The 54,176-nt window shown below is 53.5% G+C and carries 67 protein-coding genes (2 of these 67 only partly in view); 2 read left to right on the plus strand and 65 right to left on the minus strand.

Features of this window, described 5'->3' with window-relative positions:
• The 56 genes from ACOMDU_RS12020 to ACOMDU_RS12300 form a co-directional block, all read right to left on the minus strand.
• Positions 1–83 carry the start of a recombinase family protein gene (locus tag ACOMDU_RS12020; RefSeq protein WP_119979929.1) on the minus strand. It extends 760 nt beyond the left edge of the window, so only the first 83 of its 843 coding nucleotides appear in the window; it begins with the start codon at positions 81–83; its stop codon lies beyond the left edge, outside the window.
• Entirely contained in the window at positions 84–1,673 is a 1,590-nt protein-coding gene (locus ACOMDU_RS12025) for a recombinase family protein (protein ID WP_119979928.1), read from the minus strand.
• A 122-nt stretch (positions 1,674–1,795) separates the two neighbouring features.
• Entirely contained in the window at positions 1,796–1,951 is a 156-nt protein-coding gene (locus ACOMDU_RS12030; RefSeq protein ID WP_165860627.1) for a hypothetical protein, read from the minus strand.
• A gap of 115 nt (positions 1,952–2,066) precedes the next feature.
• Positions 2,067–2,447 (minus strand): type II toxin-antitoxin system PemK/MazF family toxin, encoded by a 381-nt coding sequence (locus tag ACOMDU_RS12035; protein ID WP_119980023.1) that lies wholly within the window; start codon positions 2,445–2,447, stop codon positions 2,067–2,069.
• A gap of 715 nt (positions 2,448–3,162) precedes the next feature.
• The gene (locus ACOMDU_RS12040) at positions 3,163–3,603 is read right to left on the minus strand and encodes an RNA polymerase sigma factor (RefSeq protein WP_119979927.1); all 441 of its coding nucleotides are present in this window, start codon (positions 3,601–3,603) and stop codon (positions 3,163–3,165) included.
• A 316-nt stretch (positions 3,604–3,919) separates the two neighbouring features.
• A complete protein-coding gene (locus ACOMDU_RS12045; protein ID WP_119979926.1) occupies positions 3,920–4,462 on the minus strand; it encodes a hypothetical protein in 543 nt (180 codons plus the stop codon).
• A 116-nt stretch (positions 4,463–4,578) separates the two neighbouring features.
• A complete protein-coding gene (locus tag ACOMDU_RS12050; protein WP_119980022.1) occupies positions 4,579–5,172 on the minus strand; it encodes an ImmA/IrrE family metallo-endopeptidase in 594 nt (197 codons plus the stop codon).
• A 33-nt stretch (positions 5,173–5,205) separates the two neighbouring features.
• On the minus strand, positions 5,206–5,565 hold the full coding sequence (locus tag ACOMDU_RS12055) for a helix-turn-helix domain-containing protein (protein WP_119979925.1): 360 nt from the start codon (positions 5,563–5,565) through the stop codon (positions 5,206–5,208).
• Between the two features lie 136 nt (positions 5,566–5,701).
• On the minus strand, positions 5,702–6,664 hold the full coding sequence (locus ACOMDU_RS12060) for a helix-turn-helix transcriptional regulator (protein ID WP_119979924.1): 963 nt from the start codon (positions 6,662–6,664) through the stop codon (positions 5,702–5,704).
• A gap of 28 nt (positions 6,665–6,692) precedes the next feature.
• The gene (locus tag ACOMDU_RS12065; protein WP_165860625.1) at positions 6,693–6,833 is read right to left on the minus strand and encodes a hypothetical protein; all 141 of its coding nucleotides are present in this window, start codon (positions 6,831–6,833) and stop codon (positions 6,693–6,695) included.
• Positions 6,834–7,712: a DUF4261 domain-containing protein gene (locus ACOMDU_RS12070; RefSeq protein WP_119979923.1), complete on the minus strand. Its 879-nt coding sequence runs from the start codon at positions 7,710–7,712 to the stop codon at positions 6,834–6,836.
• Positions 7,709–8,584 carry a spondin gene (locus ACOMDU_RS12075; RefSeq protein WP_119979922.1) on the minus strand — a complete coding sequence of 292 codons (876 nt, stop codon included), beginning with the start codon at positions 8,582–8,584 and terminating at the stop codon, positions 7,709–7,711. Before ACOMDU_RS12075 ends, ACOMDU_RS12070 begins: the two co-directional genes overlap by 4 nt.
• 113 nt (positions 8,585–8,697) lie before the next feature.
• A complete protein-coding gene (locus ACOMDU_RS12080) occupies positions 8,698–9,411 on the minus strand; it encodes a hypothetical protein (RefSeq protein WP_119979921.1) in 714 nt (237 codons plus the stop codon).
• Between the two features lie 11 nt (positions 9,412–9,422).
• Positions 9,423–10,202: a hypothetical protein gene (locus ACOMDU_RS12085; protein WP_119979920.1), complete on the minus strand. Its 780-nt coding sequence runs from the start codon at positions 10,200–10,202 to the stop codon at positions 9,423–9,425.
• 24 nt (positions 10,203–10,226) lie between these two features.
• Positions 10,227–10,532 (minus strand): barstar family protein, encoded by a 306-nt coding sequence (locus ACOMDU_RS12090; RefSeq protein WP_119979919.1) that lies wholly within the window; start codon positions 10,530–10,532, stop codon positions 10,227–10,229.
• Positions 10,523–10,873, minus strand: a complete 351-nt coding sequence (locus ACOMDU_RS12095; protein WP_119979918.1) for a hypothetical protein — start codon at positions 10,871–10,873, stop codon at positions 10,523–10,525. Before ACOMDU_RS12095 ends, ACOMDU_RS12090 begins: the two co-directional genes overlap by 10 nt.
• Before the next feature lie 18 nt (positions 10,874–10,891).
• Positions 10,892–12,100: an RtcB family protein gene (locus tag ACOMDU_RS12100; protein ID WP_119979917.1), complete on the minus strand. Its 1,209-nt coding sequence runs from the start codon at positions 12,098–12,100 to the stop codon at positions 10,892–10,894.
• Between the two features lie 35 nt (positions 12,101–12,135).
• Positions 12,136–12,495, minus strand: coding sequence for a hypothetical protein (locus ACOMDU_RS12105; protein WP_119979916.1), 360 nt, complete (start codon positions 12,493–12,495; stop codon positions 12,136–12,138).
• 18 nt (positions 12,496–12,513) lie between these two features.
• Entirely contained in the window at positions 12,514–13,029 is a 516-nt protein-coding gene (locus tag ACOMDU_RS12110) for an SF0329 family protein (RefSeq protein WP_119979915.1), read from the minus strand.
• 66 nt (positions 13,030–13,095) lie between these two features.
• Positions 13,096–13,446, minus strand: coding sequence for a hypothetical protein (locus ACOMDU_RS12115; protein WP_119979914.1), 351 nt, complete (start codon positions 13,444–13,446; stop codon positions 13,096–13,098).
• A 72-nt stretch (positions 13,447–13,518) separates the two neighbouring features.
• A complete protein-coding gene (locus ACOMDU_RS12120; protein ID WP_134108647.1) occupies positions 13,519–14,268 on the minus strand; it encodes an SMI1/KNR4 family protein in 750 nt (249 codons plus the stop codon).
• Positions 14,269–14,293: 25 nt separating this feature from the next.
• The gene (locus ACOMDU_RS12125) at positions 14,294–14,728 is read right to left on the minus strand and encodes a hypothetical protein (protein WP_119979912.1); all 435 of its coding nucleotides are present in this window, start codon (positions 14,726–14,728) and stop codon (positions 14,294–14,296) included.
• Between the two features lie 16 nt (positions 14,729–14,744).
• Complete coding sequence (locus ACOMDU_RS12130; RefSeq protein ID WP_119979911.1) at positions 14,745–15,857, minus strand: hypothetical protein; 1,113 nt, start codon at positions 15,855–15,857, stop codon at positions 14,745–14,747.
• Positions 15,854–16,132: an Imm32 family immunity protein gene (locus tag ACOMDU_RS12135; RefSeq protein ID WP_087290187.1), complete on the minus strand. Its 279-nt coding sequence runs from the start codon at positions 16,130–16,132 to the stop codon at positions 15,854–15,856. Before ACOMDU_RS12135 ends, ACOMDU_RS12130 begins: the two co-directional genes overlap by 4 nt.
• A gap of 23 nt (positions 16,133–16,155) precedes the next feature.
• Positions 16,156–22,353, minus strand: coding sequence for an immunity protein Imm33 domain-containing protein (locus tag ACOMDU_RS12140; protein WP_421130526.1), 6,198 nt, complete (start codon positions 22,351–22,353; stop codon positions 16,156–16,158).
• 3 nt (positions 22,354–22,356) lie between these two features.
• Positions 22,357–22,827 (minus strand): DUF4259 domain-containing protein, encoded by a 471-nt coding sequence (locus ACOMDU_RS12145; protein ID WP_119979909.1) that lies wholly within the window; start codon positions 22,825–22,827, stop codon positions 22,357–22,359.
• A gap of 42 nt (positions 22,828–22,869) precedes the next feature.
• A complete protein-coding gene (locus tag ACOMDU_RS12150; RefSeq protein ID WP_119980021.1) occupies positions 22,870–23,847 on the minus strand; it encodes a hypothetical protein in 978 nt (325 codons plus the stop codon).
• Positions 23,848–24,519: 672 nt separating this feature from the next.
• On the minus strand, positions 24,520–25,209 hold the full coding sequence (locus ACOMDU_RS12155; protein ID WP_119979908.1) for a hypothetical protein: 690 nt from the start codon (positions 25,207–25,209) through the stop codon (positions 24,520–24,522).
• Between the two features lie 2 nt (positions 25,210–25,211).
• Complete coding sequence (locus ACOMDU_RS12160) at positions 25,212–26,162, minus strand: hypothetical protein (RefSeq protein ID WP_119979907.1); 951 nt, start codon at positions 26,160–26,162, stop codon at positions 25,212–25,214.
• Positions 26,163–26,183: 21 nt separating this feature from the next.
• Positions 26,184–26,894: an Imm51 family immunity protein gene (locus ACOMDU_RS13860; protein WP_476718549.1), complete on the minus strand. Its 711-nt coding sequence runs from the start codon at positions 26,892–26,894 to the stop codon at positions 26,184–26,186.
• A gap of 10 nt (positions 26,895–26,904) precedes the next feature.
• Positions 26,905–27,150: a hypothetical protein gene (locus tag ACOMDU_RS12175; protein WP_020225637.1), complete on the minus strand. Its 246-nt coding sequence runs from the start codon at positions 27,148–27,150 to the stop codon at positions 26,905–26,907.
• A gap of 2 nt (positions 27,151–27,152) precedes the next feature.
• A complete protein-coding gene (locus ACOMDU_RS12180) occupies positions 27,153–27,752 on the minus strand; it encodes a hypothetical protein (RefSeq protein WP_117440294.1) in 600 nt (199 codons plus the stop codon).
• Positions 27,753–27,781: 29 nt separating this feature from the next.
• Entirely contained in the window at positions 27,782–28,381 is a 600-nt protein-coding gene (locus ACOMDU_RS12185; RefSeq protein WP_117440293.1) for a hypothetical protein, read from the minus strand.
• 13 nt (positions 28,382–28,394) lie between these two features.
• Positions 28,395–29,876, minus strand: a complete 1,482-nt coding sequence (locus ACOMDU_RS12190; protein ID WP_421130527.1) for a hypothetical protein — start codon at positions 29,874–29,876, stop codon at positions 28,395–28,397.
• Between the two features lie 27 nt (positions 29,877–29,903).
• A complete protein-coding gene (locus tag ACOMDU_RS12195; protein WP_119979902.1) occupies positions 29,904–30,635 on the minus strand; it encodes a DUF4241 domain-containing protein in 732 nt (243 codons plus the stop codon).
• Positions 30,636–30,671: 36 nt separating this feature from the next.
• Positions 30,672–31,022: a DUF6572 domain-containing protein gene (locus ACOMDU_RS12200; RefSeq protein ID WP_119979901.1), complete on the minus strand. Its 351-nt coding sequence runs from the start codon at positions 31,020–31,022 to the stop codon at positions 30,672–30,674.
• Positions 31,023–31,027: 5 nt separating this feature from the next.
• Positions 31,028–31,252, minus strand: a complete 225-nt coding sequence (locus ACOMDU_RS12205; protein WP_119979900.1) for a hypothetical protein — start codon at positions 31,250–31,252, stop codon at positions 31,028–31,030.
• A gap of 5 nt (positions 31,253–31,257) precedes the next feature.
• Positions 31,258–31,584: a DUF5713 family protein gene (locus tag ACOMDU_RS12210; RefSeq protein WP_119979899.1), complete on the minus strand. Its 327-nt coding sequence runs from the start codon at positions 31,582–31,584 to the stop codon at positions 31,258–31,260.
• Positions 31,585–31,600: 16 nt separating this feature from the next.
• On the minus strand, positions 31,601–32,146 hold the full coding sequence (locus tag ACOMDU_RS12215) for a hypothetical protein (protein ID WP_119979898.1): 546 nt from the start codon (positions 32,144–32,146) through the stop codon (positions 31,601–31,603).
• Between the two features lie 16 nt (positions 32,147–32,162).
• Positions 32,163–33,167 (minus strand): DKNYY domain-containing protein, encoded by a 1,005-nt coding sequence (locus tag ACOMDU_RS12220; protein ID WP_119979897.1) that lies wholly within the window; start codon positions 33,165–33,167, stop codon positions 32,163–32,165.
• A complete protein-coding gene (locus ACOMDU_RS12225; protein WP_119979896.1) occupies positions 33,164–33,718 on the minus strand; it encodes an SUKH-3 domain-containing protein in 555 nt (184 codons plus the stop codon). Before ACOMDU_RS12225 ends, ACOMDU_RS12220 begins: the two co-directional genes overlap by 4 nt.
• Before the next feature lie 22 nt (positions 33,719–33,740).
• Positions 33,741–34,025: a hypothetical protein gene (locus ACOMDU_RS12230; RefSeq protein WP_421130528.1), complete on the minus strand. Its 285-nt coding sequence runs from the start codon at positions 34,023–34,025 to the stop codon at positions 33,741–33,743.
• Between the two features lie 304 nt (positions 34,026–34,329).
• Positions 34,330–34,833 carry a DUF2004 domain-containing protein gene (locus ACOMDU_RS12235; RefSeq protein ID WP_119979894.1) on the minus strand — a complete coding sequence of 168 codons (504 nt, stop codon included), beginning with the start codon at positions 34,831–34,833 and terminating at the stop codon, positions 34,330–34,332.
• 13 nt (positions 34,834–34,846) lie between these two features.
• Positions 34,847–35,686: a DUF2262 domain-containing protein gene (locus ACOMDU_RS12240; RefSeq protein ID WP_119979893.1), complete on the minus strand. Its 840-nt coding sequence runs from the start codon at positions 35,684–35,686 to the stop codon at positions 34,847–34,849.
• Between the two features lie 12 nt (positions 35,687–35,698).
• Entirely contained in the window at positions 35,699–36,319 is a 621-nt protein-coding gene (locus ACOMDU_RS12245) for a hypothetical protein (RefSeq protein ID WP_097838497.1), read from the minus strand.
• A 4-nt stretch (positions 36,320–36,323) separates the two neighbouring features.
• Positions 36,324–37,403, minus strand: a complete 1,080-nt coding sequence (locus ACOMDU_RS12250; RefSeq protein ID WP_119979892.1) for an ankyrin repeat domain-containing protein — start codon at positions 37,401–37,403, stop codon at positions 36,324–36,326.
• Between the two features lie 26 nt (positions 37,404–37,429).
• A complete protein-coding gene (locus tag ACOMDU_RS12255; protein ID WP_119979891.1) occupies positions 37,430–38,572 on the minus strand; it encodes a hypothetical protein in 1,143 nt (380 codons plus the stop codon).
• A gap of 10 nt (positions 38,573–38,582) precedes the next feature.
• Positions 38,583–39,170 carry a hypothetical protein gene (locus ACOMDU_RS12260; RefSeq protein WP_119979890.1) on the minus strand — a complete coding sequence of 196 codons (588 nt, stop codon included), beginning with the start codon at positions 39,168–39,170 and terminating at the stop codon, positions 38,583–38,585.
• Entirely contained in the window at positions 39,146–39,556 is a 411-nt protein-coding gene (locus ACOMDU_RS12265; protein WP_134108645.1) for a hypothetical protein, read from the minus strand. The genes ACOMDU_RS12260 and ACOMDU_RS12265 overlap by 25 nt, the downstream gene beginning before the upstream one ends.
• Entirely contained in the window at positions 39,553–40,095 is a 543-nt protein-coding gene (locus ACOMDU_RS12270; protein ID WP_119979889.1) for a hypothetical protein, read from the minus strand. Before ACOMDU_RS12270 ends, ACOMDU_RS12265 begins: the two co-directional genes overlap by 4 nt.
• A 13-nt stretch (positions 40,096–40,108) precedes the next feature.
• Positions 40,109–40,342 (minus strand): immunity 17 family protein, encoded by a 234-nt coding sequence (locus ACOMDU_RS12275; protein ID WP_119979888.1) that lies wholly within the window; start codon positions 40,340–40,342, stop codon positions 40,109–40,111.
• Positions 40,339–40,848, minus strand: a complete 510-nt coding sequence (locus ACOMDU_RS12280; protein WP_119979887.1) for a hypothetical protein — start codon at positions 40,846–40,848, stop codon at positions 40,339–40,341. The genes ACOMDU_RS12275 and ACOMDU_RS12280 overlap by 4 nt, the downstream gene beginning before the upstream one ends.
• A 21-nt stretch (positions 40,849–40,869) precedes the next feature.
• Complete coding sequence (locus tag ACOMDU_RS12285; protein WP_119979886.1) at positions 40,870–41,148, minus strand: hypothetical protein; 279 nt, start codon at positions 41,146–41,148, stop codon at positions 40,870–40,872.
• Positions 41,149–41,160: 12 nt separating this feature from the next.
• Entirely contained in the window at positions 41,161–42,543 is a 1,383-nt protein-coding gene (locus tag ACOMDU_RS12290; protein WP_119979885.1) for a DUF6138 family protein, read from the minus strand.
• A gap of 16 nt (positions 42,544–42,559) precedes the next feature.
• On the minus strand, positions 42,560–42,733 hold the full coding sequence (locus tag ACOMDU_RS12295) for a hypothetical protein (protein WP_165860624.1): 174 nt from the start codon (positions 42,731–42,733) through the stop codon (positions 42,560–42,562).
• Between the two features lie 50 nt (positions 42,734–42,783).
• A complete protein-coding gene (locus tag ACOMDU_RS12300; RefSeq protein ID WP_347563229.1) occupies positions 42,784–43,215 on the minus strand; it encodes a type 2 periplasmic-binding domain-containing protein in 432 nt (143 codons plus the stop codon).
• 250 nt (positions 43,216–43,465) lie between these two features.
• Between ACOMDU_RS12300 and ACOMDU_RS12305 the strand changes: the two genes are divergently transcribed.
• Positions 43,466–43,789 carry a helix-turn-helix domain-containing protein gene (locus tag ACOMDU_RS12305; protein ID WP_134108641.1) on the plus strand — a complete coding sequence of 108 codons (324 nt, stop codon included), beginning with the start codon at positions 43,466–43,468 and terminating at the stop codon, positions 43,787–43,789.
• A 192-nt stretch (positions 43,790–43,981) separates the two neighbouring features.
• Positions 43,982–45,124: a DUF4317 domain-containing protein gene (locus ACOMDU_RS12310; protein WP_421130529.1), complete on the plus strand. Its 1,143-nt coding sequence runs from the start codon at positions 43,982–43,984 to the stop codon at positions 45,122–45,124.
• Positions 45,125–45,304: 180 nt separating this feature from the next.
• Here the strand turns inward: ACOMDU_RS12310 and ACOMDU_RS12315 are convergent, their stop codons facing one another.
• From ACOMDU_RS12315 to ACOMDU_RS12355, 9 genes are all read right to left on the minus strand, one after another.
• A complete protein-coding gene (locus ACOMDU_RS12315) occupies positions 45,305–45,526 on the minus strand; it encodes a hypothetical protein (protein ID WP_119979883.1) in 222 nt (73 codons plus the stop codon).
• A gap of 12 nt (positions 45,527–45,538) precedes the next feature.
• Positions 45,539–45,793, minus strand: a complete 255-nt coding sequence (locus tag ACOMDU_RS12320) for a helix-turn-helix domain-containing protein (protein WP_119979882.1) — start codon at positions 45,791–45,793, stop codon at positions 45,539–45,541.
• Positions 45,794–45,807: 14 nt separating this feature from the next.
• The gene (locus ACOMDU_RS12325) at positions 45,808–47,622 is read right to left on the minus strand and encodes a type IV secretory system conjugative DNA transfer family protein (RefSeq protein WP_421130530.1); all 1,815 of its coding nucleotides are present in this window, start codon (positions 47,620–47,622) and stop codon (positions 45,808–45,810) included.
• A 290-nt stretch (positions 47,623–47,912) separates the two neighbouring features.
• Positions 47,913–49,358: a DUF3991 and toprim domain-containing protein gene (locus tag ACOMDU_RS12330; RefSeq protein ID WP_119979881.1), complete on the minus strand. Its 1,446-nt coding sequence runs from the start codon at positions 49,356–49,358 to the stop codon at positions 47,913–47,915.
• Between the two features lie 246 nt (positions 49,359–49,604).
• On the minus strand, positions 49,605–49,739 hold the full coding sequence (locus ACOMDU_RS12335; protein WP_270774921.1) for a hypothetical protein: 135 nt from the start codon (positions 49,737–49,739) through the stop codon (positions 49,605–49,607).
• A 13-nt stretch (positions 49,740–49,752) separates the two neighbouring features.
• The gene (gene mobP3, locus ACOMDU_RS12340; protein WP_421130531.1) at positions 49,753–52,530 is read right to left on the minus strand and encodes a MobP3 family relaxase; all 2,778 of its coding nucleotides are present in this window, start codon (positions 52,528–52,530) and stop codon (positions 49,753–49,755) included.
• A gap of 22 nt (positions 52,531–52,552) precedes the next feature.
• Positions 52,553–52,960 carry a hypothetical protein gene (locus ACOMDU_RS12345; RefSeq protein ID WP_119979878.1) on the minus strand — a complete coding sequence of 136 codons (408 nt, stop codon included), beginning with the start codon at positions 52,958–52,960 and terminating at the stop codon, positions 52,553–52,555.
• Between the two features lie 538 nt (positions 52,961–53,498).
• Positions 53,499–53,942, minus strand: a complete 444-nt coding sequence (locus tag ACOMDU_RS12350) for a hypothetical protein (protein WP_119979877.1) — start codon at positions 53,940–53,942, stop codon at positions 53,499–53,501.
• 152 nt (positions 53,943–54,094) lie between these two features.
• Positions 54,095–54,176: the final stretch of a hypothetical protein gene (locus ACOMDU_RS12355; RefSeq protein ID WP_134108637.1), read on the minus strand. The gene runs 968 nt beyond the window's last position; 82 of the gene's 1,050 nt are visible here — the last part of the coding sequence; its start codon lies off the right edge, out of view; the stop codon is at positions 54,095–54,097.

Consider the following 54,176-nt stretch of genomic DNA (forward strand, 5'->3'; position numbering starts at 1 on the left):
ACAAACTTTGCTTCCTCCGGTTGGCAGTTGATCCTGCCGTTCTGAACCTGATAGCCGAAAGGTATTTTTCTTTGCCAAGCCATTTATCGCACCATCCTCTCTATGTTTTCTGACAGTTCCATCCCATTCAGCAGGCGGAATTTCAGCCGTTCCGGGCTGATAATGATGATCCGATCGAGCAGCTCTCCAAAGAGGTCCGAGGGAACCTCATCCAGCCATTCCGGACCATCCTCCAGATACTCCATCATTCGCTCTGTGTCATGGATCTGCCGGTCTTCACCGGCTGCCTCCAGAAGACGGCGGCGCAGCTTCCTGAGTTCCCGCAGTTTATGGTCGATCTCATCCATCTGAGATAAATAGAGAGCAGAATCCACATACCCTTTCGACTTCAGCCGAACAAGGACGAGATTCTGCTCTGAGATACGGGCTATTTCGTTGTCAATATCGCTGATCTTGCGGTTGGAGCGGAGTTCCCGTTCCCGCAGTTCCTGCAGTTGGCTAAGGGCAGGCCGCAGGACGGTTTCCTGACCAAACTTCAGCTTGTGATAGAGCCGCAGGACAGCCGCCGTAATTTCCGGTTCGGGGATCTGCGGGATGGGGCAGTTTGCTCTGTCCCCATCATGGCGGCGGCAGACCCAGTAAGTCTTTCCTCCTGTGATCTTTTTGCGGCAGAGAGACCCGCATTCCCCGCAGTAGATGTGTTTATCATAGAGGCTGCCCTTTTTTGTACAGTGTGCCCTCTGGAACTGCTCCTTGCGGGAGGACATCAGTTCCTGTACTCTCTGGAAATCCGCACAGCTTACGATGGCCGGGTGACTGTGCTCTACAAAGTAGCGGGGCTTCTGGCCAAGGTTTCGAACCTGCCGGAATGGAATCGTATCTGTGGCGCAGCTTTTTTGCCAGATCATATCTCCGGTATAAGTGATATTGGTCAGGATGTAGGCCACCGTACTGGGATGCCACTTCTCACGATTTCGGCCTCGGTCCACCCCGATCTGGTTCAGTTCCCTGGCGATATCATCCTTTCCCTGGCCGCTCAGATAAGCGGAGAAGATGCGGCGGACCACCTCAGCCTCCTCCGGTATGATCTCCAGATCCCGCCCTGCCAGCCGGTAGCCATAGGGGACGGAAGATGGGACAAACAATCCCTTTTCCATCCGCATACGGACACTGAAGCGCATATTACTGGAGTGGTTGGTCGATTCCATCTGGGCGAAAGCTCCATAGATTTGGGCAACCTGCTCCGAGGTCATCTTCCCGGTATCGATGTTCTCCTTCTCAAAGTGGATCGAAATACCCAGCCGGAGCAGTTCTCGCACGAACTGAATGTACTCCTGTGTGTTGCGTGCAAAGCGCGAGATCGATTTGCAGAGGACCCGGTCGATCTTTCCCTCTCGGCAATCGGCCATCATCCGGTTGAAATCATCTCGATTCCTTGCTTCCAGCCCGGAGATACCCTCATCGGCATAGATGTCTACCATCTCCCAGTCCTCTTTACCGGCGATGTGCTTGGAGTAGAAGTCTACCTGGGCGATGTAGGAGTTGACCTGATCTTCGGAGTCACTGCTCACTCTGGCGTAGGCTGCTACCCTCAGCTTTGCTTTTTCGGGGATTCTGGGGTCGATCACCGTGACCTGCGGAACTCTTGCTGTACTTATGTTTGTTTCCGTCATATCTTTTTTGACCTCCTTTCAGCAACACACACTACCACAGTCCTTCCGCAATAGCCATTACCAACACCAACGAAAAAGAAGTGGAAAGACTGGGCAATCAGCTATTCTCGTATAGAGCCTGTTCAGGCGAACAGCAGAGTGGGACGGAGCTTGCGCTCCAGCTCAACGCGGGACTTCTCCGCCTCATCCACTGTCAGCAGGCCCTTTTTGGTGAGCTGCTCCAGCAGCTTCAGCGCGGAAAGAAACACAAGGTTATCTTGAAGTTCTGTCTTAGTCATAAAAGCACCCTCCTGTTATGGAGGGGCCGCCCACCGGAGCCGATGAACGGCCCCGATCGTATGTTTCTTCTTCCTGGTCTATCTTTAAATGGCGGTATCCTGCGTGCGGGTAAAATCAGATGGTATTATAGATTGGGAGAAGCCCAACGCTGACTTCCAGCGCATGGTCAAGCTTGCACATTTGGTCTTCTCCAAGAGAACCAAGCTTATCCCTCAATCTGCTTTTATCGATGGTGCGAAGCTGCTCCAGCAGGATGATAGAGTCGCGGTAAAGACCTGGGACTGGAGCATCCAGGTTCACATGAGTAGGAAGTTTATGCTTACCTTTCCGGCTGGTGATCGCGGCTGCGATCACTGTGGGACTGTGCCGGTTGCCCACATTGTTCTGCAGAATGACCACAGGACGGATTCCGCCCTGCTCGGAGCCAACTACCGGCCGCAGGTCTGCATAGTAGATATCACCCCGGCGGATGTCCTCTTTGCGGTATGTTTCCATCATTTGCACCCCCTGTTTTTCTGGCTTAATACCACAAAAATAGGGACCGCTTCTCTGATAACCAGATCCCTTGCAGGATTGGAATGGTAACTCATACAGCAGTCATTCCGGTCAGTGAAAGGGCTGGCATAGAGCAGAAGCGATCCCCATTGCTTCTGATATTAAGACTTCACATTCGTGTTGTCTTTCTTTGGCGCTCGTATTCGACACTACTTCCCCAAGCGCAGGAGACTGTGCCACTGGCATCAGCTCCATAGGGCGACCATCTGAACCGCGGCTGGCTTCACCGCGTCATGGGACTCTCACCCCCGGCAGGATCTCTGTCGGCCGCCCTCATTGCTTGATCCCCATTTCGGTGGGGGCTGTGACTGGACGGAAGTATCATTGTCCCTGACGGAATCGTTGCGATACAGCTTGCCACAGGCTGTTTTGTGGACGGATGGACCCGCTTGGCACCTTATTTGGCCGTCGTTGATAGATGGTGATCAGCTGATTGACAAAACCGAACAAAAATGTATAGGTGTCTTCGTTTTCAACCCATGCCGCTCATCTACAGGTGGTCTTGGCGCATCCTCCAGCGTCGCTTGCTTTTTTCAAAAGCCCCGTCAGGAAAGTATTCAGACAATCGGATATTTGGTTTTCAAGGAACAAGTGAGAAGCAGTTCCTTCTCGCTTGTATAGGGGAAGATGTCGGCATTTTAATAACCCTCCAATTTCAATTTTCCAAAAGTTTTTTCAATTGCTTGAGGATGCGGACTTTCCGCTTATGGACCGCAGGCTGAGAGATTCCAAGCTCCCCTGCGTAATCCAGTTCGCTTTGGCCCTCAAAAAACAAACCCTGCACCAAAGCTTGATCCGCAGCAGACAACGCTGAAATCGCTTGGTACAGGGCCTCTTTCTTCATTTGTTCAAGGACGATATGTTCCGGAGTGTTGATGGCATCAATAAACTCCCGGAAATTTTCATAGGCGCCATCCTGACCGCCGATCATCCCGCTCATCTGGATCTCATGGTCAAAAAAACTCTGATCATTGTCCTTGATATTCCACCGGGTTCTGCAGTAAGTACGATAGACCTCCTCGGTCACCATGACTTCTTCATATTCCCGAGTGCAGGTGTTAAAAACAATAAGGGTAAACTTCCCGTTGGATTCCATGTGCCTTTCCTCCAAATTTCAAGATTTTGATGGCGAATCAAAATCTTGAAATCAGGGGTACTCGGCAATATAAGCCTCCCAGCCCATGCCGGCCCTCCCAATGCCGGGCAGAAAAATAGCCGGGGACGCATTTCTGCATCCCCGGCTGATCCCTGCCGCCATATTGCGGCAGGAATACAGCGGGCCGGGACACTTTACAGCGTCCCGGCCCTTGTCAGCTGGTCCTATTCATTTTTGCGCATACCTGCCACTGTACTGAGTATAGCAGAGGCAAAGTCGGAAGGGAGTAGGGATTTCGTCGGTTTTTCATCGGGAATCAATCGGGATAAAGTCGGGGCATCTCCAATTCTTCCTGAAGTTCCGGCACAGCATAACCAAAAAGGCAGAGGGACAATAAGAAGATCGCCTCACGCTTCCGGTCATAGAATACGCTTCGCTCCATATTCAACTCATCCAGCAGTTCCTTTTCTGTGCTGTTGAAACGGTGGATAAATTGTTTGGTCAGGATCTCATAGTAAAGTTCCCCCCGGTCAGGGTATCGTTTCAAGCGGAGAAGGGCACGGTCGATCACATCCACCAGCATCCGGTTTTCCATCACGCAGCAGACCCGTTCCTCAAACTCCTGCAGATCCATATCCGGGGCGAAACTCTGTAGATAGATAAGCCCGGTATCAGCGTCTTGAGCACCCAGCTCCCAGGCATACTCATGCAGTTCTTCCATCCGCTCACTGAGGACCCACACCACATCCCGGTAGATTTTCAAAATCAGCTTTACCCGATGATAGGCCAGTTGGCTGTCAAATCCAAGGGTCGCCATCTGTCTTTTGCATTTCTGCACAGTGGCGCTTTCTTTCCTCATGCCATTCTCCTCCTTCCTTGTTCGCTAAGCTGCGAACAAAATGCATACAACAAAGCCTGCGAACAGCGGAGCGGCTGCGCCCCTCTCTCAGGAGGAGGGGCCTTGCCGTACCAAACTTATATGAGATTGCGTGTTTCCAACCGAATACGCATGGCCTGCTTGGAGACTTGGAAGATCCGAGCCATTTCCGCAACCAGATGTTCATGGCTTCTGCCTGCGCGCAAACGGTAAAAACTCCTTTTTATTTGCGGCAAGGGCATGAGGAGAGCAGTAGCCAAGGCGTCAGCCTGCCATTCGACCAGACCATAGCTTTCATCCAAAGATGTTTTTCCTTCATAGGCAGCCACATCGCCTGTGCCAGAATACAGCTTCTGGTGCAGGACCCAGTGCCCCAGTTCGTGGGCGCAGGTGAACCGCAGCCTGCCGAGGAGCCTGTCCACACAAAGCCGCTCCTCCACTAAGATCGTTCCAGCTTTGACGGCGATCAAGCGGTAGCGTTTTTCATCTTGGTCATACAAAATGGCAGCGCCCTCATCGAAAATTGTTTCCCCAAGGATGCTCCCGTTCTTGCGTAGGCAATGATATTCCAGAGTTAGATCAAACTTGGTTTCTATGATAGTTTCAATGGGGACTGCCTGGGGAGGTCCGTCCAACAAAGCGGGATCGTACTCTTGCAGGATCTTCCGTCCAATGGTTTCAATTGCGTCCAATCGATACTTTGGTACAGACAAGAAAATCCCCCCTTAGTTCTGGCGGTTCTGCAACATTTCCATAAATGCTTTCCATTCCTCATCGGTAGCATCTACTTCTTTTGCCACTCTCAATGCTGCGCGGACGATGTCATGTTGGCGGATATAGTCAGGTAGATCGGCCGGAACTGTCTTCCTGGAATCTGCGGCTAAATCCAGCAGTATTTCATGCTCCTGCTTATCCAATTCCAGAAAAGAAGAGATACGCTCTACAAACGCTTCCTCTGGCGCCGGCCGGCGCCCCTGCTCAATATCACACAGGTACCCATTGGAGATACCGAGGTGTTTCGCGGTATCCCGGAGGTTTAATTTGGCCTCTTTGCGCCGTGTGCTGATGAAAGATCCAAAGGTCACTGGTATCCCTCCTTCATAGAGTTTCGCTGGTTTGCGAACATCTTGTTTATATTATAGCCAGTACATCTGTTCGATACAAGGATAAAAAAGGAAACGGAGGTCAGGTGTTAAAATTTCATAACACCTGACCTCCGTTTTAGAGAAAACTGCGGGCGATCCGCTTCATTTCTTCCACACACTCCTGGGGTGCTATGATCTGAATACCGCCCATAAATTTGAAGACCCAGCCGTAAAAGGTGCTGCTTGGATCGACTTCGATTTTTGCAGCAAAGTGTTCCTCGTCATATGGACGAGTGGGTACAGATTCTCCATAATGGTCTATGATGGTTTTCATCAGCTTGTTCTCGCAGAGCAGTTCAACAGAAATCGTGCGGTCAGCAGCAAACATATCAACGATCTTGTTGGTGTAGCCCGCCACATCAAAGCCTTCATCGGGGGTAAAGCCGGAGGGAAGTATCTTGATCCCCGACAGGCGGTCTACTCGGAAATGGGCCATCCGCTGGTGCTTGTAAGAAAAGCCAATCAGGTAATAGTGGTCATTCTTCCATTCCAAAGCATAAGGGTCCAGTTTATAGAGGTAACCGCCATGCTTGAGAACTCGTTTTTTCTCGGGCGTATATTCATAATACTGGAACTGTACCTGCCGCTTTTCCAAAATCGCCGTTTGGATGGCATCAATGATGTAATAGACTTGCTCATTGTCCGGTTTCACCCGACTGGATAAGCTGGCGAACTGCCGAAGCTGCTCTGCCTGATATGTGCCGGCTAAACGGCATAATTTCTGTACCAGTTCCTCGGATTTCTTTGCAGAAATGATCTTCGAGGATGCTACTGCATCTGTCAGCATTTTCAGTTCTGGATACTCAAACAGGCGGCTTCCCATAAAATATTGGTTTTGGGTACTTTTGACCACCACAATATCAATCCCTGCATCGATCAGCGCATTGGTATCTGCGTAAACAGTCTGCCGCACTGCCTGAATTCCTTTTCCATTCAGATGGGCAATGATGTCAGACACTGTGGCGGGATGGTTTTCATCGGTCCGCTCATAGAGAAACCGGAGTAATTCCAGTATCCGCATATTTGTTGAATTCTGCATACTTCACCTCCTCGATTCTTAAAATGGCCTATTTTGTATGGTGTCCAGCCCCAAAGACCAGAAGCAGGGCGACAGCACAGAGAAGCAGGCCAATCCAATTTCGATCCATAATCAGCTTGATCACCGCCACAAGCAGCAGTCCGCCCACCAGGAGCACAACGCCGTTCATTCAGCGTCCTCCCGAGGCATAGTTCCCCATGTGGATGTCCAGCACCTCTCTGGGCGGCTGGATCAGGGCGTCCTCATACTGGCACTTCCACTGGATCTCCCGGCTCATCTGGCCATCCGCCACGCCGTCTATGGTTTCACCATCCTCAATGGGATTATCATGCTTCAGAATATAGGACGCAACATTATAGGCGTGGTTTACCACCCAGTTTGGGTCCATGTCGTGGAAGTGGTACTGGAGGTCGGGCAGAAACAGGGTACTCATGCCCACCGTGTCGATGAGCATATCCTCAGTGCCCTCAATGTTAAAGAAGCGGACATTGACCCCAAAGCGGATGAACCGATCCGGACCCTCAATCTGATGGGAGCGTACATCCTCTGCCAGAAACAGCTTGCCGCAGTTCTGGAAATAGAATGCCTCACAGGTGGGGTACAGCTCCGCCAGAGCCTCCAAAAAGTCGGCGTCCAGGTTGGCACGCTCCAGCGCCGGAAGCGCCGCAGCCAGCATATCGGTGGCTACCACCTGATATTTGCACTCCCGGAAGATCCGCTCCCGGTCCTCCTGGCAGTCCCACATCTGGCTCATCAGGAAGGCATCAAAGCCATTGCCCTTGAACTTGTCGCATTTCATCACCATCAGCTGCACCGGGCATTTTCCGTCCTTGAACTCTGCAATATGCTCCTGTGCGGAAAAGCCAGCCATTTTCTTATCATAACAGAAGCACTCTGTTGATCCGATGTGCTTCTCCATTACGGCAGTCATTTTTTCTTTATCCGGCATTTCTACCGGCTCTTTGAACAGCATCTGAATGAGATAGGGGCCACCGGACTGGGGGCCTTTTTTGTCGTCCAGATTTTGCTGGAAAGCTTTATTGCTCATTTGGTTTCCTCCTTCTTTTCTGGGAACAGTTTCCACCGAAACTCCAGCTCTTTCTGGACAAACTCTTTCGGCAGGCCTTGGGGATTGGCGATGAGATACCAGGCCCGAAAGGTGCGCTTCTCTGGGTCTGTCTCCTGCCGGTAGAGATGATAGCCCGCCTCATCCTCCTGTGTCCACTGTCCTGTCTGCCGCATGGCCTGCACAAAGGGTTCCACCACCTGGTCCAGTTCCTCTTTGGTGCGGCTTGAGGCCCAGGCATGATCCACATCCTTGGCATGGGACTGGTAGAACAGCAACTTTCCAGTATGGGTCTTCGCCTTGCACTCCGGCGTTCCGCGCAATTCTGCCTGACGGCGGTACTCCGCCAGCTGTTCCACTGTCCCGTATCGTTCCACCATCTGCTCGTCCACATGGATGCGCCAGCTGTAGTCCTCCGCCTCGGTGAAGGGGGCGCAGACCGGCTGTAATGCCTCCACGGGGTCTGCCTCGAAGCGGTCGATGAAGTCGAGGTAGTGGGCTTGGATCAGGGGCAGGAAGGTGTCCAGGAGCCCGGTGTCCAGCCGCAGGTCCTCTGTCAGCATCCGAAAGAATGAACCGCCTGTTGTGGGTTCAATTCTGAAAGAGTAGAGGTAGTCATCTCCCTGCTTTATGATACAGCTGAAGCCCACCTCCACATTTCCATGGCCGATTTCGTAGTCTATGTAGTTGTAGTGGCTCCGGTCGAACCAGATCTGATAGGTCAGCCCGTTTTTAGTTTTCTTTTTGAAGTCGCCTTTTTTCAGCCGCTTCCAGCCCTTTTCCTCCAGGCCCAGGCCGTTCCACAGGTAGTCCAGAAGCTCCTGAAATATATCTGCCGGGCGTTTTTGTTCCATGGTCTCCACCTCCTTACAAAACTTTTTCTGGGGTTCAGCGGTCATTTGCAAATCAAATATGGAGCAGGGAAACAGAGGCACAAACCATCTCATTCCCGAGTCATTTTCTGCCGTCACAGGTCTGACTTATTTTGCTCCATTGCTTGGGCGATCTGTTTCATAGCCATGTCGATATAGAGATACACCCCATCACGATCACAGTGGAACAGGTTGGAGTAACATGTGCTTTCGTTCGGGTGAAGGGGATTCGGTTCCACTACTTCGGTGGCTTCCAGCAGACCAGTACCCAGTTCAGCCGCAGCAGTAAGAGCCTTTTTCAGAACAGCAAACTGCCCATCACTCCAATGTTTCTCCAGATCTTCCAGTACCTTTGGTTCCTGCTCCAGATCCCGGAGAATCTGCAAAACCTGATTTGGGGACAGGTACACGCCGGAGCAGTAGTTTTCCATGATCTGGTTCTTTGCCGGGTTGGGTAAGGCAGTGGGCACCACCTGCGCCCAGGGGGTGAAGTACCGCCCATATTCCAGCTTTTCTTCCGCCAGGAAAGAAAAAGCACTGCCTCTGGTGTAATAGTAATCCCGGAAAAAACCTTGGATCACTGCAATATAGAAACCATGGCTTTTGTCAAACAGCTCGTTGGATTCTGTTTCAGACCCAACCCGCAGGGTATCCAGATATTTTTCTGCATAGAAATCCTCTATTCCATACTGTGTGGCGAGTGCCAGCACCTTTTCCTCCTGTCCCTGCTGTATCCAGGTTAGGGGAGTAAAATACCATTCCTGTATTTCGTCTGGCGAGATCGGGTGAAAACTTACATCGTATCCCATAAAAGTCCTCCTTAGTAATCAAGCAAGATAGGCACCTGATGTTCCTCGGCAAACCGCATGGCCCGCCAGAACATGGAGAAGGCGAACTTGGCAAGGGACTGGGTGTCATACCGGGTGTGTTCCGGGATGTCCGCCTTGCTGTACTGTCCATCCGGGGCCAGGGTCCCGTCTACCGGGTATCCCTCGGTGTCTGCCCAGCCAAGGATGGTGTCCTCATCGGCCTGCCATGCCAGATGGTTCAGCTTTTCCAGCTCCTTCCGCAGACCACCCAAAGTAGCGATCATCGTCTGATCATCGGTGGGCAGAGGGCCTTGGAATAGAAAGCTGTCGGTGAGGGGAAGCCACCAAGTCGCGCCCCGAAGCAGGGACCACACCCGCTCCTCGTCCGATGCAAGGCGGGCAATCAGGGGATGCTCCCCGAAGTCCCAGTCCTTCTCCACGGTGAGAGGCACCGGTTCCTCGTATGTATGACAGGCGGCCACCAGCAGCATAGCGCCAAAGGCATCCCAATCCGGCTTATCGGTGTAATAGGGCCGCTCGTTGTCCTCCGGCCATGGAGTGTAGGGCGGCTGGTCCGGCTGGGAAATGGCGGCCAGGATCTGATCCCGCCAGTTCTCCACCGCCGCCTGAACCTCAGCCGGGGACAGCTCCTCCTCGTTGTCGGCGGGTTCTCCATCCGGCGTGATTTTCTGAAAGCCCCATTCATTTTCTTCCGCCCACTGCTGTGTGACGGTCTTCCAGTTGTGAGAATAGTACCGGGTCAATGTTCCGGCGTAGATATCAAGTCCCATGGTGATTCCTCCTTTTCTGCTTGGTCAAAGCCGTTCCAGGGTACAGTCGTGCCCGGAATGGTCCGTATCCAAAATGATTTCTGTAATGGTGTCCATCATCTCTTTTCCGAGATTACGGACGCTTTTTTCATAGGCCAGCCACTGGATGCGGATGGGCTGGCCATACTCATGCCGCCCAAAACCGCCCCGGAGAATGTCATTGAAAGCGTCCAGGTTCCGACCGATCTTCCAATCTAAGCCGCAGGTGAACACCTGCTCCACCTCGTCATAAAAACCGGCCATGTTAGAAAAGCGGCGGCCGTCAATGGTGAACACCTCTCTCATGTCCATATAAACGGCTCCTTTAAGTCATATTTCTCCATGATCTTATTTTCCAAGGCTTTATAGGCATCCATATCCTCTGGCTGCGCTGGAATACCCTTTTGCCAATAACCGTTCCCATAGTAGAAAAACATAGCCCAGTAATAAGGCAGGTCATGGCTGAATATCGCCACTCCCATGGCATCGGCCACTGGCTCTGCCAGCGGTGAGCGTTCCACGATCTGGGAGGCTTCCTCATAGGAGATCCCCACCAGCTCCACCAGCAGGTGCTTCACCAGTTCACAGAAGCTGTACTGGTTGAATATGACCTGACCATCCTCATCTTTGAACACAAGTCCATCTCTCACCATGGTATTCTGCTCCGTTTCTTACTCCTCGTCCCCGGCCTTGAAGTTGTAGATGGGGCGGATGACCTTTACCACATCCGCCGTGGGGCCAATGTTGTCCAGAATATCCTGCATCCCCTTGTAGGCCATGGGGCACTCGTCCAGGGTGGCCTTGTTCACCGAGGTGGTGTAGACCTCTGCCATCTGCTTTTTGAATTCAGACACCGTGAAGGATTGCTTGGCGTCCGCCCGGCTCATCAGCCGCCCGGCGCCGTGGGGAGCGGAGCAGTTCCAGTCCTCGTTGCCCTTGCCCACACAGAGCAGGCTCCCGTCCCGCATATTGATGGGGATGAGCAACTGCTCACCCTCCTTGGCGGACACAGCCCCCTTCCGCAGGATCATGGCGTCGGTATCGATATAGTTGTGGATGGTGGTAAACTGCTCCTCCACATGGAGCTTCATGCCTTTGATGATTTCATCCATCATGGCCTGCCGGTTGAGCATGGCGAAGTGCTGGACGATCTTCATATCGTGGATATACTGCTCAAACAGTTCCCCGGACACATAGGCCAGGGCCTTGGGGATACTGGTCTGTTTGAGGTTTTTCAGCTTCTTCAGTTCTTTCTGGATTTCCTTCTCCCGGCCCTCTGCCTTCATCTGGGCTACCAGAGTTTGGAGAGAGGCATCATCGGTACGGTTGAGCACCTTATAGCCCGCCTCCTGGTAATAGCTGGCCACCTCTACACCCAAGTGACGGCTGCCGGAGTGGACCACGATGTAGAGATTTCCCTCGTCGTCCTTGTCCACCTCAATGAAGTGGTTCCCGCCGCCCAGGGTGCCGATGCTTTTTTCTGCCCGGAGGAGATCCACATGGTGGGCACAGCACAGTTCGCTCAGGTCGATCTCATCAAGATAGCGGTGGGCCTTATCCCGTATGGAGAAGCCGGAGGGGATTTTCTCATAAATCAGCTTGTCCAGCTTTTGAAGCTCCAGCCGCCCCTCCCGGATGCGGGTGGTCTCCATGCCGCACCCGATGTCCACACCCACCAGATTGGGCACCACCTTGTCGGTGATGGTCATGGTGGTGCCGATGGTACAGCCCGCCCCGGCGTGAATGTCGGGCATGAGCCGGATGCGGCTGCCCGCCGTAAATTCCTGATTGCACAGCTCCTGAACCTGTGCGATGGAGGCGCTGTCCACCACATCGGTGAAGATCTTGGCCTCATTGTATTTTCCTTTAATTTCGATCATAATTTCCTCGCAATATTCTATGGGGCATGGCCCCGTCAAGTCATCTCATACAGCAGGGCAGCGTCGCCCTGCACCAGTTCCAGATGGGAGCGCAGCGTTTCAAGCCCGCTTTGCACCGCCTCGGTGGGCAGATCCCAGTCCGGGGCTATTTCAGCGGCCAGCTCTGGGAGGTACTGCTCCTGCAGAGCTGCCAGCACATTAGACGCCAGCTCTCCCTCCAGCAAAGCGCAGTCCAGGGTGTCCTCGGTCTGGGGAGCAGGAAAACGGACATCCAGATCCAGCTCGCTCTCACACCAGTCCCAGATGGCCATATAGACCGCGCCGGAGCAGTCGCCATTGGACAGTTCCTGCCGCCGGCCGTCTTTGAGAAGATAAAAGGATGCGATCTGTGACATGGCAATTCCTCCTGAATGTTATTCTTTATCTATCAGCCCTTCTGCCTGCATCCGGATCACATAGAAGGCTCGCACCCAGTCCAGCTCCTGCTCCATGGATTCCTCCAAAGCCAGCAGGCGGCGTTTTCCCAGTCTGCGGTCCAGGAGGGCGAAGATGCGGACAAGAGGATTCTCGCTGGTAAGGCTTTTCTCGATGCTCTGGTTGTCAAAGATCCCAAACGCCTCATAGAACACCTTTTGGTCAAAGGTGCCCTGCTCCAGCGCATAGGCATGAGCCTGGTTGATGGCCTCTTTTGCGGAGTCGCAATCTTTCAGCGTTGTGGACCTCAAATGATGAAATTTCGTCCACACATTCTCAAAATAGGTGTAGTAGTTGCTCCGCAGCACTTCCACACCGTCCACACGAATGGCTGCCCGGCCCTCATGGTCGGCACTCTTACTGTAACTGGTGGCAAAATACTGGATGTGGCCCCGGAGTGCCGGGCACAGGTAGTCACTTTCCAGTTTGTTTCGGATTCCGCTCCAGGTTGACATGGCGACCGCCTCCTTTCTGTTGCCACTGCGGATAAGGTAGATTCCCAATAAATTGAAATTTGAAGGTTACATATAATCCTCGATATATGATCGTTCTATAAATTCTTTTACTGCAAATAGATCTGCAAACTCCTCATACCGGGGAAATCCGTCCGTATTATGTGCTGAGTAAGTCAAATGGAACAGATAGTAAATGTCTCTTCCCGTTCCGTTTCTGAGAACATATAACACATCATCATTGGATTCACACTTCGCAACCGCCCAGATTTTTTTGCCGTATAAGAAGTGGTCTTGTCCTATTTCTTTGTTTAGTTCAGCAACAAATGCCCCGTCCGCCTGTGTGAAGGGAATCATATACCAGTTAAAATCGTTACCATATTTATCATAGAGATCACAGAACATTTCTTCTAATGTCATTTTCATTCTTCTTTCGCTGATTTACAGTTCAGCCATCAACCGCCGCGCTATTTTCTTTTTATAGGCGATGTTTTATTGCTCATTGAGATACCTCGCCAATTTCTTCTCCAGCAGTTCTGTCATATCATTGCAGAGTCGCTTGACCTTGTCCTGCTCATGGGCGTAGTACCAGATGGTTTCCTCTCCGGGGCGGAGCAGGAGCTGGTCGCCGTCCGCTTCTTTCCAGAACTCGCCCAGCACGCAATACCGCTCTCCGTGGATGGTCAAATTAAATGTTCCAGAGAGTTCAACGATTACGCCTGTGAATACATTGATGCCTGCGGTCAGCAGGAAAAACTCCCGCACCTGGGCCGGGAGCGTGAAGTCCATCACGCTTTCTTGATTCCCGATTTGCTCCTCCATGGTGGCGGGCTTGATCTCATCAGAGGGGTCCAGCACCTTTGCCAACGCCTTGGAGAACTTGGGGTATCGACCAAATAGTTCTGGGTGGCTGGCCTTGAATTCCTTTTGCTTTTCCCGCTGCACTCGCTTCTGCTCCTTGCAGAACGCATCCAGCTCCGCCAGATACCGCTCCTGGTAGAGATTGCTGGCCTCAAATGCTGTGCCGCTCTTTTCCAGAATGGCGATGGCTCCCTTTTGGCTGCCAAACACCGGGACCCACTGGAAACCATGCCGGCAGGGCTTTAGCTTCAGAAATTCGCCCCGACTCAGCAGGGTTTCCAGTTCCGGCTCATGCTCGTCCCACCAGTTCCGCCAACTTTCTGGTGTTTCCCGGCCTTCGACCAGGTCCAGGAGCTTTGCTGTCAATGATTCTTTGTTCATAGGTGTCCACGCTCTTTCTCCGCCATCACGATACTCGTGATTCCAAGACTTCGCCATTATCGTTGATATAAGTGTAATGAATAAAATCCTCGTCCAAAAGCAACAGATATGGACTAAAAACTTCCCATGCATCATGATCGCTCATGATGTCAGAATATTTGCCAAATACATAAATCTCAAATAAGGCGTCTGTTCCCATTAAAAAGCACAAGTAGGCATTTCCATGGGGATATGGGCAAACTTCTTGGATCGCCAGCTGCCCCGGTTGCTCAAAATTGAGTTTTGAGATAAAGGTTTCAATTTTGAGTGCTTCCGCTTCATCCGCATATCGGTATTTTTGAGAAAAATGTTCGATACTTTTTGTGAGACGGTCCTTGTATTGCTGTATCTCTGCTCTTTTCTGTTTTATCTTGAGCTGCGCTCTTTTCTGAGCCAAAAGTTCTTTCCTCTCATGCTCCATAGTTCATTTCTCCGTTTCAGAGGGCGCAGGAATAGATGCTCATGGCCCCGTAATCGGTGTGCAGGACAAGTCCGCTTTGAGTAAAGGCAAAATTCACCTGACGCACCACAAAGGGATCATCAATGGTGGCCAGCAGTTGGCCGCTGCCGGTATCCCACAGCTCTATGGGGGAGCTGCCACGATCCTGCTGAACGGCCATCAGGCTGCCCCTTGTCCTCACCGCGCAGGTGTCTGAAAAACTCAGTCCCTGCCGGACCGAAAACGGGAAAGGATTGTCCATCTCCTCTCCGGTCTGGGCCAGATAGAACTTGCCGCCCACCGAGAAGCACTGGTCATCCGGAGAGAAGAAGGGATGCCAGCCCGCATTGGGGATCACTACTTTTTGGGCGGACTTCAAATCGACCAGCACATACTCGTCCTCGGTGACGCGGTAGGCCGCTTTGCTCTGCCGGGGAGAGAGCATCCCGAAGCAGTAATAGGCAAAATTCGGATTCTTAGACTTCTTGCATTTCACGCCTTCCCGCCACATCTCCGTGTTGCTGCCAAAGTCACAGACGACGATCTCCTCGCCTGTGTACCAGAGGGCCAAGTCGCCGCTGGCATCCAGCATGGCCTTCATGCTGTTTTTCTTGTTGGCAAAGGGCGTGATTTCATGGGTGCGGAGTGAGAACTGCTGGAGAAGATAGCTGTTGTTCAGAAGAAGGGTGTCATTGGGGCAGAGGACCTGCTCATAGGTCATTCTCTTTGCGCCCAGGGAAACTGTTTCGAGGATCTCCCCGCTGCCATCGAAGTGATAGAGGGTTTCGTCCTCAAAATCTCCGGCCACTCTCGTCAGGAAGAAGTCGTCCCGTGTGAGGGCGGCAGCCAAGGGCATAAAGCCGTTGCTGTCCTTGCCGACAAACCGATGGCACCGCGCCTGCCCAACAGCGGCATCCGGATTCTGATAGACAAATCCTTTCCGCATTTGGCTCATCATGGCGCTGGCAGTCTTGCTCTTGACCTGGAAGGCGGAGTCGCACAGGATCTCCTTGACCTTCCCACCATTCAAACAAGTTCGGACGGTATGTCCGTCAATTTCAATCCGCCACTGCTTATTTGTGGCGGGGTTGAGGAAGGTTTTTTCAATCATGGTTTTGGCCGTTCCTCCTTTCGGATCAGGATGCTTTTTCCCTCGGAGTTGATGCTATACAGGTCATCCAGATGGATGTGGAATCCATCCCCGCGAAGAGTTTCTGCCATACCCAAAGCGGCTTTCGCCAATAGAAGCAGCCCCGCCCGGTTTCCCGTTAGCTCCAATTCATTTCCATCAGCATGAGTGGTAAAGGAGAGGTGGGCTTCCGGTTCCACTGGAAGGATGGGCAGTTGTTCATCATTCAGTTGAATGGTCAGTGTTTTGGGTTTCATCGATTGCCAGGGCACCTCCCACATCAATCCCACCAGAAGTACCAGACGGTGGACTGCCGCAGGACATCTGCCAAGGAGCCAATGCTTCCATCCTCATTCTGATCCAGATCTGGGCAGAAACCATATTGCTCCACAGCCACCTCCATAGCTCTTTCCTTGGAGATCGGAGTTGGAAGTTCAAACTCCAATTCATCGTGGCTCATGGCGGCAGGGATGGCACCATGTTGCTCGAACCAGTATTTCGCCACTGCCATCAGGTCCGGTGTGTCGGGACACTCATTCCAATTTCCAAAGGGCAGGTAGGCGAAGATCTCCCAGGGGTTCTTTACCGGAATTTTAGCCAGAATGAGCGGATATGTCATTCCGGTATCATCGTTCCAATAGTTTGCGAAGCGGTCGTTGGGTTCTCCGCCCTCCATCTCGCCCAGGACTTCCTCCTCCCAGTCCAGATCATCGTCCTCGGCTTCTTCCTTGCGCTGGCCGGTCAATTCCTCCAAAATCGCCTTTCCGTCCTTAACAGGAGCGGAGAGCATCTTCTTCCGGTACTCCTCTACCGTTTTGAGGTCAAATTCATAGCAGTCCGCATCATGCTCCGGGTCGGCGTTCATTACCAGACATTCCAACAGCGTTTCATCATCCGCCTGGATAAGTACGGGAACAAAGCCCTCCCGTACCCCCAGCCGCTGGGCGTAGCTGTATGCCGACATGATGGGGTCATCATCTGCCATGGATGGGAAATAGGTACACTCGCAGTCCAGATACTCCATGATGGCATGAGCCACTTCGGAAGGCTCCAGCGTGTCCTCGTCGAAGTCCTGTCCCTGCCAGTTTTCAAAGCGTTCCTCAATCACTTGAGCCATTGTCTGATAGTATTTCTCATCAAATGGGATGAATAAGTATGCCTCCTGTTGAAATTCATTGGAGTGGTATCGGGACGGACCAAAATATTTCAGGGCATAGTCATCAATGTCGGCAGGATAGTAGGGGCTGTTGCCCTCTCCGTAGTAATAGCCTGCAAAGGCACGGCCTTGCTGATTGAACAGCACAGAGAACAGACAGCCGTCCAGCTCATCCCGGATAAACTCCCTCAGATCCACATTGGCAGGATCAGCTTTGACCTGTTTGGTCACTTCGCTGTATTCTTTCAAGAAGTCCTCGCCCATCAGGTCGTGCTCCATACACCAGCGCAGGTAGATGGCCATGTGGTTATAAGCATTGATGGGGTCAATAGGCAGTTCCTTCTCCTCAATGCTCTCAAGGTGATAGGAAGCGTCGTCCATCTCACCGTCAAAATTATCATTGGAAAGGGTGCCACGGGTGATCGCATTCTGGCGAGTGGGGTTTACAACAAAACTGATCCCCCTCATCTTGTTCAGCAGAGCGTCTACATCATGTTCCAGTTTATAGTCCAACTCGTCCTCATAAAGCGGAATGACCTGATAGAAGTTGACCTCCTCGCCGCCCGGCAGGGTGCAGACCTCGCCGCCCTCCTCTGTACTTTGGGGGCCGGTGAGAATGGCGGCACACAGCTTCGTATTTTCCGCAAAGTTCTCCTTGTTATCCATGGTATGTCCAAAGCCCAGCCAAGTGTCGCTGGCAATGGGCAGACGAGCTAAAACTTTCAGCAGACGGATAGGCCAGTACCACCGCTCATCCTGCATAGATTCCTGAACCAACTTCCAGTCCGCAGGCAGCGCGATAGCCAGCTCCGCCCGCTCCAGCTTGTATTCTGCCAGTTCTTCCGGCACATTCATCCGGTGAGCACCCATACCCATGGTGACCAGGGTATAATAGTCCCGCTCCTCAGTGGGCGGCACGATGCAGATGTCCACATGGATGTCCGGGGAGACCAACTCGTGGAACACATTCTCGACCTTACCGAAATACTGCTCAATGTGACCCTCGACGGCCTCCATCTCCTCCTCTGTGTAGATTTCGGGATTACTGAATTCTTCCTCATCCTGTGTGTCATCATTGTCTGAGTGGTCGCAGCTGTCATCCTCTGGATCTCCCTTTATAGGCTCGTAACCGATCTTCAGGGTCATCTGTTCCTCCGGCAGGGAGACGCCGGGGCTGCGGGTGATGGTGTGCTTATCGTCCGCAGAAAAACCGATGGTCTCGCCGTCTTGCAGTGTCACATCACACGCCAGCACATAGGAGGCAAGGCTGGCCAAAAAGTCCCGCAGTTCCTCCGGCTCAGCGTCGGTGTTCAACACCTCCATTTCCTCCTTGCCAAACACATCCATGCCGTAGGTGTAGCCGTTTAGGCCCCCCTCGCTCCGGTACAGGCCGAACCAAACCCAGTTGAAGATGGGCAGTTCGTCCTCTTTGAGCATATCGGCAAGGCCCTCATAGAAACGAGGCTCAAATACCACGCCGCTGGTGTAGACACCGGTGGCATATTTCTGCTTGCAGCACACTGCCATCGCCTTAGTGAACAGCTTACCCCGTTCCAGCAGTTTTTCCTCCTCGCCCAATACAGCCACCACGATATGGGCCTTGTGCGCTTTGGCCACCTCTACGGCCTCTGGCCACATATAGTTGTTTTCGGCGTTGATCTCCGCTTCATTGTCCGGGATGTGACCGTGGAAGAGTGTCACGATCAGCATCATGCCGCCGACCCGCATTACCACAGCGTCATCGCTGTTCTCATCATCTTCGTCGCCCTCATCCGGCTCCTCATCTACGATGCCCCATTCTTCCCGTAGATTCCGGATCAACTGCTCCTTGTCCCATTCCGCTTTGGAGAGGAGCACAGACCCGGCAAAGGAGCCCTTACGGTCAGTTTTCTCCTCGTCGGCGTCATCCTCAAGATTCTCTGCATCTTCATCCGGATCATAGAGGGATTCATGCTCCAGTCCGCGGACAAATTCCTCAAAGCTGTCTGCCAGATGGGTAATCTTGTAGTCGTTTTCCTGATCCACATGGACTACCGCAGGCTCTCCCTGGGGGCCGCAGGCACGGTAGTCCAGGAAAATCATATCATGTCCGGCGCTGGGGCAGTCGCAGATGGCCACACCGATGGCAGGATACTCCCACTCATCGATCATAAACTGGCTGCCCAGCTCTCCGCAGAGGGAGCAGCTCTTTTCTCGCCCGATGCCGAAAATGCCGGTGATGGCCACATGATCCTCTGCCCAGCAGGTAGGCTCATCGCAAGGATAGCAGGTATTCACCGGAATGCCGCCGTTGTGCTGCTTCATCAGCCAGATGTAGGCGGCGGGCAGCTTGTAGCCCAGTTCCTCCTCCACGCTGGCAATCAGCTCATCGGAAGGCGGATCACTGACATATTCTTTCAGTGCATACCAATTATCATCCCAGAAGTTGGTGAGGTCGAAACCCTCAAAGGGGGTATCACCGGGCACGAATTTGGCCTTCTTCTTCCGTCTGCGCTGGCGTTTCCGAATTTCCGCCTTACACTCCTGAATCACCGCCGGGGCATTTTCGTCCTCCGGGTCCAGTTCCGCCCACCGCTGAGCGTAGGGAATGGCCTTTGCCTCCTGCTCATAGAGATACTGATAGCCATAGGCCATCCGCATATTCCACTCCGCCTTGTCCTGGCCTTCCTCCCGGACGGACTCCAGCACCTCAATGGCCCTCAGAAGGGCTTTGTCTCCCTTGGATTTCAAAGTACCTTCGTCATGGTCCCCGATGATGGCGTAGTTCTCCAGTGCACGGGCCAGGGCGTAGGCGGTGCGGTAGTTCCGCCAGTCCTCCGGGATGGCATTCAGTGCCTGGATACAGCGGGTGTACTCGTCTTCGTCGTTCCACTGCTCCAGCTGAGCGAAGAATGCTTCGGCGTTCTGTTGGGTATAAGGAATATAATCCATGCCCATAAGCGTTTCATCCAACTCATCATCCTGATTCTCAGTTTCTGTCCCATCATCTTGTTGCTTTAGGGGTACAGAACCGGCTTCACGGCGGAAGGTGTGGAAGATGGCCCATGGGATGTCCGTGCCTTCAAAGAACTCTTTCGCCATGTTCAGCGCCTCTCGGATGTCCCAGGCGATGAAGTCCACATAGCCACAGTAGAGGCCGGTGGCCCCGCCGGTGAGAGTGAGCACTTCCGATCCTTCATCAGTGGTAAACACTTCTTCCAGCTTGTCCCGGAAGTCGAAGATCTTCTGACTGTCTTCCTCCTCCCGCAAGGTGTCCAGAGGATAGCAGAAGAAGCCCGCTACTGCGCCATCGGCGTGAAGATCGTCCATAAAATCATTGTCGGCATTCAGATAGCCGTTGATGAGCGGAACACAGCAAGTGGAGCCCAACATGGTATCCAACCGCCAATCGGCGTCCGGGTCCTGTTTGGGTTCCATTTTGTAACCAAGGTAGCTCTCCAAATAGGCTTCCGGGTCGGTGGAGAGCTCCAGGCCCTGCTCCCGCAGTTTGTCGGCCAGCTGGGACAGGAGGAAGGACGGCTCTGCCTTGGGCTTTTCCAGCACATCAAAGCTGTCTATGTATCTCATGTGGGGGATCTCGCCCAGCACTTGGTCGGTGAGGGTAGTGAGCATCCACCAGGCCCGGCCTTCCTCCTCCCGGAGCATAGGCAGCAGCTTTTCACAGTAGGCGGAGATGGCGAAGCTGTTTTCACCCTGCTCCTCCAGCCAGATCTGCACATCCTCCCCGGAGATGTCCCAGCCATCGTCGGTGCGCAGTCCGATGTTTTGGAGGGGCTGACGGCCCACAAGGATGTTCCACTGCTCCAGCACCTCCTTGGGGGCGTGTTTCTGGAAGTAGACCAGCTCAAACAGCTTGACCTTGTCGCCCTCCGGGGTGAGGATCAGCTCATACTTCTCGCCATTGAAGCCCATCTCGAAGGAAATCTCGTCAAAGACCAGATTCAGGGTTTCCTGCATTTGGGCCACGAGTTCGGCGCCGCGGGTGTGATCCTTGTCCTCGTCCATCATCTGGCGCAGTTGGGCCTCCTGCTGGGCAAAGTCCTTCCATGCAGATTCCGTCCGCTCCCGGAAGCACTCCCAGAACTGCGGCAGAGAAATACCCTTCTTGCACCGTTCGATAAACTCTTTGGTGTCATCGTCACCAGGGCGGGCTTCCAATGCCTTTTCAAAATATCGCAGAGCCCGGCCCTCCTGATCCAGATAAAAGTAGGAGTAACCCATGCGGAAGTTCCAGTAATAGTCGTCCTCGAAGTATTCCTCATGGGGCTTTAGCAGAGCGAGGGCCTTTTTGAGCATTTCTTTGCAAGTTGGCTTATGTGGGTCTGCCAGATTGTTATAGGCACGGGCTAACTCGCTGTCCATCTCAGGGGTACGCTCCTCGGCGGGGATGGCCTCCAGCGCATCAATAATTTTATGTTGTTTGCTCTCCTCATGCCACTTCTGGCACTGCTTCAAAATATCCATATCCGGGTCCTCCTCGTCCTCGTCCGGTTTCCAGTTTTTGATCTGCTGGAACACGCCGTTCTCATCCCGCTCAAAGGCGCAGGGGGCGGGGGTGTTCAGCAGAGGAATGATGTCGGGATCGTCGTTGCAGATCGTATTCAGTTTGTAGATCCCGGCGTTGTTGGGATCGTCCATGTACGCCTCACTCTCGTCACCAGCGGTGAAGCGCCAGCCACTGTCCCAGCCGCCGTCCGGCTTCTCCCGGTAACAGTAGCCGACCTTGCAGCCCTCCACCGTGATACGGTTGGTGGCGATACAGCCATCGGCACCCTCCCAGTCAGGGAGCAGATGTTTTACATCTTCCGCCTTTACATGGTAGTTCCGATTACGGCCGGAGGCTTTGTACAGCTCTTTCCGCAGCATCTCCACCTGATAAGCCATATCTGTGATCTCATCCTCGCCCATCATCTCGCTGATGTCGTATTCCAGCGGGTTCTGGGCAAAATCCGCCAGGGACTTGTTCATTGCGTCATGCTCCTCTGGCGTAGCAGTGATGCGGATACGGCGGATGGGGGTGTTGTACTCGTCCAGATCCTGAAGGTTTACACTGCCACTGACGCTGCACTCCAGCAGGATGGCGGCCAGGTCGGTGACCACATCAATGGCGAAGTGGAAGTCCATTTCCACGCCATCGGAATGTGTAAACTCCAGGTACTCCACGGTTTGGCGAAAGTCCCAGTTCTGCTTGTCCAGACCGATCTTGGCGAAAATCTCGCTGAGGGGGATCTCCTCCTTTTTCTGATCCTCTAAAAATGCCACAAGGTTCAGACTGTCATCGGAACCGCCAATAAAGTTGCCCCAATATTTTTTGATATACATCTGTCACGCCTCCTGTTCTGAATCCAGTCGATCAATGAGCTGATTCAAGTGTTCCAACCACGCAGGAGCGATCTCACCGCTGTCCTCGTTCTTCCAAAGATCCACAATCTCACGGATGCCGTCCTCGTCCGGCACCTCATTTTTGATGTCGGTGAGCTGCCGCAGCAGGAAAGCAAGGGCTTCTTTGGATGCTGTGAAACCGGTGACTTTATCCCATATAGCTTCTTCATGATCGTAGTCCAGTTTGCTGTTATCCTTCCATTGGAAATACAGCTCCGCCAGAGCCATCGCAGTATTGTCAAAGAGGAAGTCGATTTGTGAGAAGTCAGATCCCAGCATGACTTCCTCTTTCATCAGTTCGATCATCTCGCCCAGATCCATTACCGGATGCTCCGGTACATATTCATTTTTGAGGATGTCCAGTACATCCAGCCCTTCGTCACGCTCTAATGCTTTTATGCCCCATGCTCCCATGTCGGCACCTCTCTTTCTTTATTTTGTATCAAGCTTCTATTGTCAATCATAGTTCTCCAGCCGAATGATAGGCCGATAAAAGTCATAATCTCCGTTTAGTTCATTGTCCTCCTGCACTTCCGGCTTACAGTGGGGCGAACAGGGTAGGAAACCGAGAAATGGGCCCAGCCCACCGCAGATATTGCATCCGCCATCGCCGCCGCAGGTGGTAAGCCTATCAGCCTGCACCACTTCCCGCATATAGGGATCGTAGGCGATGGACAGGCCGAAGAAGTTGGGTTCCTCCATGTCATAAGGCCGGTTCTCATCCTCATCCATATCCTCAAACCAGCGCAGACGCATGGAGTAGTCTAACCCATCTCCCCATGGGAACAGGGTCCGACACCCTCCGCCGCACAGGTAGGCCCACTCGTCCGCCGTGGGCAGGGAGAAGCCCCTGTTTTCCAGCATGGCAAGAAGCGCATCGTAGTCTGTGCGGTTATAGATACAGATCTGAAAGCCCTTTTCCGTCCGCTCAATGCGGGCCGACTGATGCAAGGTAAGACTGCTGCTGTCACTCCAGGCAAAATCACGGAATTCCTTCAGCCAGTCAGGGTGGGCAGTCAGCCTGGGATCGTCCATTTTGACTGGCTCCCAGTTAATTTCCTCCAGTTCCCGGCCCACCAGCATGGGGCCAATGGCCGCCTGCCGAACGGGAGCCATGCTTTCCCGAATCATCTCCTCCGGGTTCTGCGGTTCCATTTCCCATTCCCGGAACAGATACTCCAATTCCTCCCGGCTCTCCTGATTCAGTCCCTCGGCAAACTGCTCCCAGCCCAGGGTGACGGTATCGCCGGGGACAAAGACGAACTCCCGACCATCTTTCTTGAAGATGCCGGTGGTGCAACTCTGGCCCCAGCGGTCAAAAGTATGTAGACCGAGAAAGGTCATATCATAACGAGCAGCCAGGCTTTCCATCAGCGCCTGCTTCTCGGTGGTTTCCATTTGATTGAATTGGGGACGGGACAGTTTTTCGTTCATGGCAAGTCCTCCTTCGATTCGTTTTGCGTGTTCCAGCAGATAGCGCCGGCCATCCTGCTTGGCCTGCTCCAAGTATTGAGGAAGCAGGCCGGAATGGATGGCGTCCAGCGAGACCAGAACCGCGATCCGCTGGTATTCCTGTAATTCGAGGGAATAACAGTTCCGCTCCCAGAACAGCGGAGCAAACTGTTCCACACAGTCAGGACGCAGAGCGGGCATCGCCAAAAGTGCCCGTCGGCTCACATATTCATTGGGGTCCTTTGCGAAATCCAGAATTATATCCCTGACTTCCTGACTACATGAGCATTCTGGCAGATAGGCGGCAAACTGCCACTTGGCCTCACTCTCATTGGAGGCTGCGGCCCTGCGGCAGAGGCACTCGAACCATTGGGGATGGGAAGTGGTCTCCTGTATAAACCCCTCCGCTTCGTTGTCCCTGGCGATCAGATAGACCATCTCATCCAGTAGGACGCTGTCTGCCGTTTCTGCATCCATTTGGGTCAACACATGGCAAAAGGCACTATAAGTGTCGTTCCAATATGGATAATCAACTTCCCACTCACCGCCAAGTTCCTCGCTGGTTTTGCCGGGATAAGTGGCTTCCTGCCATTGATGGAACTTTATTGCCTGCTCCAGTAGGCGTTCACGAATGCCCTTTGCCATGTGCTCACCTCACAATTTTCCGAAATGGTCCAGATATAAATCCCGCACAGAATACGGGCCTACAAGGTTCGTTTCCTGTCGGCCATCCCAGGAATACACATGAATTTTGCCCTCGTCCCCAATGTACTGTTGTTCCTCAAAAGATGCGGGGAAGGGGAAACTTTCTACCATGTTCCAGTTGATCTTGGATTTCAGCTCATCAAACTCCTCGCGCTTGAGCCTTTTGAAGTTAAACACCAGTGCTGCCCCAATCCCATCGAACAGCAAGTCTGCGTATTCTCTGGGGGTGATGCTCTCGCTCACATTGGCGGCATCAATATTGACATCCAGAACCTTGTTGCCGCAGTTTGTCCAGATTTTATCGGGAGAGAACCAGGTGGCGCGTTCCTCAGCGTCTGCAAAGTCCTCACGGGGATACCATCCGTTTGCGCTGTCCGGCTTGACGCCTTCCCGAAGCTGCCCGTTGTACGGGGAAAGCGGATAATATCGGTGCCGCACCGGATCAAATCGGTCAAACGAAGTTTTCAGCAGATACCTATGCTTTTCGCTGCACATGAGCTTATGGGGCTTCACAATATGTTCTTCGATCAAACTCCAAATGTACTCATCTACACGGATGGATACACGGGGACGGCTGAATAGTGTGATTTTGTTGGTGTCTGTATCCACATTGAGCCAGACACGATTGATCTCAACCATTGTCACTCCTCGCTTTCACCAAGTACCCCGCCATAGAGAATGCCGTTTTTTCCGAGGAACAGCATCTGGCTGCGAAGCAGGCTGCACTGCTCCACAGCGACCTTGTTTCCGTCACAGGTGGGAATAGCCTTCTGTTTTTTCCCAAGGCGACCACCATGAGCGGTAAGGAAGTAGAATTTGTTATGTTCCTGATACCCGCCCTGAAACAGAAAAGTATCACCAGACGGAGCAACAGAAAAAGCTCCGCTTCCTTCGATTGGCAGTTCAAACACAAGATCCTCTTTGAAGGTCGTCCGCACCAGCCGGAATTCATCGTAATAATAGAACCACAGGTTTTCTTCTTCGTCCAGGCTGATGGCATAGCAGTCATAGATGGAATACTTCTCATTCTTCCAGAGAGGAGTTCCCTCCGATGTCCATGCAATCAGGCCGCAAGCACCCAGAGGTTCATCCCAACCGTAATTACCAAATACACCTTCGTCAAAGTAGCTGGTAATGATGGTGCCATCTTTTTTTACCACACAATCTTGAATGCCATCCCCCAGGCAGAAACGGGACAGCACAGTTCCGTCCCGGCTGACAATCCAGGCGTTCTGGTCAGGGCCGTTTTCCCGATAGGCGCATCTTGCCCCCAGCAGGAGGAAGTGATCACCTGCGGGCCGCAAATAATGGAACTGGAACTTCAAGAGGCCAAGAGGAAACAGCGTCGTTTCCAGCACCCGCTGTTCCGCCCAATCCAGCTGGATTTCCACTGCGGTATAGGTGGAAGGGGTGCTGAGCCAGTCCTTACCCTGAGTTTCGGACGGCTGTTCCATGAGAAGATAGACTTTTCCATCCCTTGCCGTGAAAAAGTCTGTCACTTCTGTGCCCTCCAGATGGTTTTCCCGGCGCAGCTGGTCCAGGTCAATGATGGGGAACAACGGCAGATTTTTGGCTTTTATAGGTTTGTTCATAGTGTCTCCTCCTGGTTCCTTTCATGCTCCATCATAGGTGTGGCTTTCCCAGATGGCCTCAAATTCCGCTTTCTCTATGATGCAGGCGTGGAATTCCTCGCCCCAGATATGGGCGTTCAATTCCTCCACGGTGGGGATCGGCGTGATCTCGATGGCACCGTCGTAAAGGTCAGGGATGTTGTGGGTGCGGCCATCTGCAAAAATGTCGATGGAGCGATGGGCCAGCCGCTCATTTTCGGTATCCACTTCATAGAGGATGACCGGTGGTTCACCCTCCGGTGCGCCCTCCCAAAAGAGCTTGATGTACTCGATTTTGCCAAGATAAGTCCGCATCGCTTTTTCATCAGCACAGGCTACTCGGATCATTTTGGCCAGCATCATCAAATCGTCGATGTATTGGGAATACACGCAGAACACATCCTCGTCAGAGTCGAAGTGAAACATACCCACACCGCTGTTGTTTTCCTCAAACTCCCGTATCACGCCCCGGACCAGCCGTTCCCAGTCTCCGCTGCTGCCGGTCAGTCCCAGCCGGCAGAATTCTTCTGTCCGGAACCCGTCACTGATCTTCAGCAGAAGGGAGATGGCATAGGGGTGGTGGGGAATGAGAAAGAATGGCGCGATCTGCTCCGGCTTCACCCAGATTTTGAAGGGCGGGCGCGGATCAGGTATCCAGGGCAAGATTTCCCATTCGTCCTCCGGCCGGTTTCCGTATTGGCAAAGGTCTTTCATAGTGTTCTCCTCATTCGATGTCGCTTAGTTCTTCTTTCACATCCAGTGGAGCGCCGTCCAGAGATGTGATCTGTGCCAGTTCTGTTTCCGTCAGATTTTTCAGGAAAATGCAGTATTCGTCCGGGTGGCCTCCCACAAACTCCATTTTGGGCATCTCGATCTGCTGTGGGTCGGTGATCCACAGGCAAGGTTCTCCTGTTGCCCAAAACCGAGTCAGAGTAAGAATTTGGCCGTTGTAAATTACTTTCTGTTCCATCCTCATTTCTCCTGCATTTGCCTCAGCAGCTTCACGATCCGCTCCCGGTTCTTTGCGGTTTTCATAAAGGTGGGGAGATGGTCGGCCTGGGTCATTTTCGCTCTTCCCGGCGGCTTTTCCCGCAGTCCGGCGCTGAGATAGCCGATCAGATAGGCAAGATGTTCTCGGTTGAGTGCCCATACAGGTTTTCCCTGAAATGAAGTCAAAAACCATAGTTTCAACCCGAAATAAGGTTCTCGTCCATCTCTGATTTCGCCAATATATGAAAACGCCTCCGCTGTTTTATGAACTTCTCCCGACATGGTTGTTCCGCAATAGGGGCAGGTCACATGGAGGACGGGAAAATGCTGCTTTGCCGTATCTTCAATATCCACTCGGTAGTACCTGCCGCAGTTTTTGCACTGGTTATGGACATCATAACGGTAGATCGTCCGATCCTGCGTCATCCGGTGGCCGCAGCTCAGGCACCGGAAATAGGCGTTGTCATCATCCGCTGTCACCACACCTGCGCCATGGCACTTGGGGCATTTCACCTGAATGCCAGAGGTCAGGGCGTTGTATGCACTGTATGTAAAGTAGGGTTCATCAACAATTCGGCTCATGCGCCCACACTCCTTTCAGGAAATTGCTTTCACAGCCGAAACCGGAACGGTTTCAAATCTTTTGTTTTGATTGTCAGATCCGAAACGCTCTCTTGCAGGACATTTACCTGTTCCAAATACTCCGCAGGTGCGTGGATCTGCTCCAGATAGCCTGCATAGCGGATAATCTGATCCAGCGCCCGTTTCCTGTATTTTGCGATTTCCCCCAAATGGGAATAACTGCGGCCTGACACATAGCTTGGAACATTGATAGACCGAATTGTTTCTATATCAAGCGTCCCATGCTCCTCTTTCTCAGATTTAATGGTGGCCAGCATATCTTCCGCAGAAAAACGGATGCCGCGTTCGCAGAGAAACCGCAGTTCATCAAACAGGTGGTTCGCCACAAAATGTTCAGCCAAGGGCTCAAAAATTACATCATCCTGATACCAGCCTCCGTGGGCGCAGGAAATTAGTTCACGGTAACGCTTTTCTGTGATCCACTGGCGCAGTATCTCTTTGCTCCCGTGCATCCATGCGTCCAGCCGGGCCTTTGTTTCTTCGGGGCTATCATTGGCTGTCCCATAGCAGGGCAGACCATTGTCTTTCAGCCACTTGGTTACTTCTTTGCTGAATTTTGTGTAGCTCAATGTGACACCCCTTTCAAAAATCCCTCAACTGCTCAAACTTCTCCATCAGGGCATCCTTCTGGAGCGTGCCATCCGGCAGGGCGTCCAGGATGCCCCGCAGGGCCATATAGATTTCATCCCGCTCCTCGGTTTCGATAAAGCCCATCTTGTTGAAGGTCTGGGTGTAGGCGGCCACCGCATCCAGCGCCTGGGCCTGGGCGTCCTCGCCCGGTTCAGCGGCCAACTTCATCAGCTGGGAACGGGTCTTGCGGTATTGATTGGCTGCCTTTTTCGCAGCGGCGGCAGGAATATGCTCCGCACCGTCCCAGCCCCGGAAGGGATTGTCCAGATTTTGCGCCAGCCACTCCGGTTTCCGGGGTTTGGTGATCCGCAGATCCATTCCCGGCTTGCTTTTCCAGAGCTGCTTTGCCGCTTTTGCCGCCGTCTCCGGCAGGCTGGTCATCCAGAACCAGCGAAGCTCCGGCATCTGCTCCGGGGTGGGGATGTCATCCGCGCCGAAGCCAAACAGGTCGAAGGTGGAGAGGTTCGTCAGTTCCCGGAACCCTCGCACAGCGGAGAAGTTCTCCAGGTTTCCCTGCGCGCCCCAGAGCCGCAGTTCCTTTAAGTGGGGATGGACAGCAGCCAGTCCGCTCAGATCAAAGTCCTTCAGCTCGATGCCATGCAGCCCCCGTAGGTTCGGCAGTTCCGTGTGCGGGCGGTATTCCCCGATAAATTGGAGGGTCAAACCGCTGCCATCTTCGGGGGCATGGATGGCACAGGCGTCCGGCCCCTTGTTCTGGAACAGGAGCAGCTCCGTTCCCTCACACAGCCACAGTTCCTCCAGCCCGGTCATATCCAGCATCAGCTTTCTGATGCTGGTGCCTCGCAGATCAAGTGTCCTCTGACCGTGGTTCAGCAAAGTCACTTCATCAACAAAGGGGGATTCCCGCAAAAACTCCAGCAGATCCGGGTGCCACCGCTCGCAGATGAGTTCGGAGAGGCAGGGCAGAGCCTTTAGTTCCAGCGCCGAATCGAATGGTGCGTACTGGTCCATCACCCGATGGTTGTTGACCTTCAGCTGGATACCGCCGATCTCCGTTTGCTCGTCACTGTCCATGGCCTCCTTGAAGGCCCGCCGCCGTTCCTCCGGAATGGCCTGCCACCGGATCTGGAGATACACATCATAGCCGTCACTCCAGCCTCCGTAGGAGCGGCAGGGCTGGTCGGTGAAGGGCGGAAGTGTGCCCACCAGTTTATATTGGGGCGGGACCTCCAACGGCACCCGCAGCAGGTGGAGGTCGCGGGACCAGTACATGAAGTCCTTGTAGAGCGGGCGGAGATGGGGCAGTTCCTCCGCAGTTAGAGGGGCGTCGCCCACCCAATCCAGAGAGAGGATCACCGCCCAAGACTCTTTGCTCACCGTGTCTGGCGGCGCAATATAGGCTACCTGACAGGCGGTGTAGCGTTTCAGATATTGGTTGTAGACCGTATAGACCTCTCCGGCATTGGCTTTCATAGTGTTCTCCTTTGTTCTATCACATTTTTAATCCTGTTCTCGATAACTGGCTTCAATGTCAATGAACCGCACATACACGGCACAGACTTCGCCCTTTGCGTCATAGCCGAAGTAGACGGGATAGTAGCCGTCACCCCAGCCGGAGGCAAAGATGGGCAGGTTGCAGTCCGTGTCCGGCACTGTCCAGTTGAGCCAGTCGCCGCAGTCTCCCTGATATTTGGGGTGAGCTTTGGCATTTTCCTCCATCAAGTCGCAGAACAGGTCGTTGTAGGGGTCGATGTCCGGGTCTTCTTCCAGACGCTTGGCCCAGTAGGTCTTGAAGGCCGCCTGGGTCTGGATGTCCGCAACGCAGCCCATCCCGGCGTCTACGCCAAAGCCAAAATACTCGTCCTCGCCCAGTTCCTCGTCCAGATCCTCGTTGCCCACCATGCCCAGCTCATAGCGGACAGGCTTTTCCTGAGAAACCTCCACCTTGACGCAGGCATAGCGGTCGCCGTATTGTTCGCTGGGCACCACGCAGATTTTCACCGGATAAGTTCCGGCGGGGATCGTTTGAAGGAACGGCAGAGTGTCCTCCAGTTCCACCAGCGGATCACAGGCGAAGATCTGCCCGGTGGGGAAATGGACGGCACCGATGTCCAGTACATCCACCGCCATGTTCCCAATCACTTTCTCTGTGAAATGGGCCTCCAAGTCATCTTTACAGGTCAATTTATCCTTGATTGCTTCGTATTTGTTCAGCCATTCAGTTGTAGGCATATCAGTTTCCTCCTGTTGGTTTGGTTTGAGGATCGGTCAGCTCTCTACAATGCGAACCGGTTTTCCTCCAATTTCAATTTCCAGCTTTACGCCGTAGTCCTCCGCCCACGCAGGGCACTTGCTGAGCAGGGCCAGGATGCGCTCATCCGGCTCCCGGTCAAGGGTCACCCGCAAAATCACGGACCAGTCCCCATATTCCTTTTGAAATTCCTCGCTCTGGGTGTGGTTCAGGTAGCCCTCCATCTTATCCAACAGGGCCTTCTGTGTTTCCGGGGAGCCGTCAATGAAACCGTTGCAGACGAGGACCATCAAAACTTCCTTTGTTTCGGTTTTTTCCGCCAGAATGTCAATCTTGTGCAGATCCCCGAACATATCTTCAATCGCCATCGCTTTCACCGATCCTTTTTGACGCATTCTTTTTCCAAATGCTTGATGTACTCGCTCTTTGAGCCGTCCCAGCAGCAGTTCACACATCGGCCATTCTGAAAATGGTGGGGACAATTTGGGTAGCCATAGAGAACATGGGCGCATTCCGGGCACAGCCCCATCATCTGTGAGGAGCCTTTCAAAAACAGGCTGCCGCACTCATCACAGACGGCCAGTTCTTTTTCTGCCATGAGGTTTACCAGTCCCGTTCCCGGATGGCCTCCTCGGTATCAATGGGGATATTGAACCACTCCAGAATGTAGGCCACATTTGCTGCAATGCATTCCCGCGCCACGGTTTCGATCTCGCTGTCGTTCTCGTCAAACTCCTCCTGGAGATCATTGATGCCGCAGACCGCTTCGTCCAGCGTCTCCTGCACCACTTCGGTGTCGGTTTCGCCACTCTCCAGCAGGTCGATGACTTTCTGGAGTTCGTCCTTTACCTTGTCCACCAGAAAGGCAGGATAGTAATTGTCCTGATACATCTCGTCCAGCAGATTGTAATTAGGGTCAAATGCTTTCATAGGGATTGCTCCTTTCTCATTCAAACATCAGGCCGTATGATTCGGTCAGGCTGCCATCGTCCTCATGGAACATACACTGATACAGAGGCTGGCGCTGTGTTGCTTTGCGGAACCGCTCCAGAATCGGAGCCAGCGGCTCATCGGTAGGGATGCCGAAAGCATCAGCTACCCGCCGCCAGCTGTCCATATCCATATCTTCCAAGTTGATGTTGCGCTGCCTCTGTCCGTATTCCTCCAGTGTTTTGGAGTCCGCATACTCCTTTGCGTCACAACAGTCGTGCCAGCAGATACAGCTCACAATCAGTGAAAAAAGGTCATCCATACTCTCAGCCAGACGGCCTGCCTCACCTTCGCTGCTGTAATAGCCGATGGAGCCATCTTCCAACAGGTGGTATTCTCCGCCGGAGCCATCTCTGGCAAAAGCCATACCGGGCAGTGTGAAGGTTGCTCGACCATCCGCCTCATCCCTCGGGGACAAATCATCCAGCAGGAAGAAGTCAAAAAGGGAATCAAACTCCTCTGCCAGATCAGGGTCATCACGCAGCGCTTTCAAATAATCCATAGCCGTTTTCCTCCGTCTACTGTTCTGGTTTTAACTCATGCAGCCTTTCCAGCCACAGCGGTTCTTCAATCATCTCATCGTTTTGGTAAAAATGTTCCTTGTCACGGGCCAGATGATCGGCAAGCGGTGGTGCTTCTGGCGGGGTACATACCGCAAAACTGTCCCAATCTGCCCCCTTAATCTCCCGGTTGAGGTAGTACACCCGCTTGGCATCGCGGGAATACCAGTGCCCAAGCAGTTCCCAGGAAGTCAGCTCTGCCTTGGGAAGCTGCTTACCGTAAGCATAGATTCGTTTCTCATCCCTGGCAAAATAGGTGTCGCCCAACGAGAGGAAAGAGGAAACTTCCGCGCCTTTGATGATCTTCACCTTGCCGTCTCCGTTGTGGAAGTAGACCTGCCGGCTGTCCTTTGCATATCCCTGTGGCGCGCCCGAATCGTTCTGGCCATTGTCCAACACCTGGAAGGTTGTCAGCTCTACATCTGGGATTCTCCCGCTGGTGGTGTAGACGGTTGTTTTGTCCATCGCGTAGGCATAGTTTAACACCCGAAACGATGCCGGGTCTGCTCCACGCAGGCGAATCCCGCCGAGAAAGCAGGCCGTAGAGGATTTGCCCCAGTAACGCCAGCAGCAGAAGTCTTTGGGAGAAACACCCTTCAACAAGCCGTTTTCATATAGGCCAGAGAAATATACGGCTCCATCCTGAAAGAAAAACTCATTGTCCAGCGTCTCTATGTTTGTGATCGGCTGCAGCAGTTCTTCGTGATGATCTGTTATGCTCAGTTCGATTTCGTCGTCGCTATAAACTAAGTAGAGCCCATGAGGGGACTTTCTGTCGAAATGCAGTTCAATGTCACAATATTTGAGGATCAAAGGTTTTCCGTCGCTTCTCATGGTGGAAACAGCATCGGGCTTGCCGAAAATCTCTATCACCTCATCTTGTGACATGCCGAATTTCAGCGGTGAAATGTCCCACGGATTCTGCAATATTTGATTGCGCCAAATCGTAAAGTCCTGTTTCATAGTTTTCCGTCCAGTGCCTCCACAGTTTTCATGGCAGCGGAATCAAATTTACACTGCCGCAGGTCCCGTTCAATCAGGGCAAACACATCGGGGAAGCACTCGATCTCGTCCTGATACTCATATTTCGCATACAGTTTCCCGTACTCCGAGATCCAGACCTCTGCCGGGTAGTAGTAGCCGATGTGACCGATGGGCTGGCACTTCTGACCGGCAGCCTGTTCGATCTCCGCCAGCTCACAGCCGGACATATCCCGGAAATAGGCTTCTTCCAAATGGTTTTTGATTCCGTTGACCAGGTAAGGGAACAGAGCAAACTCAAAGTCAGCCGCCCATTTCAGCTTTTTCTGCGCCAAGTACCACTCGCAGCACAGGCCGAAATACTTGCGATAAAACCGTTGAATGGTCTTCATCATCGGGACGCCATGATCGGCGTAATACTGCTCCGCAATGGAAATATCCACACTGCGGCCTTCGTACCACCCGGCGTACTCCATCAGTTGCTTAACCTTGCTGCCCAGATCGCCAGAGATAGGGATGCGTTCTTTGATCATGGTAGTATCCTCCTGTTTTTCGTCACCACAGCCGGTCGATCTGGGTATATATCTTATTCGGTTCTCTGTCCGTAAAACTGGTCAATGCGTCGGTGGGTTCTGCAAGCGGCATCACATTCAAAATATCCAGTACATAATACCAGATCCCAGTGTCCCAGTCTCGGAACCGCCCATTGCAGACAGCTCGACCATAATCACCAGGAAGCAAATCCAGTGCCAGCTCATTGAGGGGCTGTTTTTGCCCGGTCTTATCATAGGTATATCGCTCCGGCATGGCGCCGATGTGCCAATCATAGCGGTAACGCACCTGGATTCCGGACTCCTGCTGAATCAGTTCAAAAGGGTGAAGCCGCATTGTGCCATTCGGCTTCCATTCCATCAGCCTGCGACAGTCCCTATCAATCCGAAATCCATCGGGCCTCTGTACGATAGATGCAAAGTGAGTAGGTAGGCCAAAGGAATAATAAGAGAAGAAGTCTTTAGGCAGCCGCATCGCTCTGGGATACTGGTTCCGTTGTGCGGCGGCGTTTCCGCCCCGGCAATCTTTATACCATTGCAGGCGGATCTGCTGGATCAGAAGCGTGGGCAGATATTTTTCTCTTTTTCTTTCCTCAGCTCTCATGGGTGATACAGAAAATCTCCTTGTTCAAGCCAAAGTAGATCACCAGCAGTTCGTCAGTAATCTCCGGATTGAAGGACAGGTCCAGAATGAAAACTTGCTGATCCATCCCGTCATCCACCAGACTGCCGAACCGCTTGAGCTTCAAAAAGTCCACCATCTCGGCAAAGGACAGCTTGGATGGGTCGGTTCCCGGAAAAAGTTCCGCCGCAATATCCGGGCCTACATCGTCCCGGTGGAACTCCATGAAACATGTCACAACGCTATGGTAGCGGCTGTCCTCGTCCGCCAGTGCCGCTTTGATGGCGGCTTTGGCCTTTTCCGCCAATTGCTCCGCCTCATCCAACATTCCTCCCACCACATCCATGGCAGCAGGATCAGCAGTCAGTTCTTCCTCTACATCGAAGATAAAGGGCAGTCCCGATTCCTCGGGAAAGTTGAAGATTTCCTCGCCGGGGGTATATGTAAAATCAATGCGTTTACAGCTCAGTTTCATAATGTTATCCTCCTTACCCCTCAATGTTGGCAGTTTTTAGGCCCTTTTTCAAGGAGCCGTAGACCGTCACCGCATGATCGGTGAACATCTCGTCGCAGTCAAACCAGGCGGTGAAGCTGCCGCCGGAGGTGACGGACAGGCTCGTCAGGCTGATCCGCCGGGCAAGTTCTTCCTCTGTGATGGGGTCTGTTTCCGGGTCACGGGGATTTTCTTCATCTTGGGAGAGCCAGTTGTTGGCCAGCTCGGTCAGGTTCTTGGCTGCAAGCTCCCGCATGGCTTTGTCCCAGGTGTCACAGTCGGCCAGCAGTTTCTTGGCGGCACTGCGAGCGCGGGTCCAGGAGGGCTTGCTCTCGGCATTGACTTCCAGAGAAAGGCTCACATCCTTTCCGCACCACTGGATCTCGCCCTCGAAGGTATCATAGTCCTTGTCCAGTGTCAGTTCCCCCAGCACCTGGTCCTGGATCACCACCGGCTTGTGGTATTCCTCCAGAACGGCCTGGAGTTCCGGGCAGTCCTCATGGGCATTGACTATCTCGGAGATACACCAGGGGCGCACCACCAGATCTTTTGCCCGTTCTTCTTTCATCCGGCGGATCTTTAGGCGACAGATCTGCTCCTTGCCAAAGCGTCCCCAGCCCTTATCGCTATTGCGTTCCTCCTCGGTGACCGGCCAATCCAGTCGCTCCTCTTTGGTGCTGACCTTGCCGGTGTCACAGAACATGATACCCAGCGTCACAACGGTCATTTCCCAAAAGTTGCCTTTCCAGTTAAATCCGCCCCCAATGCAGCGATTGATCAGAGCGACCACTTCCTGCTCCTCGGGCTCGTACATCTCATAGAATTCTTCAAACATAGATCATTCTCCTCATCCCTCTATATGATTGCGGTATTCCTTTTCAAGCTGGGTGTACCACCGTTTCAGCATGGTTTCCAGACTGGTCTTTCCGTTGCGATCTGTAAAAACAAGAAACTTCTGCATCAGTCTGGGGAACAGATATTTGCCCGCTTTTGTCAGATCCTGATTGAGATAGACCATCCGCAGGATACGGCCCTGCCGGTCCAGAGGGTCCTTTTTCAGCAGTTCCTTTTCAAAGCAGAAGCGCAGGAATACCACATTCTCGTCGTAGAAGTCCTCCACCACAGCCGCGCCGATGCTGGTGTAGGTGATGTCGTACACCAAACGGCTCCAATCAAATTTCTCGGCATAGAGAAGTTTCAGCGCCTTCGCCCAATGTTCCTCCGGGATCACCAGCATCCTGTGCTGGGCGGTGCTGGAGTAGCCGTGGTAGACGGGTTCCGGCTGCCCCAGCAGTTCACTCACACTGTCGGCGTAGACGAAGCACAACTCCTCGTCGAACAGACCACCGATAAAGTTACCATTGCAGTACAGCATATAATTCTTGGACTTGGCCGGAGAATAAGAGAGGTTATATTCCTGCGAGTCCAGGCTTTTATGTACCTTGTTCAGAAAGTCTATTGATGTCATGGCTTTACTCCTCAAACTCGCCCTCGATCATCCCGTTCAGATATCGGCCGGGATTTGCGATGAAGTCATCCCATTTGGCCAGAGGGTGGAATTCCTCATGCTCGATGTCCAGATACCACAGCTTCTTGTCCCTGGGGCTCCACAGCAGCAGATAGTCGCTGTAGTTATCCATCTGCACCATCAGGGAAAGCAGCTTCTTCCGTTTCCAGGTCATCTCCTGCACATCCATGAAGGAGTAGAGCTCCGCCCACTTCACCCATTCCTGATCCGGGAACTCCAGCCGCAGGGGGCCGGTCTTCAAGTATTCCACCAGCTTGGCGGGCAGCTTGTAGGGCATGAGCTGCCGGATCTTTTCCTGCTCGTTGTGCCATTCCTCTGGCTCCAGGGCCTTCAGGTAGTCGGCCATCTCTTGATTCTTGTTTTGAACTGCCACACTGTAGGGACGGTCACCGTATTTGTCAACAAGGGTGATATTCGCTCCCTGTTCCACCAGCCAGCGCACCATGGAGAAATTGTTGGAGCGGGCGGCCTCGGTGACAGGGGTGGAGGCGTAAGGGAACACCATGTCCGGCTTGTGGTAATTGATATCCGCTCCTTTTTCCAGCAGCAGCTTGGCAAGCTCGGCCTGTCCATCGGACACCGCCGCCCGGAATGCCTCGCCGCCAAACTTGTCCACTGTGATCCCGGCTTGCTCCAGCACCTTGATGTTCTCCGGGCGTTTGCCCCAGCGCACTTCCTGGAAGGCCCGCTCTTTCTGCTTCGAGCTGAGTTTTGCGGCCTGTTCAGCAAAGAGCGCCACCACCTCCGGCCCACAACAGCGGGCGGCGGTGAGCAGCAGGGGCTGTTCCTCTGCCAGACCGGGATCAGCTCCATGCTCCAGCAGGAAGTGAATCATGGGTACATCGTTCCGAAAAACCGCGATCTCCAATGGCATCAGCTTGATGTATTCGCTGAGCTGGATGGGAACATCCAAATCCAGACCGCCCTGGAGCAACGTCTCCAGCTTGGGAGTGTCGTGGTCACAGATGGCGGCAGCCGTTTCCGGGAGGGTCTCCCAGCGGCCAATATATGCAATTTGGTACATAAGGCACCTGCTTTCTCGACTTGTACTCATTCATCCCCGAACCGCTCAGCAGCGTCTTTGTAAACAGTGATGCTCTTAGCCACCTTCTTTTTCTGGCTACGGATGCGGAAATAGTCCCACAGAACGCGCTTCAGTTCCGGGTTCTCCACCTTGAGGGGCAGCAGGCTGATGAACATTTCGTCGTAGCTTCCATATAGCACACCGCCCCGGTTGTAGGTCTGCCATGTCACCGTAGGTTTGCGGCCCTCTGGGTCCTTGGCCAAATCAAAGAGCCACCGCTCATCCAGATCCACATAGCGTTCAATCATAAACCTTGTGTCATAGGTTCCATAGCTATAATCCCCCCAGAAAATCAGAGCAATCATTCCATCCGGGCCCAGGCGTTCATAGGTCCAGTCTTCCGGATAACAGCGGTAATGGAGCATTCCCAGCGCATGGAACAAATAGCCTTTTTGCGGCGTATCCAGAAGGGGTGAATAGGTCTCGTACACCTGCTCCTTGGGCTGGGTGATGATCGCCTTCATAAAGACCGGCATCAGCCAGCTGCCGCCATAGCGTTCATTCAGCTCATCAGCCAATGCTTGCAGTCGCTCATCCGGGTTGCGGATCAGGGAGGCGGTAAGTACCACAGCGGGAATTTTCTCTTTTTCCTTGGGTGTGGCATCCCAAATGCGAAGCCCGTCCGTGATCCACCAGGAGGTGCAGTCATCATCGGAATAAACAGGCGCGCGTTTCAGCTGGGCGATCCGCTGGGTGTTCTCCGCCAGAAAGCGGTAGACCTCCAGCATTTTGGGCGAGGCTTTCCCCAACATCAAATGGAAACAGAAGTTCAGTTGTTCTATATTCAGTGGCTTTGTGTCCCCCTCGTCCAGCAGCTGGGAGAGAGTCTTCAGAATAACTGGGGCAATCTGCTCCGATACACAGTCGGAACAGGCATCCGACATGATATTGCTGCCCATCCATTTGCCCTTGACCAGCTTGGCCCACAGTGGGGCAGCAGGGGCATACTCCAGCTGCGCCAAAGCCTTTTGAGCAGCCGTTTTGCATTTGCCCTTTTCTGTATTCACAAGCTGGAACAGCAGTTCGCCGTTTGCTTCATCCTTGCCCAGCTCCAAAATGGCCTGTTCTCGCTTTACGCCCTTGGGAGGCAGTTGTTCCAAAGTCATCATTCATTTTCTCCTATCCCACAATGGTGGTTTCCTTGACGGCCAGATTGTCGTAATTCATGGCAATCAGCTTCTCGGCGGCTTCTGGGGTACACATGAACCAGGTGCTCACGCCCCAGGCATCCATCCTTGTGACGATGAAAAAGTCAGTTTCGGCAGGAATCGGATTTCTGGCGTCAAGATAGTGATCGGCGTAGAGATACACCAGATCTACCTCCCGCTCCGGAAGCCATTTGGCCCGGCGCACACGGGGCTTGCCGTTTTTCAGTGCCTTTTCTCTGGGGTTCTCAAACCACTCCAGCTCCTTGATTTGCAGGCCAGTGAAGGTATCCATCAGCCGCTGGGCAATCTCCCGGTGGGTAAACACGCCGCAGTTCCAGGAGCCCATCAGCCATGTCTGTATAAAATCCCCCACCTTGCTGCCGGGGGCAGGAGGTCCATAGACGCTCTCATCCGCCCACATGACTTCCATCTTTTCGCACTGATCCGGTCGGGGGCAGGATTGCTTGTTGCCATAACGATACATGATATTTACATAGCCGAAGTCCTTGCCGGTCCGGTCATGGCCGACGGCTTCTACTTTATAAGCGGTGATTGACATTGCAGTTCCACCTCCTGAGCCAGTACAAAGCCGCATAGCCCAAGGGAAGCGTCGATGACAAATACCCGGATGTGCTCCCGATCCATGCGCTCCCGCAGTTCCTCAATGCTGCAACAGGCGGGAAAGCCGTAAAGGATGGTTCCGCCCAACAGGTCGTTGTACTGTTCAAAAAAACCGTCCACGGTGATCTCGTCCATGCCGAAAAGGATGTTGTCCTGGATCACATCCTCAAACCGGTGGGCCAGCAGGCCGGTGAAGCGAACAGATACGTTCTCTCCGGCCTCGGTCTGGGTATCCATGTGCAGGGAATGGGCTTCAAAGTCAGCGCAGTAGCGCAGGACTCTGTTGTCGTGCAGATTGTTGAAGGATCGAATTACCATACTCATGCCAGCTCCGCGTCCAAGATCTGGACTGGTCTTCCTTTCTCGTTCACATAGTAAAGGGCGATATAGTCGATGCCGTCCCGCTTGACCTGCTCCCAGGGCATCCGCTCGCCGTTGATCAGTTCCACGGTATCCGCCTCATCCGGTTCGAAGTCTTCTTTTTCGTCCTCGTAGTCCACGCTGTACCCCAGCTCCAGCACCAGCTTGGAAGCGGGGATCTCATACCGCTTGAGGGGACGGTGTTCCAGCTCAGATGGATCATGTTCATCGCAGAACATATTGTCGTAGCCATGCCGTCCACCGTCAAAGATGACGAACTCCTCGCCGCTCTCCGGGTCACGGGCTGCCACCAGTCCGGGAGCCGCATCGCCATCTACAATATAGGATTGGGGCTCTCCTTTCACCGTGAGCAGATCTCCGTAATACCAAACCTCCAGCAGTTCATTGCCGGTAGTGGAACAGAGTGTCACGGTGGGCAGACGCTTCTCCGCCCACTCTTTCACATGGCCGGTGAGCCAAGTGGGATATTTCTCAGTCATCATAGTCTTTCTCCTCCTATTTCAATTTCAGTACAAATCCCCAGATGCTCACCACGATCAGGAGGACACCCAGCAGGAAGAACACCACCCGCCGGTATCCTCTGCTGTGGCGGTGGGCATCCCGCGTACCAGTGGGGTCGCAGAGCCAGTTCCAGTTGCGGATCGCCCCAATTAAAATCACGGCCCCGATGACCACCGAGGCAATATACCAATGCTCTTGCAAAAATGCTGTGACCTGTTCGCTGTTCATTTACAGATACCCCCCTTTACATCATCGGGAGTTTCCTTTCGGATGATTTCCTCCCGCTCTTTTAAATCCAGCTCCAGAGCTTTTTCCTCCTCCAGATATTCCTCGCAGTCCCGAACCAGCTTTTGGGCGGCTGGGTCATCCGGGACCAGGGCCAGCCAGCGTTTTGCGTATTCATAGGCGATGGCGGCGGAACGGTATGCCATCAGGCAGGAATAGCCCATCCGGGAGTTCCAGTAAGGGTCGTTCTCCCCCTGGGTGCGGACGGATCTCAGAAGATCGATGGCGTGCCGGAGAAGGTCCCCGTCCACTTCACCATCCGTCCCATGCGCTCCATGATCTCCCAGCACCGCCAGATTGCTGTAAGCCCGACTCAGCTTGACGGTCAGCAGATAGCCCCGCTCCTGTTCCGGGATAGCCTCGATGGCCTCAATACATCGTGAGAACTCGTCCGCATCATTCCACTCCTCAATCTGCTCCAGCAGCTTTGCTTCTTCTGCCTGATTCATCATTTCACCGCCTTTTCTGTGTCATCCTTTGCCTTTTTTGAAGTGTCCGCTGCCTCGCCAGGTGTTGACCACACAGGTGAAGATCTGACCGCAGTGTTTGCATCGGATCGTGTGAGCCATAATTTCGTCTGCCCATCCATCCTCAGTCTTTACCTTCTCCAGCGGACAGGTGGATTCCTCTGCCATCAGTTCAAATTCGCCTTGTCCTACCAACTGCTGGATATAGGCAATACAGGCCAGGTAGTCCTTGGGGGCATCAAATTTTCTCCATGTTTGAATGTTTCGGCAGTGCTCGCACATACAGAGCCCTCCTTACGCAAATACTTGCTGGTATTTCTCTTTCAGTTCCTTCGGTGCCGTCTTGATGGCCTTGCTGCCACCATTTTCGGAATCCTTTCCCCAGATGGCCCAGAGCAGGCTCTGCCAAGCGATGGCCCGGAATTTCGGGTCTTTGTTTTCTTCCGGCAGGAGATAAGCGGAAAACCGGCGCTTGATTTCCAGCAGCGCATCGAGGCTTTCCGCATTGGCAATCAGGCTGCGAAATTCCTTGGCAGGCTCCAACCACTGCATAGACAATGCACCCCGCACCAATACCCCCAGCGTCCATGGTTGAAACCCAAACTTCCGGATCAAGGCATGAAGGAATTTCCCTTGCAGAGAGGAGTGCTCGTCGTCGCAGAGATCCAGATACTCCGTTACCAGCGGTGCCCACCGTTCTCCCTCCAGCCCCAGAGCGAACACAGCAAAGGTGCCGGGCATTGCACAGGCTTCATCCGCGAGGTTTTGGTACCACTCAAACTCCCGCATAGCCAGACGAGCATATCGCTCCATAGCTGGATGCAGACTGGGGTACTGCACAGCGCAGGCAAAGAGCTGATTGACTCCCTTCTTGGGCAAGCCGGGAATGGGCAGATAGATTTTCTCCTTTCCTCTGAACTCCACCGAGTAACTGCGGGGAAATTCCTCCTGAGAAAGCACCGCGCACAGGTAGTCCAGGGCTTCATCATAGCACTCCTCCGTGGAATCCTTGGCGGTGATTCGGATAGTAGCGAAAGCGTCGTTGGCCGAAGCGGTCAGGTGCTTTGTTTTCCGTTTTTGGATGTTAGACGGTAATTTGCCGCTGCCATTGGTTTTCAAATCCTTTACTATGTCGGGGCGGATCTGGGAAACCAGACCAAGAATGTGTTCGGTTTTGAGAGCTTCAAAACTCTGTCCATACACCGTGTAGCAGACCGCCACATAGCAGGCAAAGTGCAGCAGCCCTTCGTCCACATCCTCCGGGCGCAATTCCGGCAACACCGTGCAGGGCGGAAAGACTGTAAAGCCATCTTCACGCTCTCCCACAAGGAAATAGCGTTCCTGCACCTGTTTTTCTATGTACTTCTCCAACTCATAGCAGATCTCTTGCCAGCCCACCAGCCGCCGCATGGCATCGCAGAGAAAAACAGCATCCTCGTTGGGAAATCCCTTCAGTGGCAGACTGGTCAGATAGCGTTCCAGCAGCTGATCCGGAAGGAAGGGCGTTCCATTATGGTTTCGCACCACGGTCGGGTAGGCGGAGTGATTTTCACGGGCGGTGCCGTTCAGCACATCCTGAATACAGATATCCGCTTCCGCCAGCACCTCTGGAGAAGTGTCCGGTTTATGAATCAGATAGTAGCGGTCATTTATGCCGTCGCGTTTTGGCAAACTCATGCTTGATCACCTCTGTTTAGACAATAAAAACGCCCTGCGACACCCTGTCACTTGGACAGGCTGACGCAGGGCATGAAAAGGCCGCAAGGGAGACGCCACATCCACCGGCGGATGTGGTTTCTTCTTCAGCCAAAATCAATTTTTCATATTTGAACAGAACAGCCATGGACTGTCCCAGTTTTTCTTCCATAGCAAGACCTCGGGTTACAAATCTCAAAATGGGTAAACTTTGTTACTCTATTATATCACATCATCTGTTTTCTTTGGAAGAGGGATTTGCTCCTCCGCCAAATTTGTGATGTGGATTTTTCCCTTTCTCTTTCCAGTCCCAGCATACTCCAGCAGTTCTTTGGCATTGCTGGCGGGATGCCGCACATAGGCGATGAGAAAATCGCTGCGCTCCACCATGTATCGGTTTGCTCGGATGATGGCAAGCCGTTTGGGGACCGCTTCCAGATCCGGCGGATAGAACAGGGCGTCGAATGCCTCCGGCAGATCCACCTTTCTGTTGACCGGGTAATATGGGGTCATCAGCATCAGTGTAATATCCGGGTGCGCTCGCTTGGCCTGTGACAGCGCCCGGATCACCAGACGGTCGAAGTTCCCATACTGTCCCACCACAAATTCAGCTACGCCATATTCCGTGATATGGTGTTCTATGGTTTCAAGCAAGGCTGGGTACACCTGGTCCGGTGTCTCCCTATGCCCTATAAAGAAGCAGCTTCCCATCTGACAGCCCTCATACACAGTCGCAGTCATATTTTATTGATTGTAATTCATAATAGAACTATAAAACCGACACCCATTTTAATGATTATATCACCAATTATTCGTTGTGTGAAGCGAAAGTTGATGATTTAAGTGCGAACCCGTGACGCTCCCTTATATTAAAATAATAAGTAAAGATTGGAGGGAGAGGATCATGGACGATAACCGCCGCTATGAAGCATTTGTGCGGGACCGCATCACAGAGCTGCGGGAACAGAAGGGCGTTTCTGAGCATCGGATGAGCCTGGAGCTTGGAAAGAGCGGCTCCTACATCAGAAGCATCACCAATGGAATTTCTATGCCCTCTCTCCGGGAGCTGTTCAACATCATGGAATACTTTGATTTGACGCCAACTCTTTTCTTTGCCCCCATGGACGATCCGGATTCCCTGCGTGGGATCATAGGCAGGAAACTGCTTGCCCTGCCGGATGAGGACTTGGAGAAAGTAGTTGTTTTTCTGGACTGGATCAAAAAATAGACGCTCCTGCTGGCGTTTGACATGAAAAATATGCCGCTCAGTCAGTTTCTGATAGTTTCTGACATGGGCGGTTTCTTTTTTGCGCTCTTGGGGGAAAGAACTTCCGGCTATTGAAATTTCAAGCTCTTTCCACTAAAATGGATTTCATCGTCTGTTATCAACCGTTCCGATTACAAAGCGAGGTAGGAAAAAATGAACCAAAAAGAAATCAATGAGCTGCGGCGCCGTTTTCGCCCGGAAAAAAGCGCCATCAGCCGTGTTTATGGATGCTATGTCAACAGCAGTAAAGAGATCGTTTCCGATCTGGACGAATCCCTGGGCATGATGCCGCAGGAGGAGTCCGAGAAGTATTTGAGCCTTTTGAAGAAGGGACTGTCCGGTTCCCTGGGGAAAAACCTCATTGATATCGTATTCTCCACTCAGCAGGTAGTGGACAGTGAGGAACACCGCCTGCTCACCACACTGCGGGATTCCCAGCTTAAGGACAACGAGGCCCGCCAGACCTTTTACCGCAAGGTAATTGACAGTCTGGACATGGGGGACAGCAGTTACCTGCTGCTCCTGACCTGTGACAGCTACGATGTTCCCCATCGGGGCAAGGATGATTCCCTGCAAGCGGATGCCTCGGATGAGGTGTTCACCTACATCGTCTGTGTTGTGTGCCCCATCAAGGAGGGCAAGGTAGAGTTGGGATATTTTCCAGGTGACAATGAATTCCACTGTGCTGCCGGGCAAACCGTCGCTCCTCCTGAGCTGGGTTTTCTGTTCCCGGCATTCGATGACCGGGCAGCAAATATCTATAACGCTCTCTTTTACAGCAGGAAGGCCAATGAAATTCACCAGGAGTTCATTGACGCGATCTTCCATGTGGAAGCGCCGATGTCTGCCGTTGAGCAGAAGGAAGCATTCCAGTCAGCTCTGAGCGATGCGTTTGACTGCAGTCTGGAAGTGATGCAGACTGTTCATGAACAGCTGCGTGAGAAAATCAAGGAGCACAGGGAGAGCAGGAGTTCGGAACCTCTGGAGATGAGTGCCTCAGAAATAGGGCAAATCCTTCAAAGCTGCGGGATTGCGGATGAACAGGTGGCAGCATTCCAGGAAAACTGCGGCGAGCAGTTTGGTTCGGGGGTTGTCCTGAATCCGGCAAACCTGATCGACAGCAGCCGCTTTGAGATCAAGACACCTGAGATCACCATTTCTGCTGATCCAGAGTATAGTTACCTGGTGGAAACTCAAATTATCAACGGGCGCAAGTACCTCCTGATTCCCGCAGAAGATGGCGTGGAGGTCAACGGTTTTGCTGTCGGCATTACAGTTGCACAGAAAGACGATTAAATTTCAAAAGCCGGACACAACGCAAGGCGGTATAACCTATAAGGCCAGATGTTGTTTGTTATTTTCTGTCTTAAATAAAATCCTTAGAGTGGGCGCTTCTGGTTGGTTCATCACGAACCGGGACTCGGTTCACATGATATGTAGACCCTCCCCTTGGCGGGAGGGTTTGCTTTTTACAGGCTATCTCACCAGACGGTTCCTTGCTTCCAGTGCTGATGCGCAGTCATGGCCTGTCAAATACTGTGCCGCATCCAGCCATTCCCATTCGCTGCATGCACCTAAAGGGATCGCGGCAGTGAGCCTGTGCAGCTGTTCACTTTGCTGGGACAGCCGAAGATCAGAAAGAACTCCGCATCCCATTTGATAAGCCAAATAATCCAGTAGATCGATCTCAACCAGCATTGGACACCTCCGTCATACCACATGATACAGATTGGAAGTAAGACTCCCATTTTCCCGCCAGCGTGGGTCCTTTTGCAGCAGACCGGCCCTGCAGAGATCATCCAGTGCCCGCTTGACCGTAGAGCGGGAAAGCCCCAACTCCAGAGCAATGGTTCTGATGGCCGGCCAGCAGCGTCCCTCGCTGTCTGCACGATCCTTGAGGTACATATAGACGCTCCTGGCTCTGTGGCTTAGATTGGAATTGTAGATATTTCTAAAGCTGTTCATTCTGCTTCCCTCCGTCAAGGCCGAAATACCGTTTTGCGGAAATCCGGTGCGGCCTGAATTCCCTGAGCCATACCGCCAGCGGATGTGCCGCCTCCCTGCGGCTGCTCACTATCCATTACAATCGTCCCATAGTGGCGGCGGATGATGGACTCCTCCAACTCCTGCTTGTCAGCATAGGCAACGAACCGCTGGGCCTTCTCCGGCACTTCATAGGGCTTGCCGAACCGGATGCCCCAGTCGAGGAACAGCCGCAGCTTGACCTTCATGGGGTGGACGCCGGTCTTGGCCACAATAAAGCTGCCCTTGGGCATGGACTTGAGTTCATCCGGGGTCATGAGGGGACGCTCCATCATCTGGAGGGACTGGCTGGGATCGTTTTTCCCGCGGGAGATACTGCCGCTCATCACCGTCCGGCTGCCCAAAGATTTGGACAGTTCCACCGCAGTCTGACTGGCCGGAGCGAAGCCGCCGTAAAGGTTGACCTGACAGTTGTCCACGATGATCTCAGAGCCCTCTTTTCCATAGTTTTTCTGCAGCTGTCCCGTAATACTCTGGACGATAGGCACCAACATGAGTCCTCTGGACCGGGAGGCGGAAAACATCAGCTCCAGCGACTGGATGGGCGGGCATGTCCCAAGCTCATCTGCAAAGAAGACCACCCGGTTCTTGAGCCGCCCGCCGTTCTCGTCGGCCACGGTGAGGATCTCCCGGTACAGATTTTGGAGGATCAGGCTGACCATGAAATACTTGGTCTGATCCTCCTCGGGCAGTACGATAAAGATGGCGGATTTCTCATTGCAAAACTTCTCCGCGTCAATGGCGGTGTCAAAGCAGAGGATCTGCTCCATCTCCGAGTCGAGGAAGGCGTTTAGGCGGGACAGTACCGTTGAGATCACGGAGGCCATGGCCTGCTCCGCCGTGTTGAGGGCGGACCCGGCAAACCAGCGGGCCTTATGATTAGGCGGGAGCTTTTCCAGCAGGAGCTGGAACTGATTCTTTCCCTTCACCCGGCTGGGGGCCAGCAGTTCCTGTACCAACTTGAACACCGACACGATGTGGCGCTTTTCAATGGGATTGCCGTCCGCGTCCTCGGTGGGCAGGTACTCGGCCACCAGCAGGAACATGGCAGTCAGAAGGCCCTCGGCGGAATCGTAGAAAAAAGCATTCTGCCCATACTGGGCGCTGTCGCCGCCGCTGGTGTTGATGAGGGTCTTGGCGAGGATCTTGGAGTATTTCTCTGCCTTGGCCTTTGCCGCCAGGTTTTTGGGGTCGGCTTTATAGATATCCATGTACTTGTTGATCAGATGAAGCAGGTTGTTGCCGTCCGAGCGGGTGGGATTACGCAGATCCAACACGGCGATTTGGTATCCGTAGCAGTCCTTGGCAATACCGGCATAATTGCGGAACAGGTCGCCCTTGGTATCCGTGCAGAGGAAGGACATCCCGCTGGCGAGGGCATATTCGATGTTGGGGTACAAAAAGAACGCGGTCTTTCCGGCGCCGCTGGCGGCGGTGACCATGGCGTGGATGTCATCGGTGTCCACCAGAGCTGTAACATGGTCTTTGGGCCCTTCGCAGCCAAGGACAAGGCCCTGCTTTTCCGGCAGATGCTCTCCCTTGCGCCACAGCTCTGGTTCAAAAGGGACATGGGCATAGGTCTGCCGAATCTCCTGTTTGGTAGCCCAGCGAGCAGTACCGTGCTGGCCGTCGCCCACAGTCTTGGATTTGATCCCGTCAAGGGTATAGTAATGAGAGAGAAACGCGAGGCCGCCGATCACGAGAAACATGACAGCGCCTACCACGATAAGCGTTATAACTTGCGTTGGCACATGATCCTCCTTTTGATATCTACGCCTTAATATCAGAAGGGGATGTTCAGTTTCCGCTTTGTCTGCTATAATAAATTGGTATGAGGTGATTGCTTTGATTTGCGCATGTGACCATTGCTACTATCTGTTTGAGGCGCCGGAATTGCCGGAGCAATGCCCGGACTGTGGAAAGCAGGCAACCCGGCCAGCCAATAAGCAGGAGCGGGCAGAATATCTCAGCAGACAAACAAGCAGCCAGGAAGAAGCGGAGGAGTGGGACTGAGCCATTCCTCCGCTTTGCTGCTTCAGGCTTAGGCCATCACTGGCTCAGCTTCCCTCTGGGTCTTTTCCTCTTTCTGCCGCCGTTTGATCTCGTCGGCCTCGTACTTGACCGGCACCTTGGCACAGGAGATGGCCAGCTCCAGCCATGCGCTGGCCACCTCTTTTTTCTCTGCCTGGGTACGGATACCCCGGCAATTGTTCTTGGCCAATACGCTTTGGAATTGCATGGCGATCTCATCCGCCCGGTTCTTGAGGATACCCCGGTTCTGATGAGGCAGGATGTGGCTTTCTAAAAACCGGACGCCCTGCTCAGTGGTCAGCGCGGTACCCATCTGTTTGCACTCCCGCAGCACCACCGAGAGGGCCAGCGCCGCCATGGTTTCCATGCGCTCCATCGCCTGGTCAAAGCGTCCCCAATGGAGGTCGTTCCGGTACCGCAGGAGCAATCCGGGAAACTGGTAAACCGCCCGGTCCGGCTGAACTTCCTTGCACCTGGCTCCGATTCGCCGGCAGACGAGCCCCGCCACCGCAAACTGCGGATGCTCCTCGGCGGGCTGGGCCTCCAGTCCATGCCGCGCTTTCAGATCCTCATCCCAGTCTTTGTATTCGGATTGCAGCGGGGCAATTTGAGAATAGCCATGCTCTCGGAGAACTTCTGAGAGCCGGCCGACGGCCTCGATTCCGGCGGCATCATGATCCAGGCAAAGGATGGCTTTCCGCAGATTTGGATTTTTCTCCAGCATCCACAGCATAGCATGTCCCGCCGTACCGCAGAGAGCCACATAGCTGTGCTGCTGCCAGCCGTCCGGGTACAGGGTGAGAAAGGCAAGCAGATCGATGGGGGCCTCGAATACATAGAGGCGGTCGCTGGTACCGACCCAGTGGAAACTGCACCGCGTATCACTGCCCTCTATGTTGCCCCGGTAGCTTTTGCCTTGGGTATAGAGCCCCCTCTTGTGGGCATGACGGGCAACGCCGCGTTCATCGAATCCGACGAACACGGCGTTGTGATACACCTTTGTCTGATCTATGGACAATTCCCGGCTCTCATAGATCAGTCCCTTCTGTGCGAAAGCGCTTAGTACCTCCCGGCTGATGTGCCTCTGCTGGAGCAGATAAGCATATACCCGCCGCATGGTCTGGTTTGAGGGAGGCAGGGCAAATTCCTTTGGCGGCTCTTTTTCTTTTTTCTCCGCCGGTACATACACCTCCCCCTGTTCACCGTTGAGCAGACGGGTCACTGCTTCAGGGTAAGTCAGGCCGTAGAAATTTTGGACAAAGGAGATTGCATGGCCACCCCTCTCTGCAGCATGATCGTACCACTCATTCCCATGCACAGTAATACTGTGATCCGAGGTGAGGCGTTTGTCCTGGCCGGAGGAGATGAGTTTCTCTCCCTGCCGGCGCAGGAACTCCACCAGGTCAACGGAGTTGGCACGGAGTTTTTGGTCCTCTGTGAAGTGGATATATGGCATGCTACATCCCTCCTCATCAAAAAGAGGCCGCAGTATGCGGCCTCTCAAATCTGTGTTAATTCATTCAGTTGGTTGGCATCTTTCGGAGCTCTTGGACTTGATCCCGACGCCCATAGACCACAGCGGTAGTGTGACTGGAAAGGTGCCTGAAAGGGTAACTGAAAAAGAGAAAAAGATTTCAGAACTTCTTGTTGAAGCTCCAGAGGCTATTAATGGGAGTCCGCAGGTTCATACCTCATATGCCTCTCACTGATTCCTTCCCTTGAGTTTCCGGTGGAACAGAACAGGTCTGCACGGGATTGGCTTTTGCCTTTTCAGCCCTTGAATGTCTTTTGGCTGCGCCAATAAAATCTGCTGTTTAAACTGCACTTTCTGTTTCAAAAGATTACCTCCCTTATAGCTGCATTTCCGGCTCATGGTCATCCGCCTTGTGGCCCTGAGCGATCTTCTTCGCCTTGATTTTTCGTAGGAGCTTCCGATCCACCGCGACCCGGACGCCACCGGAGGGCGGTGGTTGGTTTTGCTCCTGGAAAATGTTGGCCAGATGGTGGAACAGCGAAATGACGGCCGCCACAGGAGGCTGGCCCAAGCGGTCATCCATGTGTTCCAGGAAATATTGAGCATATTCATTGCCCCGATCCGCTGCCAGCTGGAACCACTTGATCGCACTGGATCTATCTTTTGGGACCTCCTTCCCAAGCAGATAGAGCTTGCCGAGGGCATACTGGGCGTATTGATTGCCCTGTTCCGCTGCGGCGGTGAGCCAGCGGATGGCGGCTTTCACATCCTTTGGCGCATCTTCCCCCTGGAGCAGCAGCTTGCCCAGGCGGTACTGGGCAAACTGGTTCCCAAGTTCCGCAGCGTATGTGAGCCATTTCAGTGCGGCCGCCGGGTCTCTGGGCAGGGCTGCGTCACCGGCAAGATACAGCTTGCCAAGAGCAAAGGCGGCGAAGCTGTTTTCCTTCGTTGCCGCAAGTGTGAACAGAGCCACCGCCTTTTGAATGTCTTTTTCCGCGCCCTGACCATCCAGATAGATTTTGCCGAGCGCGTATTGAGCACAGTCCTGGCCGGCTTCCGCCGCCTTTGTCAGCCGCTCCAATGCCTGGGCTGTCTGCTCCGGTGTAGAGGATGGATCATTGAAAATCATCCGGGCCAGTTGGTACTGCGCGTGGGGATTGTCCAGTTTGGACGCCTGTTCAAACCACTCCCTGGCTGCCGTCTCATCTTTACCAGTCCCTACACCATGGAGGAGCATCCATCCGATGCGGTACTGCAATTTATCGTCATGGCTCTGCTGCTCCAATTCGAGAAATCCGGCGAAGGCTTGCCGGTACCACTGTTCCGACGCTTCGGCGTCCTTCTCACAGCCAATGCCGTCCCGATACATCTTTCCTAACTCGTAGGCGGCATAGGGGAAGTCCTGCTGTGCAGAGGCTGTGTATAACTCCAGCGCCCGCGCATCGTCCTGTTCCACACCCTGTCCACGGCGAAACAGGCCGGCAAGGGAATATTGCGCATACTTGTACCCTTTGTCTGCGGAAAGTTGGAACCACCGGGCGGCATCACCATAGTCCTGCTTACAGCCGAGGCCCGTGGCATACAGTTTGCCGATCCGGTACTCCGCATAGCGTTTTTTCTTCTGCCTCTCAACAGCGTGGAAAGCGGCCAGCGCCTTGCTGTACCACACATGGGCGGTCTGCATATCAATCTCCCGGCCCAGCCCGTCCGCAAGCATCCGGCCCAGATCGTGCATGGCCAGCGCATTGCCTTTTTGCGCCTCCTGTTGGAACAGGGTAAACGCCTGCTCAAGATCCTGGGGCTGATCCTTGCCGCCAAACAAACAGCGGCGGGCCAGGCGGTACTCATCGCTCCAGTTCATCTGCGCTTTGGCTGGCGCAGACACCGTTTTGTCTGGGACATCGTCCGGTGGGAACTCCGAGAAATCATTCCAGTCGTTATCAGGCTGGGGCGCCTCCGGCAGCGGCGCTTCTTCCTGGTCCTCCACAGGGACACGGTCTTGCTGGTCATCTGGATGGAAAACCTGCTGGCGCGCCCCCAGTGTTACCGCTTCCTCAATGACGATGTTTTTGATCCGCTTGAATTCCTTCTGCTGGGAAAGGGGAAGGCGTGGAGGCAGGTCGTCCTTGTAGGTGCGCAGCACATCTTCCCGCAGTTCATACCACAGGGCATAGGCTGCGGCGACACATGGCTCTTTGGTCAGCTCGTCCACAATCTCATCCACCACAGCCTTCAGCGGAGCCTTGAGGTAGCCGTACTGCTTCCGGCCTCCGGTGTGCCGCAGGCGTTCCGCCAGATGCTCCATGAGCTTCTCCATGCGGTGGTTGACCACGGCGCCGCTCCACATCTGTTCAATCAACTGCTCCAGCACAGAGCGGGCGTCCTCATTCAGCGTGTTCCTACTCTGGGTCTGCTTCTGGTAAAGCTCCGTCAGCTCCTGCCGGAAGATCTCTTTTGCCAGTCCCGACTTGATTTGGGCGATGCCCTGCGTGGTGAGGAAGCCTTTCGACGGATCGGCGCTGTAGCAGACCATGTGGATATGGGGATGGTGTGCTTCATCATGGAATGCAGCGTACCACCGGAAATCCTCCCAGGGGATCTTCGTCGCCTCCGCCATTTCCATGGCATACTTGGAGAGCAGTGCTTTCCATTCTTCCGCCTTGTCATAGCCGAGGCGGGCGGCGTCTTCCCGCCGCAGAGAGATGATGGGCAGCCACACATTACCGGGGTGGGCCGCGACCGCTTCCGCTACCTGCGCCAGTACGAGCTGATCTTCCTCGCCGGTAAACAATCCATGGGAACCGACGCGCTGGGCGCGGGGGCGGGTGGCGATGTACTTCAGATAGTTATCCTTCTTGGCGATCTGGTCATAGTTGTCCTCCAGAGCGCGAGTGATGAACTCCGATGCGTTGGCGCGTGTTGGCTCGGCCGCATAGTCCTCGTATTCAAACATCCCACGGCTGAGCGGGAAGTCCCGCAGAATCTGTTCCACCATCTTTTTCTGCTTTGAGGTGGCCGGCCACTCACTGCGTCCCGGATCGATGCGCTCCACACCATTCCGTGTGGCCATATATTTCACATAGTTTTCAAGATGAGCGGTGGCGGAGGAGGTACCGCCCTTGATGTAGGGGCACTTGAAAATCAGGCGCGGCACAGACTGTCACCACCTTTGTGCATCACTCCACGCCCCGCTGGTAGTCGATGGCGTCCTTGAAGCTGATGCGCCCATTGGTCTGCTTCACTTCACGGACGGACCGGGCGCGGAGTGTCTTGAGATCCTCGTCACTGATTTCCATGCCCGCCGCCAGTACATTCATCATCATGTTGACCTCCACCGCCAGTTTGAAGAGCAGGCGGGCGATGCGGTTCTCACTGTCCTGGACGGTCCCGCGCATGGCTGCCACCAGTGCGGGCGGCAGATATGCTGTGGCTTCCTTGCCGGAAACATAGCCGGCATAGAAGCGGATTGCCTTTTCAATAAACTCGTTCTGACTTTGACAGTTGTCCCTTGCACAAAGATTTTTGACCAACTGCTGGTTTTCAGGCGCAATGCGCAGAGCGAACTTGATTTTTTCTCTCGCCATACTTTCCTCCAATCAAAAATCCCTGACCTTTGCATGGCCAGGGATTCGTCTTTTTGAGTGACTTCTTTACTTCAAAGCTGAATGCCGTCCATACTTTGATTTTGTGCATCTTCTTCTGTCCAGATCCCTGTTTTAATGCCGGATAAACGCTGGAGTGATGGGCCATTCCAGCCGTGGTGACCCCCGGTGTGATCCCATCCCCTGAAAAGTGACCCCCGCAAAACCGTTCCCCGGCCCGCATTGCGGGGCGGTGTGAGCCGAGCGGGGGACGCTTTGCGACCCCCGCTCTTTATCCCGCACTATTTTCGACCCCTCGGTCCACTTCGTTCCAAGGAGCGTTCGGCGGCACAGCGGGAACCGTCCATTTGTCTGCTTCTTTGAAATAGCCGCACAAAGCCCTCAAAAATCCTCCAACAGTGCGGCAGGGGTACGGATGCTCATCTCCCCAGGAAAGGGCACACAGGGCCACACAAGGGGCAACTGTGGGATTAAAACGGCAAGCACCGGGCAGCATCCATGCCGCCCGGTGCTTTTGTTTTCAACAGGACACCATTCCCATTGTGGATTTTTCATCTTCCGTTCTTTTAATCCATTCTGTCATACTTTGACACTCCATCAGTACCATCGCCAGGTTGAACATTTCCATGCGTTCATTCAGCGTGTTCAGGTGAATCGAGGTTTCGAAGAGACCCTCCAGTACCTCGATACATTCCATGCCTGTCCAGTTGAGTGCCAGGTCTTTGTTTGGAGCGGATGAGGGTTCCGAGTCTCCCACTTCAACTCTCTGTACATATTCCCGGTCTTGCTGGATGAGGTCAAATTGCTCATTTGCGTCCGAATCGTTCAGCCCCCAAACCTTTCCAATCAGGGTGATTGCCCTCGCATATCCTTCTGTGGGAGCGTTGCTGCCTCCCATTTCGAGAGCTGCGCGGGCCTCTTGCGCTAATTTCTCTTGCAGGAATTTTGCTTTTGCTCGATTCATTTTACTGCCTCCTTTGTTTGTTTTGGTTCGTTGCCAGCCACTACAATGCCACGGTTTCGGCAGGAAATCCATTCAGAGAAACCATCAAAAAACAGGCTTGATACCTGGCTATGACGAACAAACCAGCTCCTCAGCGGCTAAATTTTGGCGAGTTACATCTTCAGCCCCAGTGTTTCAGTGCTCTCCATCTCCATCAGGCTGTCGCAGAAATCATCCAGCGAGAGGCCAGTTTCT

The organism is Vescimonas sanitatis, from assembly GCF_049060325.1.
Classification (GTDB): domain Bacteria; phylum Bacillota; class Clostridia; order Oscillospirales; family Oscillospiraceae; genus Vescimonas; species Vescimonas sanitatis.

What these genes read in the sequence shown, in the direction of transcription:
- ACOMDU_RS12265 (WP_134108645.1), bottom strand. Translation starts at nt 39,556, where the DNA reads ATGAGTATGGTAATTCGATCCTTCAACAATCTGCACGACAACAGAGTC.
- ACOMDU_RS12075 (WP_119979922.1), bottom strand. Translation starts at nt 8,584, where the DNA reads ATGGAACAAAAACGCCCGGCAGATATATTTCAGGAGCTTCTGGACTAC.
- ACOMDU_RS12070 (WP_119979923.1), bottom strand. Translation starts at nt 7,712, where the DNA reads ATGAGCAATAAAGCTTTCCAGCAAAATCTGGACGACAAAAAAGGCCCC.
- ACOMDU_RS12255 (WP_119979891.1), bottom strand. Translation starts at nt 38,572, where the DNA reads ATGATGACTTTGGAACAACTGCCTCCCAAGGGCGTAAAGCGAGAACAG.
- ACOMDU_RS12270 (WP_119979889.1), bottom strand. Translation starts at nt 40,095, where the DNA reads ATGATGACTGAGAAATATCCCACTTGGCTCACCGGCCATGTGAAAGAG.
- ACOMDU_RS12295 (WP_165860624.1), bottom strand. Translation starts at nt 42,733, where the DNA reads ATGGAAGAAAAACTGGGACAGTCCATGGCTGTTCTGTTCAAATATGAA.
- ACOMDU_RS12345 (WP_119979878.1), bottom strand. Translation starts at nt 52,960, where the DNA reads ATGGCGAGAGAAAAAATCAAGTTCGCTCTGCGCATTGCGCCTGAAAAC.
- ACOMDU_RS12045 (WP_119979926.1), bottom strand. Translation starts at nt 4,462, where the DNA reads ATGAGGAAAGAAAGCGCCACTGTGCAGAAATGCAAAAGACAGATGGCG.
- ACOMDU_RS12145 (WP_119979909.1), bottom strand. Translation starts at nt 22,827, where the DNA reads ATGGGAGCATGGGGCATAAAAGCATTAGAGCGTGACGAAGGGCTGGAT.
- ACOMDU_RS12305 (WP_134108641.1), top strand. Translation starts at nt 43,466, where the DNA reads ATGGACGATAACCGCCGCTATGAAGCATTTGTGCGGGACCGCATCACA.
- ACOMDU_RS12105 (WP_119979916.1), bottom strand. Translation starts at nt 12,495, where the DNA reads ATGTCACAGATCGCATCCTTTTATCTTCTCAAAGACGGCCGGCGGCAG.
- ACOMDU_RS12150 (WP_119980021.1), bottom strand. Translation starts at nt 23,847, where the DNA reads ATGAACGAAAAACTGTCCCGTCCCCAATTCAATCAAATGGAAACCACC.
- ACOMDU_RS12160 (WP_119979907.1), bottom strand. Translation starts at nt 26,162, where the DNA reads ATGAACAAACCTATAAAAGCCAAAAATCTGCCGTTGTTCCCCATCATT.
- ACOMDU_RS12280 (WP_119979887.1), bottom strand. Translation starts at nt 40,848, where the DNA reads ATGAATCAGGCAGAAGAAGCAAAGCTGCTGGAGCAGATTGAGGAGTGG.
- ACOMDU_RS12025 (WP_119979928.1), bottom strand. Translation starts at nt 1,673, where the DNA reads ATGACGGAAACAAACATAAGTACAGCAAGAGTTCCGCAGGTCACGGTG.
- ACOMDU_RS12140 (WP_421130526.1), bottom strand. Translation starts at nt 22,353, where the DNA reads ATGTATATCAAAAAATATTGGGGCAACTTTATTGGCGGTTCCGATGAC.
- ACOMDU_RS12060 (WP_119979924.1), bottom strand. Translation starts at nt 6,664, where the DNA reads ATGCAGAATTCAACAAATATGCGGATACTGGAATTACTCCGGTTTCTC.
- ACOMDU_RS12195 (WP_119979902.1), bottom strand. Translation starts at nt 30,635, where the DNA reads ATGCCTACAACTGAATGGCTGAACAAATACGAAGCAATCAAGGATAAA.
- ACOMDU_RS12320 (WP_119979882.1), bottom strand. Translation starts at nt 45,793, where the DNA reads ATGAACAGCTTTAGAAATATCTACAATTCCAATCTAAGCCACAGAGCC.
- ACOMDU_RS12180 (WP_117440294.1), bottom strand. Translation starts at nt 27,752, where the DNA reads ATGAGCCGAATTGTTGATGAACCCTACTTTACATACAGTGCATACAAC.
- ACOMDU_RS12155 (WP_119979908.1), bottom strand. Translation starts at nt 25,209, where the DNA reads ATGGTTGAGATCAATCGTGTCTGGCTCAATGTGGATACAGACACCAAC.
- ACOMDU_RS12285 (WP_119979886.1), bottom strand. Translation starts at nt 41,148, where the DNA reads ATGTGCGAGCACTGCCGAAACATTCAAACATGGAGAAAATTTGATGCC.
- ACOMDU_RS12190 (WP_421130527.1), bottom strand. Translation starts at nt 29,876, where the DNA reads ATGAAAGCCAATGCCGGAGAGGTCTATACGGTCTACAACCAATATCTG.
- ACOMDU_RS12260 (WP_119979890.1), bottom strand. Translation starts at nt 39,170, where the DNA reads ATGTCAATCACCGCTTATAAAGTAGAAGCCGTCGGCCATGACCGGACC.
- ACOMDU_RS12090 (WP_119979919.1), bottom strand. Translation starts at nt 10,532, where the DNA reads ATGGACATGAGAGAGGTGTTCACCATTGACGGCCGCCGCTTTTCTAAC.
- ACOMDU_RS12095 (WP_119979918.1), bottom strand. Translation starts at nt 10,873, where the DNA reads ATGGTGAGAGATGGACTTGTGTTCAAAGATGAGGATGGTCAGGTCATA.
- ACOMDU_RS12275 (WP_119979888.1), bottom strand. Translation starts at nt 40,342, where the DNA reads ATGAACAGCGAACAGGTCACAGCATTTTTGCAAGAGCATTGGTATATT.
- ACOMDU_RS12205 (WP_119979900.1), bottom strand. Translation starts at nt 31,252, where the DNA reads ATGGCAGAAAAAGAACTGGCCGTCTGTGATGAGTGCGGCAGCCTGTTT.
- ACOMDU_RS12135 (WP_087290187.1), bottom strand. Translation starts at nt 16,132, where the DNA reads ATGAAACCCAAAACACTGACCATTCAACTGAATGATGAACAACTGCCC.
- ACOMDU_RS12120 (WP_134108647.1), bottom strand. Translation starts at nt 14,268, where the DNA reads ATGAACAAAGAATCATTGACAGCAAAGCTCCTGGACCTGGTCGAAGGC.
- ACOMDU_RS12085 (WP_119979920.1), bottom strand. Translation starts at nt 10,202, where the DNA reads ATGGGACTTGATATCTACGCCGGAACATTGACCCGGTACTATTCTCAC.
- ACOMDU_RS12115 (WP_119979914.1), bottom strand. Translation starts at nt 13,446, where the DNA reads ATGACATTAGAAGAAATGTTCTGTGATCTCTATGATAAATATGGTAAC.
- ACOMDU_RS12315 (WP_119979883.1), bottom strand. Translation starts at nt 45,526, where the DNA reads ATGCTGGTTGAGATCGATCTACTGGATTATTTGGCTTATCAAATGGGA.
- ACOMDU_RS12035 (WP_119980023.1), bottom strand. Translation starts at nt 2,447, where the DNA reads ATGGAAACATACCGCAAAGAGGACATCCGCCGGGGTGATATCTACTAT.
- ACOMDU_RS12330 (WP_119979881.1), bottom strand. Translation starts at nt 49,358, where the DNA reads ATGCCATATATCCACTTCACAGAGGACCAAAAACTCCGTGCCAACTCC.
- ACOMDU_RS12215 (WP_119979898.1), bottom strand. Translation starts at nt 32,146, where the DNA reads ATGGATTATTTGAAAGCGCTGCGTGATGACCCTGATCTGGCAGAGGAG.
- ACOMDU_RS12200 (WP_119979901.1), bottom strand. Translation starts at nt 31,022, where the DNA reads ATGGCGATTGAAGATATGTTCGGGGATCTGCACAAGATTGACATTCTG.
- ACOMDU_RS12210 (WP_119979899.1), bottom strand. Translation starts at nt 31,584, where the DNA reads ATGAAAGCATTTGACCCTAATTACAATCTGCTGGACGAGATGTATCAG.
- ACOMDU_RS12225 (WP_119979896.1), bottom strand. Translation starts at nt 33,718, where the DNA reads ATGATCAAAGAACGCATCCCTATCTCTGGCGATCTGGGCAGCAAGGTT.
- ACOMDU_RS12130 (WP_119979911.1), bottom strand. Translation starts at nt 15,857, where the DNA reads ATGATTGAAAAAACCTTCCTCAACCCCGCCACAAATAAGCAGTGGCGG.
- ACOMDU_RS12065 (WP_165860625.1), bottom strand. Translation starts at nt 6,833, where the DNA reads ATGAACGGCGTTGTGCTCCTGGTGGGCGGACTGCTGCTTGTGGCGGTG.
- ACOMDU_RS12245 (WP_097838497.1), bottom strand. Translation starts at nt 36,319, where the DNA reads ATGACATCAATAGACTTTCTGAACAAGGTACATAAAAGCCTGGACTCG.
- ACOMDU_RS12350 (WP_119979877.1), bottom strand. Translation starts at nt 53,942, where the DNA reads ATGAATCGAGCAAAAGCAAAATTCCTGCAAGAGAAATTAGCGCAAGAG.
- ACOMDU_RS13860 (WP_476718549.1), bottom strand. Translation starts at nt 26,894, where the DNA reads ATGAAAGACCTTTGCCAATACGGAAACCGGCCGGAGGACGAATGGGAA.
- ACOMDU_RS12290 (WP_119979885.1), bottom strand. Translation starts at nt 42,543, where the DNA reads ATGAGTTTGCCAAAACGCGACGGCATAAATGACCGCTACTATCTGATT.
- ACOMDU_RS12030 (WP_165860627.1), bottom strand. Translation starts at nt 1,951, where the DNA reads ATGACTAAGACAGAACTTCAAGATAACCTTGTGTTTCTTTCCGCGCTG.
- ACOMDU_RS12310 (WP_421130529.1), top strand. Translation starts at nt 43,982, where the DNA reads ATGAACCAAAAAGAAATCAATGAGCTGCGGCGCCGTTTTCGCCCGGAA.
- ACOMDU_RS12235 (WP_119979894.1), bottom strand. Translation starts at nt 34,833, where the DNA reads ATGAAACTGAGCTGTAAACGCATTGATTTTACATATACCCCCGGCGAG.
- ACOMDU_RS12240 (WP_119979893.1), bottom strand. Translation starts at nt 35,686, where the DNA reads ATGTTTGAAGAATTCTATGAGATGTACGAGCCCGAGGAGCAGGAAGTG.
- ACOMDU_RS12100 (WP_119979917.1), bottom strand. Translation starts at nt 12,100, where the DNA reads ATGATCGAAATTAAAGGAAAATACAATGAGGCCAAGATCTTCACCGAT.
- ACOMDU_RS12040 (WP_119979927.1), bottom strand. Translation starts at nt 3,603, where the DNA reads ATGGAATCCAACGGGAAGTTTACCCTTATTGTTTTTAACACCTGCACT.
- ACOMDU_RS12175 (WP_020225637.1), bottom strand. Translation starts at nt 27,150, where the DNA reads ATGGAACAGAAAGTAATTTACAACGGCCAAATTCTTACTCTGACTCGG.
- ACOMDU_RS12250 (WP_119979892.1), bottom strand. Translation starts at nt 37,403, where the DNA reads ATGTACCAAATTGCATATATTGGCCGCTGGGAGACCCTCCCGGAAACG.
- ACOMDU_RS12125 (WP_119979912.1), bottom strand. Translation starts at nt 14,728, where the DNA reads ATGGAGCATGAGAGGAAAGAACTTTTGGCTCAGAAAAGAGCGCAGCTC.
- ACOMDU_RS12080 (WP_119979921.1), bottom strand. Translation starts at nt 9,411, where the DNA reads ATGGGATACGATGTAAGTTTTCACCCGATCTCGCCAGACGAAATACAG.
- ACOMDU_RS12110 (WP_119979915.1), bottom strand. Translation starts at nt 13,029, where the DNA reads ATGTCAACCTGGAGCGGAATCCGAAACAAACTGGAAAGTGACTACCTG.
- ACOMDU_RS12220 (WP_119979897.1), bottom strand. Translation starts at nt 33,167, where the DNA reads ATGAAACAGGACTTTACGATTTGGCGCAATCAAATATTGCAGAATCCG.